Here is a 55,518-nt window from a genome sequence, read left to right on the forward strand (position 1 = left end):
GCCTTCCCGGCTCGGAATACCGTATCGGCGCCCTGCTCGTCTTCGGCTCTGCTTTTGCCTGGAGTTTCGGCGGTGCGATCGCCCGCTTTCTCGATATCCCCGACAGCTGGACGATCGTGTTCTGGCGCAGCCTGTTCGGCACCCTGTTCCTGCTCGCCTTCATGCTGCTGCGCGACGGGCCGCGCGGCACGGTGGCGCTGTTTCGCAGCATGGGCTGGCCGGGCCTTTCGGTCGGCCTCTGCTTCATGGTGGCGTCCACCTGCTTCATCATATCGATCCAGTATACGACCGTCGCCAATGTGGTGCTGCTCGGTGCCGGTGTGCCGCTGTTTGCGGCGCTGATGGTCTGGCTGTTTTACGGCGAGCGCATATCGGGCGTTACCTGGCTTGCGATCGGCACCGTGATCGTCGGTGTCGGCATCATGGTATCGTCCTCGTTTACCGGAAAGGTCTCGCCGCTCGGAGACGGTCTGGCGCTGATCATTCCGCTGGTGTTTGCGCTGGCGACCGTCATCACCCGCCGTTACCCGCATGTGCGGATGACACCCGCCACCTGCTTCGGATGCTTTGCAGCCGGCATGATCGCGCTGACGATGTCTTCGAACCTCGCGGTCACCCCGGGCGAACTCGGTATTCTCTTCATCTTCGGTGCGCTCAATCTCGGGCTCGGCATGGCACTGTTCGTCACCGGTGCGCGGCTTATCCCCTCAGCGCTGGCTGCCCTGCTCGGCACTGGTGAAACCGTTCTCGGGCCCGTCTGGGTCGCCGTGATCCACGGCGAGATCCCGGCACCGCGCACGATCGCGGGCGGGGCGCTGATCCTTGCGGCGCTCATCACCCATCTGACATTCGAGTTTCGTCGCCAGAAGAGACAGAACCGGTCGGACGCTTGACATATGGGGTTAAAACCCGGAAGCGATGTCCTTGAATTGAAGACAGGACGACGAGACCATGGCCGCAGACCATAATTCCGAGGAAAAGACGCTGTTCGGCAGCGCGTGGATCTTTATCCGCGGCGTGCCCTCGATGGAGTTTCTGCCACCGGAAGGACCGCTTGAGATCGCCTTTGCCGGACGCTCGAATGTCGGCAAGTCCTCGCTGATCAATGCGCTCGTGGGCTACAAGGGGCTGGCGCGCACATCCAACACGCCGGGCCGCACACAGGAACTGAACTATTTCGTGCCCGACGGCTATTCCGGCCAGGCAGGTGACCTGCCGCCGATGGCGCTGGTTGACATGCCCGGCTACGGCTATGCGCAGGCGCCGAAAGAAAACGTCGATGCCTGGACGAAGCTTGTGTTCGATTACCTGCGGGGCCGCGCCACGCTGCAGCGCGTCTATGTGCTGATCGACAGCCGCCACGGCATCAAGAAGAACGACGAGGACGTGCTCGACCTGCTCGACAAGGCCGCCGTCTCCTATCAGATCGTCTTGACCAAGACGGACAAGATCAAGGATCCTGCGGTTCCGAGGCTGATTGCCGAGACGCTCGAAAAGATCCGCAAGCGGCCCGCTGCCTATCCGGAAGTGCTGTCGACATCGTCTGAAAAAGGCCGCGGCCTGGACGAGCTGCGCGCCGAGATCATGAAGACCATCGGCCGGTAAATCTCCCGAAACGCAAAAATCCGGCCGCCTGTGACAGGCGACCGGATCTCTATGCGAGGCTTCGACCTGCTTTGGTCAGCCGTTACATCTTCGGCAGCAGAACCTTGTCGATGACGTGAATGACGCCGTTCGACTGCTTGACGTCGGCGATCGTCACAGTGGCTACACCACCGGTTTCGTCGGTGAGCGTGATCTTGCCCATGCTTTCCTTGGCCTTCAGAACGCAGCCGCCGACGGTCTTGACGTCATGCGTGCCCTTGTCGTCCTTGATCATCTTTTCGATCGCGGTCGACATGGCGTTCGCGGCCACCACGTGGCAGGTAAGGATCTTGGTCAGCTGCGCCTTGTTTTCCGGCTTCAGCAGGGTTTCGACAGTGCCCTTCGGCAGCGCAGCGAAGGCTTCGTTGGTGGGCGCGAACACGGTGAACGGACCTTTGCCCTGCAGGGTCTCGACGAGGCCCGCAGCCTTCACGGCGGCGACCAGTGTCGTGTGATCCTTGGAGTTCATGGCATTCTCGACGATGTTCTTGTCTTCATACATGGCAGCGCCACCGACCTTCGGGTTTGCGGCGTAGGCGCCGGCAACGGAGGCGGACAGGATTGCGGCGCATGCGGCAAGGCGGATTGCGGATTTAAACATTGTTCTCTTCCTCTCTACAGCCTGAACGACCCCGGCGCTGAAGGCGCCTCCCAGGTCCGGCTTTCCCTCTGTGGGGACATGGCTAGAGACGAGAGGAAAGCGGGAAGAGTTTCAAAGGCTGGCGACGCGAAGACAGAAATCCGCTATGCCTCTGATTTAGCATCCCTTAATTAAAGATCCCGGATTTTACCGACGGCGAGAACCGGCCCGGTCCGGTGACCGGTCGGCGAGCCGCCCAATGGTTCAAGGCTGACGGCGAAGGACGCGCCGTTCTCGACACGCTTGCGATGCCCGGCCGGCACTTCGATCGTGTCGCTGCCGCTTTCCGGCAGGATACCGAGCGAGATTGCTTCTTCACCGCTGCCGGGGACAAGCCACAGTTCGAGCGAGCGGCGTTCCGCCGTCGTTGCGGCAACAGGCGTCAGCTGCAAGCGACCGCTGGCACCGTCGTACCGCGCCCTCAGGCCGAACGCATTGCCCTCGCCGCTCATCTCGGCGACCAGTTGCTTGCCCGGCGCAGAGCCACCCACAGGTCCGCCGATCCAGCCCGTCGACAAGGACGCGTATGTCACCAAAAGGGCAATCGAGGCGAATGACAGGCCGCGCCACAAAAGCAGCGAGTTCCACCATCCACCGCGTGCCAGCTCGTTTCCGAAACCGTTCTGGGCGAAGACGCGCTTTTCGATCCTGGCGTAAACGCCTTTCGGCGGACGTTCCTCGCCGTATTCCGCATCGAGGTCGGAAGACAGGTTTTCCTGCCAGCGCATCACCATGGCCGCAAAGGCCGCATCACGGACGATGCGATCCTCGACGCGGCGGCGCTGGTCAAGCGGCAGGACCCCGAGCACATATTCGCCAGCCAGAAGCTGGTCGCGGGAGCGATCGTTTTCGCTTTGGTCTGGTGTCGTCATCGGTCCAGGCACTCCCTCAGCTTAAGAAGGCTGCGCCTCAGCCAGGTTCGCATCGTATTCAGCGGCACGCCATGGCGTTCCGCCAGTTCCTGATAGGTCAGGCCTTCGACATAGGCGCTTTTGACGGCACCTGCGCGGTCAGGATCGAGCTCCTGCATGCAGCTGTCAATGCGCCTTCCTTCACCGCGCATCACCGACGCCTCCTCCGGATCAGGACCGAGGTCGGCGATATCCGTCCTGTCTTCCAGAGCGTCCGTCACGGGCCGGCGGGCGCGAAGGCGGTCGATCGAATGGTTTCGGGCGATTGCGACGAGCCAACCGGCTGCGCTTGTTCCCGAAGGGGCAAACCGATCGGCTCTCTGCCATATCCGCACGAAAATCTCCTGCAGGGCATCTTCTGATTCGGCCCTATCCTTCAGGATACGCAGGCAGACTGCGAATAGTTTCGGCGAAACGCCGGAATAAAGCTTTGTGAACGCCGTCCGGTCGCGCAGTCCTACGCGGCCGATCAATTCGGCAATCTCGCGATCACTCACCAAAACCAAAGCCTCCCCGTGCGGCACAAGACGCAACGCATCGCCGCCACATACACGCCTGACCGTAATTTTGCTCATGAATTATTTGATCTGTCAAAAACATGCGTTAAAAGGCCCCACACATTTCCCCAGAGGTATTTCCATGACGGCTTCGGAAAGCGAACTTCAGGCACAACTTCTGGCACAGGCGCTGCCCTATATGCAGCGCTACGAGAACAAGACGATCGTCGTCAAATACGGCGGCCATGCAATGGGCGATATGGCTCTGGGCAAGGCTTTCGCGGCCGATATCGCGCTTCTCAAGCAGTCCGGCGTCAACCCGATCGTCGTTCATGGCGGCGGCCCGCAGATCGGTGCGATGCTGACCAAGATGGGCATCGAATCGAAATTTGAGGGCGGGCTTCGCGTCACCGACGCAAAGACGGTCGAGATCGTCGAGATGGTCCTTGCCGGATCGATCAACAAGGAAATCGTCGCGCTGATCAATCAGACCGGCGAATGGGCGATCGGTCTCTGCGGCAAGGACGGCAACATGGTGTTTGCCGAAAAGGCCAAGAAGACCATCATCGATCCTGATAGCCACATCGAGCGCGTGCTCGACCTCGGCTTCGTCGGCGAGGTTGTCGAAGTTGACCGGACGCTGCTCGACCTGCTTGCCAAGTCCGAGATGATCCCCGTCATCGCCCCCGTGGCCCCCGGCCGCGACGGCGCCACCTACAACATCAATGCCGATACGTTCGCGGGTGCCATTGCCGGCGCGCTGCATGCCACCCGCCTCTTGTTCCTCACGGACGTTCCAGGCGTGCTCGACCGCGACAAGAACCTGATCAAGGAACTGACCGTCGCGCAGGCACAGGCGCTGATCAAGGATGGCACGATTTCCGGCGGCATGATCCCCAAGGTCGAAACCTGCATCGAGGCGATCCGCGCAGGCGTTCAGGGCGTCGTCATCCTGAACGGCAAGACCGCGCATTCGGTGCTGCTCGAGATCTTCACCGAACACGGTGCGGGCACGCTGATCGTTCCCTGATCAGCAGCAAGAGCTCGGCCCTCAGGACATCAGAAGGCCGAGAATGCCGCAGACGATCAGCAGGCAGCCCGACAGTTCCATGCGGTTCAGCCGTTCGTGGAACAGGAAATAGGACGAGGCGAAGGTGAAGATCAGCTCGATCTGGCCGAGCGCCTTCACATAGGCCACCTGCTGCAGCGTCATCGCCGTGAACCAGCAGGCGGAGCCGACAACGCCAGCGAGCCCGACCAGCGCCGAGGAGCGCCAGGTGCGCACGACCTGGACAATCTCTCGCTTGTCCTTCCACAGCATCCAGATCAGCATGAAAACGGTCTGGAATATCGTGACGCATGTCAGCGTGACGGCGGCCTGCATGATCGAATTGGGTCCGTTGAGCGACAGCGACGCGGAGCGGAAGGAAATCGAGGCGATGGCGAAGAGGCCGCCCGAGGCCATGCCGATCAGCGCGATCCTGCCGACCATGGCGGTGCCGAGATTGCGCCACGAGAGCGGTAGATTGGCCATCGAGATCAGCATCACCCCGATCACCCCGACGATGATCGCCACTATGCCGCCGGTGGTCAGTTTGTCGCCCAGAATGATAAAGCCGAAAATCGCCGCCTGCACCGGCTCGGTCTTCGAATAGGCGGTGCCGACCGCGAAATTCCTTAGCGAAAACAGATAGACCAGAAGCATGGTCGCGAATATCTGCGCAAGCCCGCCGAGCACGACCCAGAAGACGAACTCAAGATCCGGGCTGGGCAATGCATAGCCCACACCGAAATGCAGAACGAGCACGTAGATGACGGCGAGCGGAAATCCGTAGCCGAAGCGCACGAAGCTTGCGCCGCGGGTTCCGAGCGAGCCTTGCAGATGCTTCTGAAGCGCTGACCGCAAATTCTGACAAAAAGCGGCAGCGATGGTGATGGGGATCCAAAGTTCCATCCCAAGGCGGTATCACGCAGGGTCACGACCGGCCAAGGTCGGCGCGGCGTGTAAATGTTCGTAGGGGCGGATTTTCTTCCCGTTCAAACGCTGGCATAACACGGCTATGGACAAGACGCCGAAGACTGCCCCCGACGCCGCCGATTTCGCAAATATCCGTGACTGGGTTTTCGATCTCGACAACACGCTCTACCCGCATCACGTCAATCTGTTTTCGCAGATCGACAAGAACATGACGACCTATGTGCAGGAATTGCTGCAGCTGGAGCATGACGAGGCCAAGCGACTGCAGAAGCAGTATTACCACGAGCATGGCACGACGCTGCAGGGGCTGATGCTGAACCATGGCATCGATCCGGACGGGTTTCTCGAACAGGCGCATGCGATCGACTACTCGGCGCTGCTGCCGCATCCGGAACTCGGCGAGGCCATCCGGGCGCTGCCCGGCCGCAAGTTCATTTTTACCAATGGCAGCGTGCCGCATGCGCAGGCCGCCGCGCGCGCGCTCGGCATCCTCGACCATTTCGACGACATCTTCGATATTGTTGCCGCCGGTTATCTGCCAAAACCGGCCGGCGAGACCTACGACAAGTTCGCGGCCCTCCACACGGTCGATACGAAGAACGCTGTCATGTTCGAGGACCTGCCGCGCAATCTCATCGCGCCGAAAGCGCTCGGCATGCGCACAGTACTGCTGGTGCCGCGCAATCTCGATACTGTCGTCATCGAGCGTTGGGAAAAGTTTTCAGACGAGGACGATCACATCGATTACATCACCGACGATCTGACCTCGTTTCTGTCTGGCCTCAAGTTCGCGTAGGCCGCGCCTTACCAAAAGTTCATCTACATTACAGATGTTTAAGTGGTTTTGACCAGTTGCCGATCCTATCTTCAGGCTATCGAAGCAACCGGAAAGGACCACTCGATGATCGCGAAGAAGATAGTTTTGGCAAGCCTGAGCGCTGCTCTTATCGCTGGCGCAGCCATCCCCGCCTTCGCTGCACCAGGCCCTGACGGACCACGCCACCATGAAGGTCGACGCGGAGGCCCTGACGGCGGCCCGCATGGCGGTCCACGCGCTGCGATGATGCAGGATGTAATGTTCGTTCGCCTTCTCAAGCAGGCGGATACGAACAAGGACGGCAAGATTTCCAAGGAAGAGCTGACCGCTCGCCAGGAAGCGCTTTTCGCCGAGATCGACCTCAACAAGGACGGGTCCATCACTCGCGGTGAAATGGTTGATTTCCGTGACAACAAGATGGCCGAGTTCCGCAAGAACAACCCGCCGCCGACGCCTGAAGAGGCTGAGGACGAAGGCCCGGATGCAGACGGCCCGATGGCAGAAGGACCCGAGGGTGAAGGCCCTAAGGCTGAGGGCCCCAAGGCTGACGGACCACGTGCCGACCGCGAACAGGCCCGTGACCGCCACCACGACCGGCATGAGCGCCGGGAAGCTCGCCGCGATCGCGGTCCGAGGGGTGGACCTGGCGACGGTATGATGGGCCCCGGCATGTTCCGCATGATCGACGAGAACCGCGATCGCAAGATCAGCAAGGAAGAAGCCGCAGCGGCCACTGAAAAGCTGTTCGCCCGCATGGACACGAACAAGGACGGACAGATCACGATCGACGACCTGCCGGACCGCCCCCTCTAGTTCTACGCCCCCCTGAACTAGACCGGTAGTCGTCTGATGGACCCGCCTTCCCTTCCGGGAGGCGGGTCCAGTCGTTTCAACTGTCCGAAACTTTTCAGAGCCGCGCCTCGACGGCTGATACCTCAGGGATAGACGGCTGCGCGCCTCTTTCGAGGCAGGCAAGCGAGCCCGCAACGGCTGCCCGCCGCAAGGCATCCGCAAAGCCTATCCCCTGATCGAGACTTGCAGCCAGATAGCCGCAGAACGTATCGCCGGCGCCCACCGTGTCCACAGGCTCGATCTTCAGGCCCTTGGCCGACAGGATTTCACCATCAAGCATGGCAACGACACCTTCGCTACCGAGCGTGACCACGAACGTCTGGCCGGTCTCACTGTGAAGGCGGCGCAAAACTTCTTCGCGCGCTTGGGCGTCGCTGATCGTGCAACCTGCGAGAAGGTCGAATTCGGTCTCGTTGGCGACGACGATATCGGCGAGGCCGGATAGTCGAACCGCATCAGCCGTCAGCGGCGCGGTGTTGATCATCGTCCGGATGCCCTTCGCCTTTGCTGCGCGCAGAGCCGCCTCGACGGCTGCCGGCGGGATCTCGAGCTGCAGCATCAACGTGTCTGATGGAGACATGGCCTCCACCGCGCCCTGCGCCTGCGCCTCGCCGATCGTGCCATTGGCACCGGGCACGACGGCGATCATGTTCTCGCCGCTGTCATCGCCGACCAGTATCAGTGCTGTGCCGGTTGAAATGTTTGTCCGCGTGACCGCTGACAGGTCAGTTCCGGATGCCTGGAGCAAAGCCAGCGCCGGGTCTGCAAAACCGTCGTTTCCGACAGCGCCGACCATGCGCACGTCGCTGCCTGCGCGGCGGGCGGCCAGTGCCTGGTTCGCACCCTTGCCGCCGGAGGCCGTCGCAAAGGTTGACCCCACAACCGTTTCGCCCGGCCCCGGCAACCGCTCCGTCGTTGCGATAAGATCCATGTTGATGGAGCCGAAGACGGTAATCATGCTGTGCCTGCCTGTTTTGTGAAATGCGGGCTGACACTGCCCGAGAGGATCAGTCCTCGTCAACTACCCTCAGGCGCAGCGATCCGGTGCGGCTCTCGACTGCGCCGGATGCCGGAGCTGCGGGGGTTGGTCCAGCGTGGGGTATCGGGGCGGCCACTGGTGCTTCCAGTTCGAGCGCTTCGATCCTTGCACCGCGCCGGCCGAGCTTTTCGGTCGACGTCACGATCTGCTCGACGTCCTTCTGGGCTGCGAAGAAATGCGATTGCAGCTTACGGGTCCGCTCGTCGAGGCGACCGAGATCCTCCATCAGCAAGGCCACCTCGCCCTGGATCAGATGCGCCTGTTCGCGCATGCGCTGGTCTTTCAGCACGGCCTGGATGACCTGGATTGACAGCATCAGCAGCGACGGCGAGACGATGACGATCCTCGCGCGCTGCGCCTTCTGGATCACGCCCTCGAAATGCTCGTGGATCTCGGCAAAAATCGATTCCGACGGCACGAAGAGAAAGGCGGTGTCCTGCGTTTCTCCGGCAATCAGATATTTCTCCGAGACATCGCGGATATGGACTTCCATGTCGCGGCGAAATTGCTGGGATGCGGCCCGGCGCGCCTCGGGTGCGGCGGATTCGCGAAAGGCATTCCATGCCTCCAGCGGAAATTTTGCGTCGATGACGAGCGGTGGCAAGCCGTTCGGCATGCGGATCACGCAATCCGGTCTCGAACCGTTCGACAGCGTCTTCTGGAATTCGAAGGCACCCATCGGCAGGCCGTCGGAAACGATCGCTTCCATCCGGCCCTGACCAAAGGCGCCACGCGTCTGCTTGTTGGAGAGGATCGCCTGCAGTCCCACGACATCCTTGGCTAGGCTCTGAATGTTGTTCTGGGCAGCGTCGATGACGGCCAGACGCTCCTGCAGCTGGCGCAGGTTGTCATGGGTGGATCTGGTCTGTTCGGTAATGGTAGCGCCGATACGGTGGGTCATGCCATCGAGCCGCTGGCCGACGACCTGGCTGAGCTCGACCTGGCGGGCGGCAAGCGTTTCGCCCATCGCCGAAAGCCTGCCCTGCATTTCCCCCTGCATCCGCATCAACTCGCCCATGCGGGCCTCTGCGTCTTCCGCCTGACGGCCGCTGCTTCCGGAAATACGCATGAGAAGAAGCATCAGAAGCATGCCGAAGATGCACGAAGCAGCCATCAGCACCAGTGGGTGCTGGCTCTCCAGAAAACGAGAAATCTCGGGGAACAGGTCATTCATGGCGGCAAGCTAGCAGAAAACCGCGGATTGGAAAGATCAAAACGGGAACATCGATTGAAAACGGCGATCCGGGCCTGTTCCATCGGCGAAAAAGATAGGTTATGGGATCGCCATGACGATCAAGCCGCTTATCATTCTCCCCGATCCGCTCCTGCGTCAGGTGTCCAAGCCTTTCGAACGGGTGGACGATGCTCTTTTGAAGCTCGCGGACGACATGCTGGAAACCATGTATGACGCACCGGGCATCGGCCTTGCCGGGATCCAGATCGGCGTTGCCCGCCGCATTCTCGTGGTCGACGTGTCGCGCGAGGAGGACGAGAAGAACCCGATCGTCGTGATCAATCCGGAAATTATCCGCTCATCGGACGAGCGATCGGTGTATGAGGAAGGCTGCCTTTCCATCCCGGAATACTATGCCGAGGTGGAGCGCCCCGCTTCCGTGACGGTCAAGCATATCGGTCGCGACGGCAAGGAACACGTGATCGAGGCCGATGGCCTGCTCGCCACCTGCCTGCAGCACGAGATCGACCATCTGGACGGCGTGCTGTTCATCGACCATATATCGCGGCTGAAGCGCGAAATGGTGGTCAAGAGGTTCACCAAGGCTGCCAAGGCGAAGGCGGTCTAGCCATCGCTTGAAGGCACTCTCGGTTTGAAGGCGCGTTCCTTGCGGGCGCGAAAGGTCCATGTCTCTTCGCATCATCTTCATGGGCACGCCGGAATTTTCCGTGCCGACACTGCAGAACCTGAAGCAGGCCGGTCACGAGATCGTCGCGGTCTATAGCCAGCCACCGCGTCCCGGCGGGCGCCGCGGGCTCGATCTCGTCAAGTCGCCGGTGCACCAGGCGGCAGAACTGCTCGGCATTCCGGTCCTGACGCCGCTCAATTTCAAAAGCGAGGAAGACCGCGAGACCTTCAGGTCCTTCAAGGCCGATGTCGCCGTGGTCGTTGCCTATGGCCTGCTTCTGCCCGAGGTGATCCTGACCGGCACCCGGCTTGGCTGCTACAACGGCCATGCTTCGCTGCTGCCACGCTGGCGCGGTGCTGCCCCGATCCAGCGCGCCATCATGGCCGGCGACGACAAGACCGGCATGATGGTGATGCAGATGGAAAAGGGCCTCGATACCGGCCCGGTGGCGCTCACAAAGGAAGTCGAGATCGGCGAGGCCATGACCGCAGGCGAGTTGCACGACCGGCTGATGCTGACGGGCGCGCGTGCCATGGTCGAGGCGATGGAGAAGCTCGAAGCCGGCGACCTGCCGCTGACACCGCAGTCCGAGGACGGCGTGCTCTACGCGTCGAAGATCGACAAGGGTGAAACCCGCATCGATTTCTCGAGGCCCGCGCGCGACGTTCACAACCATATTCGCGGGCTCTCCCCGTTTCCGGGCGCCTGGTTCGAGGCCGAGATCAACGGTAAGCCGGAGCGGATCAAGGTTATCTCGTCCGCAATCGGCGCCGGACAGGGAGACGCCGGCACCGTGCTGGACGATCACCTCACGATCGCCTGCGGCGATGGCGCGGTGTGCCTGACGCGGTTGCAGAAGGCCGGCGGCAAGCCGCTGGATGCGGCCGATTTCCTGCGTGGCACGGCGATCACGGCCGGAATGCGGGTCGCCTGATGCCGCGTTACAAGATGATCGTCGAATATGACGGCACGTCCTATGTGGGCTGGCAGATTCAGGACAACGGTCATTCGGTGCAGGCCGCGCTGCAGAAAGCAATCCTGAAGCTGACCGGCGAGACGGTATCGGTCCGTGGCGCAGGGCGGACCGATTCCGGCGTGCATGCCTGGGGCCAGACGGTTCATACGGATCTTTCGCGCGAGTGGGTGCCGTACAAGCTGCGCAACGCCGTCAACGCCTACCTGATGACGGCATCGGAAAAGGTCTCGGTCATCGATGTCAGCCTCGTCGACGAGACCTTCGATGCAAGGTTCTCGGCCATCAAGCGGCATTACCTCTACCGCATCCTCAACCGGCCCTCGCCTCTGGCGCTCGAGGCGAACCGGGCCTGGTGGGTGTCAAAGCCTCTCGACCACGAGGCGATGCATGCCGCGGCCCAGATGCTGGTCGGGCATCATGATTTTACCACCTTCCGCTCCACCCACTGTCAGGCGAAAAGCCCGGTCCGGACGCTCGACCGGCTGGACGTGACGCGCTCAGGCGATCTGATCGAGATCCGCGCTTCGGCTCAAAGCTTCCTGCACAACCAGATCCGCTCCTTTGCCGGCACGCTGAAGATCGCCGGACAAGGCAAGGTTACGCCCGAGGACGTTAGGGCAGCACTCGAGGCACGCGACCGCAAGCGCTGCGGCCCGGTGGCACCGCCGGATGGCCTCTATTTCATGAAGGTGGATTATCCTGACGACCGTCAGGACGGATAGACGCCCAGGAACCGCTGCAGCACCTCGGACAGAAGCATGTCCGGCACGATCAGCACCATCACCAGCGCCGTCACCAGCAGCGGCTGCGGGCCGCAAAGCATGCGCATCACTCGCGTCAGCGCGACGACGACGGCAATCAGCAGCGACAGGTGCAGGAGCGCCAGAAATCCGGTCATGCCGATCGGCAGGATGAAGGCTGCCGCCAGAACCGCATAGGCATAAGCAAACGGCACGGACAGCCAGTTGACCACGATCACCATCGTCGGGAATTTCTTGCCGAGCCCGAACAGCGCGCAGACGATGCCCACCAGAATGAGAGGCAGGATCCAGTCGATCGCCTCCAGCATGCCGAGCCGGAAGAAGAACAGGCCACCGGTCTTCGTGCCCGGCGGCATTGCCTGCAGAAACATCATCCGCCACCAGGCCCAGGTGACGAACATTGCCGGCAGACACCAGACAAAGGCCCAGAAGGACCGCAGCAGGCCGCGATCGGTAAGATCGAGTTGCTTGAACCCTTGCTCATCGCCCTTGATCAGCAGCCAGATGCCGGACACGTAAAACCGGACTTCAGCGTAGCTGGGCATCGGCACCTCTTGGATTGAGAATGCGGGAAGAATGTCCGCGGTGGGCAATCATGCGACCGTCACTCCAAGGCTTGTCTCCAGCCAGGACACGACGACCAGTTCGGTCAACACGGTGAACCCGAGCAGCGAAGCCCGCAACCATGGGGAACCGCCGACAACCGTCGTCAGGAGCCGCCAGTAGAGAAGAACTGCACCGACAAGAACGGCGAGCATGACGCTAAGCAATCCATATCGGTAAACGAGGCCCGCACCGAACAGGCTGTCCAGCGCAAGGCTGACCGGGAATGCCGTCACGTAAGATGCATAGACCAGCGGGACCGTGAACCAGTTGCGCGTGACGATCAGCGTGCGCAGCAGCGGTCGCAGTCCGAAGGCGACAGCGACGAGGCAGATGGCGAGAACCGGAATGATCCACTGCGCGATCTCCACCAGAAACATCTTTCCGGCGAATGCGAGGACACCGTCACCGCCGCGGGGATGCGCCTGCGCATATTCGGCACGCTTGAACATCCATCCGGCAACGATCGCGGGCAGGCACCACAGGATCGCGAGAAAGGACCGGGCAACGCCCTGGTCGGAAATGTCGAAGGCGCTGAGGCCGCGCGCATCGCCGCGGATCAGCAGCCAGAGGCCGCTCAGGTGATGGCTGAGGTCATGAAACCGCAGCATCGTCGAACCAGCGGGAGAGGAAGGTTCCGTAGATCTGCGTCAGCGTTTCAAGGTCCGCGATCGCTACCCGCTCGTCCACCATGTGCATGGTCTGGCCGACGAGGCCGAACTCGACGACCGGGCAATAATCCTTGATGAAACGCGCATCGGATGTGCCGCCGGTGGTCGACAGCGCCGGCACCCTGCCCGTCACGGCCTCGACGGCGCCCGAAAGCGAACTGATCAGAGCGTTGTTGCGGGTCAAAAAGACGTGGCTCGGTCGCTCGGCCCAGACGATCTCGTAACGGACCTTGTCGCGACCGGGACGCAGCGTCTGGTCGCCTGCGGCCGCATCGAGACGGCGCAGGATCTCGGCCTGGACGGTTTCGGCCGTCCAGGTGTCGTTGAAGCGGATGTTGAAGGCAAAACTCGCCTTGGCAGGCACGACATTGGTTGCCGGGTTACCGATATCGACCGTGGTGACTTCGAGGTTGGAGGCCGGGAATTCCGGTGTGCCTTCGTCGAATCGCGGGTGCATCAGGGCATGCGCCAGGGGTAGCAGCCCGCGCACCGCGTTGTCGGCGAGATGCGGATAAGCGGCGTGGCCCTGAACGCCATGGACCGTGACCTTGCCGGAGACGGAGCCGCGGCGGCCGATCTTGATCATGTCGCCCAGCACGTCCGGATTGGTCGGTTCGCCGACCAGGCAGGCATCCCAGCGCTCGCCCTTGTCGGCTGCCCATTTCAGCAGTTTCTCGGTACCGTTGACGGCCGGGCCTTCTTCGTCGCCGGTGATCAGGAATGAGATAGAGCCCTGCGGCGCGCCGTGTTCTTCGATATGGCGGGCAACGGCTGCCGCAAAGCAGGCAATGCCGCCCTTCATGTCGACGGCGCCGCGGCCGAACATTTCTCCGCCCTCGATTTCGGCGGAAAACGGAGGATGGCTCCAGGACGCCTCGTCGCCGACCGGCACCACATCCGTATGGCCGGCAAACATCAGATGCGGACCGGTCGTTCCAAGCCGGGCGTAGAGGTTCTCGATGTCGGGCATGCCGGGCTCGGTCGCCACCATCCGCTCGACGGTAAAGCCGAGCGGCGAAAGCATCGCCTCAAGCGCCGACAATGCGCCGCCTTCGGCGGGCGTGACGGACGGGCAGCGGATGAGGTCCCGCAGGTTTGCGATCGGGTCGACAGCGGACATCGGGATGGCCTTCGGTTAGTCGCGCAGCAGTTCGTTGATGCCGGTCTTGGAGCGGGTCTTCTCATCGACCGTCTTGACGATGACAGCGCAATAGAGATGCGGTGCGGCCAGGCCGTTCGGCATCGTGGCATTGCCCGACGGCATCGAGCCGGCGACGACGACCGAGTAAGGCGGCACTTCGCCGAACGAGACTTCACCGGTGGCGCGATTGACGATCTTGGTCGACTTGCCGATGTAGACACCCATTCCGAGGACCGAGCCTTCGCGAATGATGCAGCCTTCGACGACTTCCGAGCGGGCGCCGATAAAGCAATTGTCCTCGATGATGGTCGGGCCGGCCTGCATCGGCTCCAGCACGCCGCCAATGCCGACGCCGCCGGAGAGGTGCACGTTCTTGCCGATCTGTGCGCAGGAACCGACAGTTGCCCAGGTATCGACCATCGTGCCTTCATCGACATAGGCGCCGAGATTGACGAAGGACGGCATCAGCACGACGTTCTTGCCGATATAGGCCGAGCGGCGCACGACGGCGTTCGGCACCGCGCGGAAACCGGCCGAACGGAACTGGTTCTCGCCCCAGCCTTCGAACTTCGAAGGAACCTTGTCCCACCAGGTGGAGGCGCCGGGGCCGCCCTTGACGACCTCCATGTCGTTGAGACGGAAGGACAGAAGAACCGCCTTCTTCAGCCACTGGTTGACGGTCCAGCTGCCATCCTCGCCGCGCACGGCCACACGGGCCTCGCCGGCATCGAGCAGGTTCAGCGACTGCTCAACGGCATCGCGGATCTCTCCCTTGGTCGAGATCGTCACAGTGTCGCGGTTGTCGAACGCGGTTTCGATCGTCTTTTCGAGGGAGGAGAGGTCTGCGCTGCTCATGGGAAATCCTTCGTCGTCGTCGATATCGTGATGGCCGCAAAGGCCCGGGACACAGCCGTGCGGCTGGCCAAATGGTGCCATTTGCTCTAAGCGACCGGCACTCAAGCGTCAATGCGAATTGGCGTCAACGCAGATAAGCGAACGGCTCCGGAAGGGTTATTGCGATGGCACGGGTGAAGAATGACGGACCACGGCGGAAGGACGGGGTCTGGGATCCGTTGAAGGACAACAAGGCCGACAAGAGTGCCGCCGCAGTTCAGCCGAAAACGCCGCAGACGCTGTCGCCGACCTATCGCCTTGCCTTTGCCGATGAGGATTTCCTGAGCCGCGAAGAATTGCGGCCGGTGCGGCTGCAGCTGGAACTCATGAAGGCCGAGATGATGCTCGCCGAGGCCGGGATCAAATCCACGGTCGTGCTGTTCGGCGGTGCCCGCATTCCGGCACCGGGCCAGGCGCCTTGGGCGGCTCACAACGAGACCCAGCGCAACAACCTGATTGAAGCCTCGGTTTTTTACGAAGAGGCCCGCAAGTTCGCGACGCTCTGTGGTGTGCATTCGGCAGCCTACGACCATCAGGAATATGTGGTCGTGACCGGTGGCGGACCGGGCGTGATGGAGGCCGGCAACCTTGGCGCGTCGGAGGTTGGCGCACCGAGCATCGGGCTCAACATCATGCTGCCGCACGAACAGGCGCCCAATCCTTACGTGACGCCGGAGCTCTCATTCAACTTCCACTATTTCGCGATTCGCAAGATGCACTTCCTGATGCGCGCCAAGGCCGTTGCCGTCTTCCCGGGCGGCTTCGGCACGCTCGATGAGATGTTCGAGGCGCTGACGCTGATCCAGACCAAGCGCATGGAGCGAATCCCGCTCATCCTGTTTTCAGAAAAGTTCTGGCGCGGCATCGTCAACTTCGAAGCGCTTGCCGATTTCGGCACGATCTCGCCGAAGGATCTTGAGCTGATCAGCTTTGTGGAAACCGCAGATCAGGCGTGGAAGATCATCGCGGATTTCTACGGGCTTTGATGGTGGGACGGTGCAGGTTCCTTACCCTCTCCCCGTGCGCGGGGAGAGGAAACAGGCCCTGATCGGGCAATGACCATTCAGCTTGCCGGTTGAGCTTGGAGCCCTAGAGACGGCCGACGCGCTCGGTCAGCAGCTCGAAGAAACCATCCGCGTCGACATGGCGCATGAAGGTCGCATTGGCCGTGCGGCCGGTAACGCCCCACCAGTCGGCGACCGTCATGCCGACGGTGAGTTCCGATTCGGTCTCGATCTCGACATTGCAATGGCGGCCGGTAAAGAGGTCCGGCTTCAAGAGATAGGCGATGACCGACGGGTCATGCAGCGGGCCGCCGTCGGAGCCGTATTTCTCGATATCGAAGCGCTCGAAGAAGGCAAGCCATTCGACGAGAACCTGCGACGGGCGGTTGCCGAGTGCGGCGATCTTTTCGACCCGTGCCTTGGTGGTCAGCAGCTGATGCGTGACATCGAGCGGCATCATGACCACAGGGATACCGGCGCCGAACACGATCTTGGCCGCCTCCGGATCCACATAGATGTTGAATTCGGCTGCTGGCGTGATGTTGCCGCCTTCGAACAGGCCGCCACCCATCATCACCAGTTCCTGGACGCGCGAAGCAATGTCCGGCGCCTTGGTGAGCGCCATGGCGATGTTGGTGAGCGGACCGAGCGTGCAAAGCGTCACGGTGCCTTCCGGCTCGCGGCGCAGCGTCTCGATGATGAAGTCGATGGCGTTCTGTTCCTGCGCGACCATGGTCGGCTCAGGCAGTTCCGCTCCGTCGAGACCAGTCTTGCCGTGGACGTGTTCGGCGGTCACCTGCGGCCGGTTCAATGGCTTCAATGCACCTTCATAGACCTTGGCATCGGGCCTGCCGCAGAGCTCGCAGACGATCCTCAGGTTGCGGCTGGTAAACGACAGCGGCACGTTGCCGGCAACGGCAGTCAAACCCAGCACATCCAGCTCGTCGGGGCTCGCAAAGGCCAGCATGATGGCCGCTGCGTCGTCCTGACCGGGATCGGTGTCGATGATGATCTTTCTGCGTTGCATGTCTCTTCCCCTTGAACTTTACGGGTTTTTGAGCCGGGTTGCGGATCGTGTCAAGCGCTCGCCGGCGTCTTGCGCTGACTGCCGCAAATTCCCATATATTGACCCGTCGGCGGGCCTTATGGACGCCGGCACAGTCGCTGGATAAAAGCTGGGACGACCGATGAGCCGTATGACACCTTTCGCAAGCCCTCTCCTCCTGGGCTTCGACGCGATGGAAAAGACACTCGAGCGATTGGGCAAGGGAAGCGACGGCTACCCGCCCTACAATATCGAGCGCATCAAGAAGACAGCGGGTGACGAACCACGCGAGGACGAATGCGACCTGCTGCGCATCACGCTTGCGGTGGCCGGTTTTTCGGAGGCCGAGCTCGAGGTCATGACCGAAGAAAACCAGCTTATCATTCGCGGCAGACAGGCCGAGCAGAACGAGCGCGACTACCTCTACCGCGGTATTGCGGCCCGCCAATTCCAGCGGATCTTCGTGCTGGCGGACGGTATGCAGGTGTCCGGCGCATCGTTGAAAAATGGTCTTCTTTCGATCGATCTGATCCGCCCCGAGCCGGAGCGTGTAGTGCGAAAAATTAACATTTCCGTCTCACAGTAGATCAATCAGCAATCGCTGATGCGTCCCCACTGTGGAGGCAGAAATGCTCATGAAAGAAGCGAATCCGAGCTTGACGGAGTCCGAACTCGCGCATCTCGGAAACGGCGAAGTCGGTTACATTCGCAAGATGAAGTCGGACGATGTGTCCCGCTGTTTCCCCGAGGCTCCGGACATCGATCCAAGCCTTGACCTTTGGGCCCTGTTCGGTGCGGACGGTACGCCGATCCTGCTCACCGATAACCGCTCCAGCACCTTTTTCAAGGCTGCCGAGGACGAGCTGAAGACCGTTACCCTGCACTGATCGGAATGAGCGTCAGATCTTGACGAATGTCAGGTAGGCGGATGACCGCCCTTCCCGGCGGGCCTTGTTCTCGTATCGCGTACCCGGCCAGCCGGCATAGGGCGTCAGCCAGTCCGAAGCCTGTTCCGCCTGCCAGGCGAAGCCGCCATGATCGCGGCAATGGAGCAGCGTCCAGTTCACATAGGTATCGATGTCTGAGGCGAAGCAGAATGTTGCGCCCGGCTTCAGCACTCGGTGGAACCGCTCCAGGTTGACCTGCGAAACGAAGCGGCGCTTCCAGTGCTTCCGCTTTGGCCAGGGATCCGCATAGAGAAGGTCGATCTGATCGATCGACGCATCCGGCAGCCAGTCCAGAACCTGGGTCGCATCGTCATCGTAAAGGCGGATGTTGCGCAAGCCCTGCTCTTCCACGCTGGTCAGAAGCTTTGCCATGGAATTGACGAAGGGTTCGACGCCGATAAAGCCGGTCGACGGATTTTCGGCGGCGCGGTGGATCAGGTGCTCGCCGCCACCGAAACCGATTTCCAGCCGCATCCGCTCAACAGAGAAGTCGTAGAGGCTCTCGATCGTCTTCGGTGCAGGGTTGGCCAGATCAAGCTTCAGTTGCGGCAAGAGCGTCGCCAGACCTTCCGCCTGCTTCTCGCGCAACGGCTTTCCCTTGCGGCGACCGAAAAAGGCTTCCGTGGAACGGCTGGGATGCGGCTTGTCGGTCATGGGTCGAATTCTCTCACGGTAAAAGCGGACGCCTTCGGCAGAAGGCACCCGCTTTACTGTCTTACAGGCGTGCTCGTAAAGGGCGATCAGGCCGCTTCGAGCTGATCACCCTTGAGGGCGTCCTTCAAAGGCTTCACGAGATCGGTCTTTTCCCAGGAGAAGGAACCGTCGCGACCGGCCTTGCGACCGAAATGGCCGTAAGCAGAGGTCTTTGCATAGATCGGCTTGTTGAGATCGAGGTGACGGCGGATGCCGGACGGCGAGAGGTCCATGGTCTTGCGGATTGCCGCTTCGATCTGGTCTTCCGTCACGTTCTTGCCGGTTCCATGCAGGTCGACATAGATCGACAGCGGCTGGGAAATGCCGATCGCATAGGAAATCTGCAATGTGCAGCGTTCGGCAAAGCCTGCGGCCACAACGTTCTTGGCAAGGTAGCGGGCTGCATAGGCTGCCGAGCGGTCGACCTTGGTCGTGTCCTTGCCGGAGAAAGCGCCGCCGCCATGGGGGGCTGCACCACCGTAGGTGTCGACGATGATCTTGCGGCCGGTCAGGCCGGCATCGCCATCGGGACCGCCGATGACGAACTTACCGGTGGGGTTGATGTACCACTTGCAGTCGGCTGCGATCGGAAGTTCGCCCAGCGCTTCGCGGATATAGGGTTCGACGACGGAGCGGACCTTCTTCGAGTCCCAGCTGGGATCGATATGCTGGGTGGAGAGCACGATCGAGTCGACGGCGGCGGGCTTGCCGTTTTCGTAACGGACGGTCACCTGGCTCTTGGCATCGGGGCCGAGCTTGGCGGCTTCGCCCTCGCCCTTCTTGCGGGCCGTGGCAAGCAGCTGCAGGATCTTGTGCGAATAATAGATCGGCGCCGGCATCAGGTCCGGCGTTTCCTTGCAGGCGTAACCGAACATGATGCCCTGGTCGCCGGCACCTTCGTCGCCCTGACGGTCGCTCGCGTTATCGACGCCCTGCGCGATATCGGCGGACTGCGAATGGAGGAGGACGTCGATCTTGACCGTCTTCCAATTGAAGCCATCCTGTTCGTAGCCGATGTCGCGGATTGCCCGGCGCGCAGCCGACTTGAACTTCGACGGGTTGATCACGTCGTTGCCGTTCTTGTCCTTCTTCATCAGGCTCGGCGGCAGGCGGACTTCGCCCGCAATCACCACCCGGTTTGTCGTCGCCAGCGTTTCACAAGCGATGCGGACGCCCCAAGGATCAATCCCGGTCTTTGCGGCTTCGCGGTAGACGAGATCGACGATCTCATCGGAAATACGATCGCAGACCTTGTCCGGATGACCTTCTGCAACGGACTCACTCGTGAACAGATAACTGGCGCGCATAACGGGATTCCCCTCAAAGAACAGACATCGAATGTTTAGTAAGTTCATCCGCTGAAGACAAGCGTACAACGACATAAATATATCTTTATGCGTCCAAGCGATTACCAATTCCTTGAGGTCACGGCATAAAAAAAGCGGCCCGGAGGCCGCCTTTCAAATAATGACCGGTCGACCGGTCATTCCGTCTCGGCATCGGCGGCAAGCGCCTTGACAAGATCCACCAAACGGCGGCGAACCTTGGGATCGGCGATCTTCACAAATGCGCGGTTCAACTGCAGCCCCTCAGAGGACGACAGGAAATCAACCACGTAGTTCGAGCTGGATGCTTCCGCCATGCCGGACGCTCCACCCGCCTGATCGCCTGGCGCATCTTCGAAGAAGAAGGAGACCGGGACGTTCAAGATGGACGAAATGTTCTGCAGACGGCTGGCGCCAACGCGGTTCGTTCCCTTCTCGTATTTCTGAATCTGCTGGAATGTGATACCAAGGCTCTCCCCCAGCTTTTCCTGGCTCATGCCCAGCATTGTGCGGCGCAGACGAATCCGGCTCCCGACGTGAATATCAATCGGGTTCGGCTTCTTCTTGTTTTCAATCATAACGACGTCCTGACGAAGTTGCTGTCAATCTTCAACCCGGTCCGCGTGTGGGAGATACACTTTGGTGGCGCCGGTCACAACAAATCCGGCAAGCAAGGTGTATGGCGAGACGATAGGCCAAACCACTATGCAATTTTAGGGGTTTTGGGTCAATTCTTCCAGAATTTAAAACTTGTACGGGAAATAAGTGCAATCACAAACATGAGACATATCAGCAACCAGAAGTAAAAACGCCGTTCGGAAGCGTTCCAAAATGGGACTTTGACACTCGACATGGTTGAGTCAATCACACCCTTTTGATTGTAATCCAGGCCGCGTACGACCCTGCCAAAAGGATCGACGAAAGCCGAAATACCGGTGTTGGCACCGCGAATCAACGGCATGCCGTTTTCGACAGCCCGGACACGCGCCTGCTGGAAATGCTGGAAGGGTCCGGGAGTTTCACCGAACCATCCATCGTTGGTGACGTTCAAGAGCGCGCTCGAGCGTTCAATGCCGGCACCGATTTCATCCGGGAAGATCGCTTCGTAGCAGATCAGCGGATAGAAGGTTTGCCCGCCCGGCAGCGTCAGCATGGCGCGGCCCGGTGCTGCGGTAAAGCCGCCCGGCATGGCGATCGCATCGGGGATGCCGAGCGACCGCAGCATGTCCTCGTAAGGCACATACTCGCCGTAGGGGACCAGATGCACCTTGTCCGACGCCGACACGATCTGGCCGTTGCTGTCGATGACGTAGATCGAGTTGTAATAGCGGGTCGCAAAGCCCGGCCCGGCATTTTCAGCGCGGACGGCGCCGGTCACCAGAACCTGACCATCTTCCAGCACATCGGCAATGCGCGACAGGGCATCGGGATTATCGGTCAAGATGAACGGAACCGAGGTTTCCGGCCAGACGATGATATCCGGACGCTTTGCACCATCCTTTGCGGGCAGCGCCGTCATCGCCAGATGTTCTTCGAAGATCGCACCGCGCTCGGAATCGTCGAGTTTGCGCGACTGGTCGATCATCGGCTGGACGAGGCGCACCTCGACCGGATCCTTGGCAGTGGTAGAAAGCACCGCGTCGGCACCCGCAAGCCGCCAGGCGCCGAAGCCTAGATGGGCGCAGAGGAGAAGACCTGCGAGCGCGAGGCCAAGCCCCATGCCGCGTCGGGTCCCGATCAGTGCCGGTGCGGAGAACACGAAAACAGCCAGCACAGTGACACCCGTCACGCCGAGCGGAGCGGCCGACTGCATCATCAGCGGCATCGGCATGGCGCCGTAGCCGATCGAGTTCCAGGGAAAGCCCGTCAGCATGAAGCCCCGCAGCCATTCCGCAAGGCCAAAGCCAAACGCAGCAGCCGCAATCCGGCCCAAGCCATCGGACCAGAGAATGCGTGCCACCAGCGCCGCAAAGCCCCAGAACAGCGCCAGAAAAGCCGGCAGGCCCAGAACTGCAAGCGGTATTGCCCAGGCAAACTCGTCCGCCTCGACGAGAAGCGCATTGCCGAGCCACCAGAGGCTGGCGACGAAGTAGCCGAAGCCGAACACCCAGCCAAGGAAAAAGGCCGAGCGCAGGCGGCTGAGCCGCCCACCATCCGGATTACCGGTCGTGCCGTCCATCAGCCAGATGAACAGCGTGAAAGACACGAACAGAGCGGCAAAGAAACCGAAGGGTGGAAGGGCGAGTGCGCCGACAGCGCCGGCAAAAAACGCAAGGAGGATACGCGGCCAGCCCCATAGAAGCATGACCCTGCCAGCCAGTCGCTCCATCGATGTCCCCTTCGCCCGAATCAGAAGCCGCAGTCTTTCATGAAAAACTGCGGCTTGTCCTGTTATCGGCTGTTCAAAACACCTGGAAACTCAGGCCGATGGATGATCGTTGCCACGATCGGACGAGGGTGCCGGCAGAAGCACGGTCGGCGTCTTGTCAGTAATCGCCTTCTGCTGCGTCTCGGCAACGGGCTCGCCCTCGCCCTTGAGCTGCCTGCGGCGAACGAGCGCGCGCTTGCGCATGATCCGGACCCGCTTGATGCGGCGCGGATCGGCGTCGAGGATCTGGAATTCGAACCCTGGCACAGCCTGCACGACTTCACCGCGCACCGGAATGCGACCGAGCGCTGAGAAGATCAATCCACCCAGCGTATCGACGTCGTCCAGCCGGTCCCGCACGTCGAAATCGGAGCCGATCGCCTTGGAGATTTCCATCAGCTCGATACGGGCATCGGCAATGAAGATATCGTCGCCGGCACGCGAGAACATCACTTCCTCGTCGTCATGCTCGTCCTCGACATCGCCGATCACCATCTCGACGATATCCTCATGCGACACGAGACCATCGGTGCCGCCGTATTCGTCGATGACCAGCGCCATCTGCGTACGTGCGGCCTGCATCGTGCTCATCAGCTCGGATGCCAGCATCGATGGCGGTACGAACAGCAGTTTGCGAACCAGGCCTGCCTCGGCAACGGTCTGATCGAGATTGACGCGGCTGAGATCGAAGGCCGCCTTGGCGGTCCGGGCCGGCTTCTCGACCGCTCCACCGGCAACGACGGCTGCTGCTGCCGTTGCACGGGTACCGGTCCGGCGCTTGTTGCGGGCCTGTTTTGCCAGATAGGACAGAAGGTCGCGGATATGCACGAAGCCGCGGGCATCGTCGAGATTGTCGCTGTAAACCGGCATGCGCGAGCGGCCGGTCTCCTCGAAATGGATCATCAGTTCGCCGATCGTCATGCTCATGTCGACGGCTTCGATATCGGCGCGCGGCACCATGATGTCCTCGACGCGAACCTCGCGGAAGCGGAGGATGTTGTGCAGCATGGCGCGCTCTTCCGGAGAAAAGGCGTTGCTGACATTGGTGTCGGTCATCAGCGCGTCGGCGAGATCCTCGCGGAGCTGTTCGCCCTGCGACGGCCGCAGCAGGCGGACCGCCCGAGACCAGAATGTATTATGGGATTTGGGGTGGTGCTCGGATCGTCCCGAACTACTTCCCTCGTCCGACGAGGGTGAGTCCGAACTGTCCTTGCCCTCGCGGGCGACATTGCTCGAATAATCGTTCATTGTTCCAAACTACACTATCGGGTCCTGCCCCGCATAGGGGTCAGATAGGCCGAGACCGGCTAAAATGCGAGTCTCGAGTGTCTCCATTTCCTCCGCCTCGTCCTTTTCCATGTGGTCGTAACCGAACAGATGGAGAAAGCCGTGGACCAGAAGATGGGTCAGATGATCGTCGAAACTCTTGTCGAGATCAACTGCCTCGCGTTCGACAGTCTGCCTTGCGATGACGATATCGCCCAGCATCAGGCCCGGCATACCGCCGGGTTCGAGCGGAAAAGCGGGGAAAGACAAGACGTTGGTCGGCTTGTCCATGCCGCGCCATTCGGCGTTGATTGCCCGGATGGAATCATCGTCGGTAAAGACGAGAGAGACTTCGGGCGGTATTTTCGGAAACGGTTGATCTTCTTCGCGGACGAGATAATCGGCGGCCGCGGCGAAAACCTTTTGCGTCAACGCCAAAAGCGCCGGCTCTTCCGGCCAGCCTTCGTCGTCGATGCTGATCTGTATGTCGAGTTCGGGCATAGGGACTGGAAACCGGACTAGCGTCCGGCCTCCTCGCTTTCCTCGTGGACGGCATATTGCGCGTCATAGGCCCTGACGATGCGGCCAACCAGCGGGTGGCGCACGACGTCGGTATCCTTGAAGCGGATGACCGAGATGCCTTCGACCCCGTTGAGGATCTGCAGCGCCTCGACCAAACCGGATTTCACGCCGCGCGGCAAATCCACCTGGCTCGGGTCGCCGGTGATGATCATGCGTGCGTTTTCACCAAGACGGGTGAGAAACATCTTCATCTGCATCGATGTCGTGTTCTGCGCCTCGTCGAGGATGATCGCGGCATTGGCAAGCGTGCGGCCGCGCATGAAGGCGAGCGGCGCGATTTCGATGACCCCGGCCGTGATTGCCCGTTCGACCTTGTCGGCTGGGATCATGTCGTAGAGCGCGTCATAGAGCGGCCGCAGATAGGGATCGACCTTTTCCTTCATGTCGCCAGGAAGGAAACCCAGACGTTCGCCCGCCTCGACGGCCGGACGCGAAAGAATGATCTTGTCGACGGCACCGCGTTCCAGCAGCTGCGCGGCATGGGCGACGGCCAGATAGGTCTTGCCGGTACCGGCCGGACCGACGCCGAACACCATCTCTGCCCGATCGAGCGCCCGCATATAGGCGTCCTGCGTCGGGGTACGCGCGACAATCGTCTTTTTCTTGGTGGAGATCTGGCTCATCGAAAGCCTGGCCTTTTTCTCGAGCGTCGGCAGTTGCAGCTGGTCGTCCGCAGCCTGTGCCATGCGGATAGCTCCTTCGACATCGGATGTTTCGATGGTGCCGCCCTTCTGGATTCGCTCATAGAGGGTATCGAGAGCCCGACGGGCCTGATTGGTGGCTGGGACATCGCCTGAAATGGCCACGGAATTACCGCGGGGCCGCGCATCAATATTGAGGCGCTGTTCGAGAAGTTTCAGATTCTGGTCGAATTGACCGAACAGCTCGCTCGCGAAGCGATTGTTCTCGAACGTCAGGACAAAGTGGTTGGCGTCGGTCGCTGCTGATTTGGGGTGGCGCGCTGTCGAAGAAACCGATTCTCGTCCGCTCAAGTAAACAAGCTCCTCACTTGCTGGTCAGGCACCCATTAAACTCTCTGCCGGCTCGGCAAACAAGCTGTTCGGGCCGGTACCAATGATTCGTACACGGATAATCTCACCGATTTGCGATGTTTTTGCATCAACATTCACAGACTGGAGCCAGGGCGAACGGCCGATCACCTGCCCGGGCATACGTCCCGGCTTTTCCAGAAGCAGATCGATCGTCTTTCCAACACAGGATGTGGCGAAATCGGCCTGCTGTTTCAAGAGCAAAGCCTGCAATCGTTCGAGACGCTCGGCTTTTACCTCTTCAGCGACCTGATCGGTGAGATCCGCGCCGGGCGTTCCCGGCCGGGTCGAATATTTGAACGAGAAGGCGGAGGCGTAGTTGACGTCCTCGACGATCTTCAACGTGTCTTCGAAATCCTGATCGGTTTCGCCCGGGAAACCGACGATGAAATCTCCCGACAGGGCGATATCGGGACGGGCATTGCGGATGCGGTCGATGAGCGCCACATATTCCGCGCCCGTATGACGACGGTTCATCGCCTTCAGGATGCGGTCGGATCCCGACTGAACAGGCAGATGCAGATAAGGCATCAGGATGCGCAGGTCGCGATGCGCCTCGATCAGTCGGTCATCCATGTCGCGCGGATGGCTTGTCGTATAGCGCAGGCGGGCAAGGCCCGGGATTTCAGCAAGACGATAGAGAAGGTCGGCGAGACCCCAGTCGTTACCGGTTGGGCCTTCAGCGCTCCAGGCATTGACGTTCTGGCCAAGCAGGGTGATTTCGCGCACGCCGCTTTCGACCAGCCGGATGGCCTCGTCGACGATCTGGCTGATGGAGCGGGACACTTCCGAACCACGGGTATAGGGCACCACGCAGAAGGTGCAGAACTTGTCGCAGCCTTCCTGCACGGTGAGGAAAGCCGTGACGCCGCGGGCACGAATGAGCTTGCGGTCGGTGGCCGGCAGATGGTCGAACTTGTCCTCGACCGCGTATTCCGTATCGACCACCGGCTTGCCGCCGCGAGCCTTGCGCAGCGCATCCGGCAGGCGGTGATAGGTCTGCGGGCCGATCACCACGTCTACCGATGGCGCACGGCGGATGATTTCCTCGCCTTCCGCCTGGGCGACGCAGCCGGCAACGCCGATCATCAGTTCTCGGCCTTCGGCAGCACGCGCCTTCTTCATGTCGCGCAGACGGCCAAGCGCGGAATAGACCTTCTCGGCGGCCTTCTCGCGGATATGACAGGTGTTGAGCAGGATCAGATCCGCCTCGCCCATCTCCTCAGTCGCGACATAGCCTTCGCTCGCCAACGCGTCGCCCATGCGGGTCGAATCGTAGACGTTCATTTGACAGCCGTAGGTCTTGATGAAGACCTTGCGGGTGTTGGGGATGCTGACGGGCTCTTCTGCCGGCGACGAAAGGGTGACGTGTTCGTTCATGGCCGTCTCCTTACTCCAAGAAGGACCGGATTTGAAGCGGTTCTAATCGGCGTCGTATTCTCTTTGGCGAAGATGCCGGACCAGCATGCGGCGAAGCCGGGCGGTAATGGTCTGGCTGAGATGCTTGCGGTTGTCGCCCGTGCGGAAATCGACCGTCTCGCCGAACGCCACATCCACGTCGATCGCGCCTTCCTTCAGCACGCCCATCAGGTGCGGCATGAGCTCGATATCCCCCGGCCAAGCCGCCAGCGGGCGGTGGAAACGACCCATCGCCATGCCATGCACCCGCGTATAGGCGATCGAGACGGGCTGGACATACACGACGCCGTGGGGCGTGTGCGGCACGGCGGCAGCGGCTGCCCCAAACAGCGAGGACTTTACCTCGAGCAGGCGGTTGCCATCCGACGTCGTGCCTTCCGGGAAGAGCACGACGATCTCGCCCGCCGTCATGCGTGCGGCAATCTCGTTGATCTGGTCGCCGGTGCGGCGCTTTTCCTCGCGGACGACGAAGATCGTCTTTTGCAATTTCGCGAGCGTGCCGAAGATCGGCCATTTGGCGACTTCCGACTTGGCGATGAAGACGACATCCGCGATGGCGCCGAGCACGAGGATATCCTTCCACGAGACGTGGTTGGAGGCGAGCATCAGGGGTCGCCGATGCTGCAGGTGACCGTGGACGTGGATGCGGATCCCGAGCAGGAAGCAGGCAGAGCGGTGCCAGAGGCGCGGAATATAACGGCGCATCTTAAGATCGAAGGCGAGGCCGATCAGCTGAAACGGTAACAGCACAGCCGTGACCACCAGCAGACAGACGACGATGAACCCGATGCGGATTGAGGTGATCACTGTCGATCCTTGGCTGTCGTCACGCCGTTCGTGTTCGGGCTATTCGTCTTTGTCGAGCGGGATGCCGTAGAGTTCCAGCCTGTGTCCGACCAGCCGGAAGCCGAGTTCGCGGGCAATGCGCTCCTGCAGCGCTTCGATCTCCGCAGATTGGAATTCGATCACCGTGCCGGCATTGAGATCGATCATGTGATCGTGATGTTCTTCCGGCACCGTCTCGTAGCGAGAGCGACCGTCACGGAAATCGTGGCGCTCGATAATGCCCTCGTCCTCGAACAGTTTCACGGTGCGATAGACGGTCGAGATCGAGATCCGTGGATCGACCTTGGAGGAGCGACGATACAGTTCCTCGACATCCGGATGGTCGTCGGAGTCCTGCAGGATGCGCGCGATCACCCGGCGCTGATCCGTCATGCGCATGCCCTTCTCGGCACACAGTTCCTCCAGATTTTTGGAAAGATCCGTCATGACGTTTTGGCCTTCAAATGCTCTCGTTTCATCACGAACTAACGAAGAACGCGGCTCATGACAAGCGCCGAGGACCGTCGTCCATCGGCACCGGTATAATAGGCCGGGCGTTCGCCGACCTTTTTGAAACCCAGCCTGCCATAGAGCGTCACAGCGGCCTTGTTTTCGGACTCGACCTCGAGAAACATTGTTTCGGCGCCGCGCGATGTCGCTTCGCGCAAGCCGGCCTGCATCAGCCTCCATCCGAGCCCAAGACGGCCAAACTTTTCGGGGACGGCGATCGTGAGAATTTCCGCCTCGCCGGCTGCTTCGCGCACCAGCACAAAGCCCCCGAAGGGTTTGGAGAAGAACGCGTTGGTCTGGCGTGCGACGAAGCCGAACACGCCTTTCTGAAGAAGAAGATTCTGGAATTCGCCATCGTTCCAGCCGCGCGGAAAGCGCGCACCATGAAGCTCGGAGACTTCGACGCAGTCGGAGATCTCCATCGGGACGACTTCGAAAAACGGCTTCCAGCTGAGATAATCGTCAAACATCGGGCATTCGGTCGCGTGAAAGAATTGAACGACGCGGAGTTACGAGATCTGCCGCGCCAACGCAAAGCCTGTCTGCGGTTTTGCATCCGGTCCACGAAGATAAAGCGGTTTCGGCTTTTGCGAACCTTTCGGCTTTGACGCCGCAAGTCTTGCAATGACGGCGATATCGAAATGGTCAGGCAGGACCGGCGCCTCGTGCGGGCGCCATGAGCCGGTGACATCAGCCGAAAGCTGGGCAATCAGGGCCGCCGCATCGTGCGGAGACAGCGCCGCGGGTTCGCTAAGCGCAACGCCTTCGGATGAGAATGCCTGGGCATAGACCTCGTCCCGCTTGGCATCCATGGCGGCAACAACGGGGCGTCCCGGATGCTTGGCAAGATGCGCTGCTGCGAGCGTTTCGAGCGTGGTGACGCCGACGCATTCCACATTGAGCGCCAGGGCCAGACCTCGGGCGGCGGCGACGCCCACCCGGATACCGGTGAACGAGCCCGGGCCGATGCCGACGGCAATGCGCTGGACGGATTGAAGTGGAAGGCCAGCGTCATCAAGCGCCTGGTCGATGATCGCCATCAGGCGCTCGGCATGACCCTTGCCGAGCGTTTCGGTGACGGCCGACAACAGCCTGCCCGACGCGCCATCATAGAGCGCGGCAGAACAATCAACCCCGGCAGTATCGATGGCCAGAACGAGCATGTGCGGAACTGTTTTTCGAAATCAGATGGCTTCGACTGCCTGCACTTCAGGCACGAAGTGCTTGAGCAGGTTTTGAACGCCATGTTTCAGGGTTGCCGTCGAAGACGGGCAACCGGCGCAGGCGCCCTTCATGTTGAGATAGACAGTGCCATCCCGGAAACCCTTGAAGGTGATATCGCCGCCATCCTGGGCAACGGCCGGACGAACGCGGGTTTCCAGCAGTTCCTTGATGGTCGCGACCAGGGTCTCGTCGTCGGCCTCGTAGAACTCGCCGTCTTCATCGGTATCTTCGGCAAGCGCAGACGTACCGCCCATGACCGGCTGGCCGGACATGAAATGCTCCATGATCGAGCCGAGGATCGCCGGCTTCAGATGCTGCCATTCGGCGCTATCCTTGGAGACGGTGATGAAGTCGTAGCCGAAATATACGCCGGTGACGCCGTCGATCCCGAACAGTCTGGCTGCTAGCGGAGAAGCATCGGCCTCGCCCGCATTGCGGAAATCGGCAGTGCCCTTTTCCATGACGATCTTGCCGGGCAGGAACTTCAGGGTTGCCGGATTGGGTGTGGCTTCCGTCTGAATGAACATGATATGTCTCCTTGACCCGTGCGCGCCAGCGGGCGCCGCAAACTTAGAACTCTTCCAAAGAAGATAGTCGCGATCAGCTTTTGGTTCAAGTGCGCCTTTCTTCCAATCTGGTCAAGAGAGGTCAGGCGAGCGCGTCGATTTCCTCGTCGGTCAGCGTGTCAGGCAGAACGGTGACGGGAATGGGGAATGCAGCACCCCTGCCCGCGACGGCCGAGACCAGCGGGCCCGGCCCTTCCTTGGTCGAACCGGCCGCCAGAACCAGAACGGCGATATCGCGATCCTCTTCCACCAGCATGTTGATCTGCTCGGGCGCGCTTCCCTCGCGGATGACGATTTCGGGATCGATCCCGATCGTTTCGCGCACCCTCTGGGCGGCCTTCGCCATGATCGATTCCGCTTCTTCCATGGCTTCGGCGCGCATGATCTGCTCGACGCCGATCCATTGCTGGAAATCCCCATCGGGGATGACGAAAAGCAGCACCAGGCCGCCATTGGAATTCTTCGCGCGGCGGCCGGCATAGTGCACGGCAAGCTCGCATTCGGGGGTGCCATCGATGACCGCTATGAACTTGCGCCGATGTCCCTCAAGCCTGGAAAGCCGTTTCGAAACCATGCCGCCCCCTCAATTCCCGTCGGACGTTGTCGTTGTGGCGAAATTATACGAACCCGCGAAAATGAAAACCCGCCACGCGACCGTGACGGGTGCAAGATTTTCGAGGCGCTCTCCCGCTCAGCGCAGGAAACCGACGATATCGAACACTTCACCCATGACCTTTTCGGCTCGGGCGCGGGCACGCTCGCCCCCATCACGCAAGATAGCGTCGATATGGGTCGTGTCGTCCAGCAGGCGGCGCATCTCGAGCGAAATCGGCGCCAGAACTTGAACGGCGAGGTCGGCAAGCGCCGGTTTGAACACCGAGAACTGCTGGCCGCCGAATTCGGCAAGCACATCCGCCTTGGTGCGATCGGCGAGTGCCGCGTAGATGCCCACGAGATTGGCTGCTTCCGGACGCCCTTCGAGGCCTTCGAGTTCGCTCGGCAGGCCTTCCGGATCGGTCTTCGCCTTGCGGATTTTCTTCAGGATCTCATCGGCATCGTCCATCAGGTTGATGCGCGACAGATCTGACGGATCGGATTTCGACATCTTCTTGGTGCCGTCGCGCAAGCTCATGACGCGCGGGGCCGGACCATCGATCAGCGGCTCGACGAGCGGGAAATAGCCGTGGATCGGCTCTTCGCCGACGACCATGTCGACGCCGGTGCCGGTCGCACGGATCTTGTCCTGGAAATCGATGTTGAATTTCTGGGCGATATCGCGGGCAAGCTCCAGGTGCTGCTTCTGGTCATCGCCGACAGGCACATGGGTGGCGCGGTAGACGAGAATGTCGGCGGCCATCAGGCTCGGATAGGCGAGCAGTCCGAGCGAGGCGTTCTCGCGGTCCTTGCCGGCCTTGTCCTTGAACTGGGTCATCCGGTTCATCCAGCCGATGCGGGCGACGCAGTTGAAGATCCAGGCAAGTTCGGCATGCTGCGGCACGGCGGACTGGTTGAAGACGATATGCTTCTTCGGGTCGATGCCGGAGGCGATGAACGCTGCCGCGATGGAGCGGATCTGGCCGCGCAGATCGTCATGCACGAGCTGGGCCGTGATCGCGTGCAGATCGACGACGCAGTAGATGCAGTCGTTGTTTTCCTGCAGGGCGACGAACTTGCGGATAGCGCCGAGATAATTGCCGAGATGGAGATTGCCGGTGGGCTGGACACCGGAAAAGACGAGCGGCTTGAAGCTGTTCATTCTAGATCCTCGATAGGCTGATGGAAGGCCTCAGGCCGTTGGACTTGCGCAACCTGACAAGTGTGCGTGCTTGCCGCTGCTGCGCCCCGCGGGCCATGTAGCTGATGGCCGGGCTTATGCACGCCCCGCCACGAGGGATCAAGAGGCTGCATCGTCCGCGTGCTGAATGAGATCCCAAAGGTTGCTGTAGCAATCGGCAAACACTGCGACCGTGCCATAGGGTTCGTGGCGCGGTTCTTCGATGAAGCGGACGCCTTTGGCTGACAACCGGGCGTGATCACCGGCAAAATCGTCGGTTTTCAGGAAAAAACTTACCCTGCCTGCCGTCTGGTTGCCGATCGCCGCCGTTTCGGCGACCCCGTCGGCGCGTGCCAGCAGGAGCGCGGCCCCATCTCCGCCCGGCGGGCGCACTACCACCCAGCGCTTGGTCGCCTCCAAAGGGGTATCGGCGACAAGCTCAAAGCCCATGATTCCACAGTAAAAATCGAGCGCCCGATCGTAGTCGTCAACGACCAGCGTGACCAGAAATAGGGAACGGATCGACATCGAAACACACCTTGTTTTGTCGTGGCGGGTACAGGTCTTCGACGCTTACTGCCCGCCATGTCAAGGAACTCGAAGCAACCATAAGGTTAACGCAGTTTAACCCCTGAGGCAGACAAATCCCACTTTGGGGCAAATTCCTCCATACTGAGGTCACTTTTCGGAAAGAAATACTCCCCCACCAAGTCGACCCCAGTCGGTCGTGAGTATTTTCCGAGGTTTACCCGTATGCGCATCTTTTACCGCGTCGCGCTGTCCTGCTTCATGACGCTCTGCCTAACGCTGTCCGCGACCGCACAAGCCGCCGAAAAAGGCGAGAAACGCCGCAGCAGTTCTTTCAAACACGACTACTCTGCTTACTATACTGTCCAGCGCGTCAGCGTTCGGACCAACTGCTTTCCCGAGAAGCTGGGTGCCATCCTTGCCCATATCGCCAAGGAAACCGGCAAGAAGCCGATGGTGACCTCCGGCCACCGTCCGCGCTCTGGCACATCACAGCACAGCCATTGCTATGCCGCCGACATTCGCGTTCCCGGCGTTGCAGAAAAGAGGGTGCTTGCGGCAGCAGCAAGCGCGCCTGGAATCGGTGGCATCGGCCGCTACTGCAACGGCATCGTGCATGTGGATGTCGGCCCGCGACGCGCCTGGGCGCATTGCGGCAAAGGTGGAAAAGGTGGCAAGGGCAGCCTTGCAAGCCTGAAGCGCCGCGGAAAGTCCTGAGATCAGGACTCCGCCGGTGGTGGGACAGCAGACTTTGGCTTCCGCTTGATGTTTCGCCTGATCATGCCGAGATCGGCACCGCCGATCGCAAACGCGCAGGCGAAATAGACGACCATCGCAATCCCCAGAAGGCAGGCCAGAGCCAGCACCTGGGTCAAGAGATGCGAGCCCGGCTGCAACCATGGGCTGGCATAGGGAAGCGCATAAAACAGGGCCGCCGCCATAATCCCTGTCGCGACGAGCAGCAAGGCAGTACGCCGGGCAAGCGCCCATTCCCAGACGAGATCACCCCGCCAGACCAGCGTCGAGAATAGCAGGATCGTGTTGATCCATCCGGCCGCGGCTTCTGCCGTCGCGATGCCGCGTTCGGCGATCATCGGAAACAGCGTGATGGCAAGGCCCGAGTTGATGACGACCGACACCATGGTAAAGCGCATCGGCGTTTTGGTATCCTCGCGGGCATAAAAGCCCGGCTGCAGCGCCTTGATCAGCACGAAACCCGGAAGACCGATGCCGTAGATCGCAAGGATCGAGGCGACGACGGTGGTGTTTTCCGCTGAAAACGCACCGCGCTCGTAAAGCACACGGATAATCGCATCCGACAGCATCCACAGACCTGCAGCAGCAGGAAGCGTCAGGAACAGCACGAATTCGATCGAGCGGTTCTGGATGTTGCCGGCTTCCTTGACGTGGCCGCCTTTAAGCGCCCGCGACAATTCGGGCAGGAGCACCACGCCGACGGCAACGCCAACGACACCGAGCGGCAGCTGGTAGATGCGGTCGGCATATTGCAGGGCAGCGATTGCGCCTTCCTTGCCCGACGCAATCGCCTGGCCGATGATCTGGTTGATCTGGGTAATGCCGCCGGTGATCGCGGCCGGAACCGCGAGCCAGAGCAGGCGCTTGACGTTGGGTGTCATCTTCGGCCGGCGAAAGCCGATATTGATGCCCGCGTGGCGCACGCCCACGTAGACGACGCCAAGCTGCAACACGCCCGCAACCAGCACGCTCCACGACAGATACCAGGCGATTTCGCGCGGATCGGCGCCAACCCAGAGGCCGTAGAGAAGCGCTGCGATCATCACCACGTTCAAGAACACCGGCGCGATGGCGGCGGCAAAGAAATGATGCAGCGAGTTGAGCATGCCGCTCATCATCGCCGTCAGCGACATGCACATGAGATAAGGGAACATGACGACAGCCATGCGCACCGTCAGCGCGGTCTTTTCCGCGTCATCGGCAAAGCCCGGGGCAATGACCCACCGCACCAGCCAGGGCATGGCCAGCTGCATTGCGATGGTGATGATCAGCAGCGCAGAAAACAGGACGCCGAAGACCTCTTCGGAAAACCGCTTGGCACCATCGACGCCGTTCGCCTCGATTTCCTTGGAAAACAACGGAACGAAAGCGGCGTTGAAGGCGCCTTCGGCAAACAGACGGCGAAACAGGTTGGGAAACCGGAAGGCGGCGTAAAACACGTCTGCCATCGGCCCCGTGCCAAGGGCCGCCGCCATGAAGGTTTCACGGGCGAAACCGAAAATGCGGCTGCCGAGCGTTGCGCCGCCGACGGTTGCGAATTTTCTGGCGAGGCTCATCGGGCTTGGCTCATCGTCTTGCGCTCATGCTTGGGGAAGCTGGGATTGTTCATGTTCTACCTGTGCATTGGCGTGCGTCATCCGTCCGGCGCCCTGCCCCACTGTTTCTGTGGCGCAAAAGAGCGGACCGAACGAAGCACCCGTTCAGCAGGGATAGCACCGGTGTCGTGTTTCAGACACCGACTTTCGACTTCCGCGGCAAGACATTTGCTCCGTCGGCGGCAGCCGGCTGGGGCGCGACGATACCATCCGGCATGGCTTCCTGAAGCTCGTCTTCCTGTTCCGCCATGACCGCCTTCAGCCGGGTGATGATATTGCCCTGGCGGTTCTCATTGGTCACCTTGTGGCCGACGAGATCGGTGACGTAGAACGTATCGATCACCTTTTCACCAAACGTGGTGATCCGCGCCGACTGGATATCCAGCGAGAGATCGGCAAGGGCCGCGGTGATTTCCGCAAGCAGACCGGTCCGGTCGAGGCATTCAACCTCGACGACGGTGAACTTGTTGGAAAGCCCGTTGGAGATGATCGCGGACGGCGGGATATCGAAGGCCTTGTTCTTGTTCTTCTTGGCTTTCGCGCGGATGGCGATGACTTCCGGCAGTCGCTTCTTGCCGGCGAGCACGTCTTCGATCATCCGTCCGATCGTGCCGCCACGGCGCATCTCGTCGTCATCGACCGCAAATTCCCGGTTGATGTGGATCGTATCGAGCGCACGGCCATCGGAGGTGGTGAAGATCTGCGCATCGGCGATGTTGGCACCGGCGGCCGCGCAGGCGCCTGCGATGATCGATAGAAGACGCGGATGGTCGGGGGCGAGAACGGTGATTTCGGTGATCGCCCGAAAACTGTCGGTGCGCACCATGGTGGCGAGCGGCTTGCCGGCTTTGTCGGTTTCGCGGATGAAGCTTGCGTGGCGCACCTGGTCCTCGACGGGCACGGAGAGGAGATACGGCTGGTAATGGAGCTTCACCAGCGCCTCGCGGTCCTGCTGACTCCAGTCGGACAGGGCGTTGGCGAGATCTTCCTCCGCCACCTTTGCCCGTTCCTTGCCGGATGCTTCGGAAAAGCCGCCGGAGAGACGCAGTTCCGTTTCATAGTAGAGGGTGCGCAGAAGCTGGCCCTTCCAGCCGTTCCAGACACCCGGGCCGACGGCGCGGATATCGCAGATGGTCAGCACCAGCAGCAGCTTCAAGCGATCCAGCGACCGGACTTTTTCGGCAAAGTCGGCGATGGTCTTGCGATCATGCAGATCGCGGGTCTGCGCCGTCATCGACATGATCAGGTGTTGTTCCACCAGCCATACGACGAGTTCTGTCTGCTTGGCGTTGAGACCGAGACGCGGGCAGAGTTTGCGCGCGATTCGGGCGCCGGCGATCGAATGATCCTCCTGGCGGCCCTTGGCGATGTCGTGGATCAGAACTGCGACGTAGAGCGCCGCGCGCTCCTCGATCGTCGGCATCAGCTTGTTGGCGAGCGGATGCATGTCCGCCGCTCGGCCGTGATCGATCTCCGACAGCGCATCGACCGAGCGGATCAGATGCTCGTCGACCGTATAGTGGTGATACATGTTGAACTGCATCATCGCCACGACCTTGCCGAATTCAGGAATGAAGCGGCCGAGCACGCCGGCCTCGTTCATCCGCCGCAGCATAAGTCCGGGATCGCGCCTGGAGGTGAGGATGGAGAGGAAGAGACGGTTTGCCTCGTCGTCTTCGCGCAGGGCGCTGTCGATAAGCGAAAGTGAACGGGTGATGCTTTTCAGCGCGTCGGGATGCAGTTCCAGCCCGGTCAGGTCCGCCACGTGGAAAAAGCGGATCAGGCTGACCGGATCGCGCTTGAAGACGCCTGGATCGGCCAGCGTGATACGACCGCGGTCTTCCACGAATTCGACGGAGCCGGCGATCTTGTGCAGCCGCTTGGTGAAGCGTGAGATGACCCGCTGGGTGAGACCGGGTGCGGCCTTCGCCTGCTGGTCCTCCAGCGCTGCGCAGAGAATGCGGGTGAGATCGCCGACGTTCTTCGCGACCAAGAAATAATGCTTCATGAAGCGTTCGACGGAGGAGAGACCAGGCCGCGCGTTGTAACCGAGGCTTGCCGCGATATCCCGCTGAATGTCGAACGACAGACGTTCCTCTGCCTTGCCCGTCAGAAAATGCATCTGGCAGCGCACCGCCCAGAGAAAGTCGTCGGCCTTTTCGAAGGACCTTGCCTCCTCGCGCGAGAGGACGCCGAGCTTGACGAGTTCGGTCGTTTCGCGGACGCGGTAGTAATATTTGGCAATCCAGAACAGCGTGTGAAGGTCGCGCAGGCCGCCCTTGCCCTCCTTGACGTTGGGCTCGACCAGATAACGTGTGTCGCCCGCCTTCTTGTGGCGCTGGTCGCGCTCGGCAAGTTTGGCGGCGACGAATTCCGGACCTGTGCCGGCAACGACTTCCAGATCGAAGCGCGACATCAGCTGACTGACCAGCGCGCCGCTGCCGCAGATCGGGCGGCATTCGAGAATGGCGGTGCGGATCGTCATGTCGGTTTTCGACAGGCGAATGCATTCCTCCACCGTGCGGGTGGCATGGCCGACCTTGAAGCCCATGTCCCACAGGAGATAGAGCAGGAATTCCACCGCCTTGCGCATGGCATCGGAATTCTTTTCGGGCAGCAGGAAAAGAAGATCGATATCGGACCCTGGCGCGAGCGTGCCGCGGCCGTAACCGCCGGTGGCGGCAACGGCGATCTCGCGGCCTTCCGGATAGAGGCTCTCGGTGATGGTTTCGTTCAAGACGCAGATCAGCTGGTCCTGGATCCACGAGATGCGGCGGGCGCAGCGAAGGCCGCTGCCATCCTGGCCCAGCAGTTCGCGTGCCTTTTCGCGACCGTCGACACTGGCCTGCCGAAGGATCGGCAGGAGAGCTGCCCGCGATTCCAGCAGCGGCCGGTCCTTGGTGCCGAGCGCCTCACGGCATTTCGTCTGCAGGCCGGCGACGTCCATCAGTTCGGAAAAATCGATGTCGTGGCGATGATCTTGTCTTGTTGCTTGCTTGGCCATGTCTTCCTGCCGGTGCCCGCCCTCTCCATTCCCGATGGAGACGACGACGGATTTCGGGCACCTCCCCTAAAGCGTTCCCAGGTCCCTGCGGCCCTGCCCCATACGCTTTAGCTCATTTTTGTTGCGCAGCCGTTACCGCACAGTGCTCCGCATGTGAGCGGCGTGCTTACCACGGTTACGGCTTGACGGCGCCAAGTTGTTTGTTCGCGACCGGAACGTCAAGCCCGATATTGCCGGGGTCTGCGATAGACTTCGATCCGCTGCGCCACTGACGCGGGCTCATGCCGGTGATGCGGCGAAACTCGCGGTTGAAGTTCGACTTGGTGGAAAACCCGATATCGAACATGATGACCGTCGCCGGCCGGCGGGTTTCGCGAAGCAGCAGACATGCTTCCGCGATCCGGCGTCTGTTGACGAACTGCGAGATGTTGAGGCCGGTTGCGCGATTGATGGCAACCGACAGATCCCGCGCAGGGACGCCGGCCTTGCGGGCCAGTTTCGCAAGACTGAGGTTTTCGTCGCGGTAGAGACCGTCCCGATCCAAAGCCTCTGTCGCGCGCTGGACGAGACGCTCATCCTGTGGATTGGCTTCCGGTGCCTTCCCGTTCGGCAGCGGGCTTTCTGCAGCTTCCGGTGCAAAATAGTAGATGCCGGTTACCACGAGAACGACGATGTTGATCGCCGTCAGGACAAGCGGAATGTCGTCCCTCCCGTTGAACGTCGTGTAGACCGAGAGGGCAGCATCGCTGACTGCGAAGAACAGCATCAGCGCGGCCGTCATTCTTGCGGCCCGCAGGGCGGGACGCATTCGCTGAAGGCTGGCTTCGACCATGAGATCGGAACCTTCCGAACGGATCAGCCGCCAGAGGGCGACGCCGTAAAAGAGAAAGATCACCAGCAGGAGCGGATCGACCAGGATCGGTACAAAAAGGACGGAAGCGCCGACGCAAAGCGGTGCGGCGAGGTGGCGCCAGGGCGCAGATCGGCCGCCGCCGGAAAGCGACTGGAAGGCGAGAAACGCAAGCGGCGGCATGACGGAGGCCGTGACCGGCTGAACCGGTGCGAGCGCCGTTATGCCGTAGCCGAAATGAAGGCCGACGACCAAGCCCTGGGCCGCATAGAGAACGACAAATGCAATGAAGTAGCGACGGCTTCCCGGCACGTCGACGCCTTTGAGGCTGTGATAGAGCGCAAGGGCAAAGACGATACCGACCAGAAACGGCAAAGGGATAGAGAGCACTGCAGTGACCCCGGCGGTAAATGGCCTGAAACATGTTTGAGGTCCGACCATATCACGATCGAGGTCGAAAGGCAGGCAGATACAGGCGCAAGGGTGGTGCCGTTCACAACCCCGATGGAGATTTCCATGGCCCTGCCCCTATCCCGCCTTCGCCTTGCAACCCTTGCCCTGATCGGTTTCGGGTATTCCGCAACCGCCTTACCGGCCTTCGCCTTCGAGGCGGGAACCCAGTGGATCCAGATCAATCCGTCGCATCGAACCCAACCCGAGAGAGTGCTGATCACCTATCCGGCAAAGGCCGACGGCGATCCCTATACGCTGGGCGCCGATGCTCTGTGGGTCGGCGTGCCTGTTCGCCGCAATGCCACGCCTGTGCAGGAGAAGTTTCCGCTGGTCATTCTGAGCCATGGCTCGGGCGGCAATGCAGCGGGGCTGGGCTGGCTTTCGACAGAACTCGCGCGCAACGGCTTCATCGTTGCGGCACCCAATCATATCCATTCGACATCAGGCGATTCCATTCCAGTGGAAAGCTTCAAGATCTGGGAGCGGGCACAGGATGTTTCAGCCCTGATCGATACACTGACGACGAGCGCCACCTGGAGCGCGCTTGTCGACAAGGAGCGGATCGGCGGCATCGGCTTTTCGCTCGGGGGCACCACGATGATGCTGACCGCCGGCGCCCGCGCGTCGCTTCAGACCTTTGTCACCCATTGCGCGGAGGCAGGCGGCAAGGATGCGGGCTGCAACTGGTTTCAGAAGGGCGGGGTGGATTTTTCCCAAGTCGATCGGGAGGCATTCGAAGGTGGTTATGGCGACAAGCGCGTTTCAGCGGTGATTGCGGTCGATCCGGGTTTTGCCATGGCTTACCAGAACGAAAGTCTTGCCGGCATCGATAGACCAATGCTTTTCATCAACCTCGGCGAAGGCGACGGCATCATGTCCGGCACCAACGCCCAGTCGCTGGCGGTCGATATTCCGGAGGCCAACTACGCGCTAGTTCCCGGCGCAAACCATTTCTCGTTCCTCAGCATCTGCAATGCGAACGGAGCCGAATTGCTGAAGCAGTATGAGGATGATCCGGTTTGCGATGAGGTGAGCGACATCCCACGCGAAAAGCTGCATCAGCAGATCTTCTTCAATATTGCCGTCTTTCTTCGCAGAACGCTGCTGGAACGCTGAGCGCTCAGCCAGCCGCAGGGAGGAGGCCTTTAGACAGGGCCTCCTTCACCGCGAGTTCCGCCATGGCGAGCGTTGCTTCGCGGGTTCTGGCGGCGGCGATAAAGCGGCCGTTGTGGCAGAACGTGGCGCCTTCGACGCCGGATGCGGCTTCCAGATCTGCATTGGTGAGGCCGGCCCATGCGGCGGGGAGATCGGCGCGCAGTTCGAAACCGTCATCGGCGCGGCGGATGCCGGTGACGCACCAGTCCTTGTCGCGCGGGTGGACGACGAAGAGAAGCTGATCGGCGCCGGCCTTCAGGATGGCGGGGCGGAACGGCATGCCGATCGGCAATTCGAGAATGCGCCCCTCGCCGGCCTTGGCAATGGCGTCCAGAACCAGCGTCTCTGCCCGCAGCTTTGCGGCGCGCTGGGAAATGCCGGCTTCGACAAAGGCGCGGGCGATGACGAGCGCTGCATGGAAGGCGCGATCATCGGCGCCTTCGTCCTTTTCGTCGAAGGCGGGCTTCAGGGTTTCGAGAAGCGACGGCAGTGTCAGGCCGGCCATCGGACCTGCGACCGAGGGGCTGAGCGCGCCATTGTCCATGAGGTCGATCGGCAGCACGAACTTGGTGTCGAAGGCTGCGTGCACCGCCTCGACATGGGCTTCCGGTACGCCGAAGGCGAGCAGGTAATCGCGGCCGTAGTGCTTCCAGATCAGGCCGAAGGAACTGAACGGCGCGCCGTCATCGCGCAAGGGCGCACCGCGCTGGTGATGATCGAAAATCTGCGCCTGCGCGTCGAAGGAGCCGCCGACGTCGTAGATGATGCGGTCGCCACCCGGCGTGATCCATTCGGGAGCCCGGCTGCGGACGATGCGTGCATCGGGGAACAGCCGCGTCAGGATGACACTGGACAGGAGTTCGTCGGCATGGAAGCCACCGGAATGGGTGACGAGATAATCTGGAGTCATGCCGCGATCAGCCTTTTCTTTCAATGGAAAGAATCAGATAGCCGGAGCGGAGGGCCTTCTCAAGCGCTGAGGTGTGGTTTCGGGAGAATGCGTCAGGAAATTGCAGTAATTTCGAGTTCATGACCGTTTACGGTCACGACATCGCCGACCGACTTGCCCAGAAGCGCACTTGCAACGGGAGAAACGTAGGAGATCGAACCTTCCTTCGGATCGGCCTCATCCTCGCCGACGATGCGATAAGCCTGCTCGCGGCCGTCGTCACGGCTGAAGCGCACCGTGTTGCCGAAGGCGACGACTTCAGTCGAAACCGGTGCAGGCACTAGCTGAGCGCTGTGCAGCCTCTCGGCGAAGTAGCGGAGGTCGCGCGCGGGACCTGCGGCCTGGCGGCGGCGCTCGTTGACGTCCTCAACCGTGTTGGCCGCGTCAAAAGCCTCCTTTGCGGTACGAAGCTGCGCCTCTAGCGCCTTCAGGCCGGCCTCGGTGACGAGGTTGGGATGCGACGAGACAGGCCTGTCCGGCAGCTGGGTTTCCGCTGCGGTTTCGGCACTTTCTTCCTTCACGAAGGCGACGCTCACGTGCGTGTTCCTTTCAACTGAGATGCGGCCTTACTTGGCCGCAAGTTGCTTCTTCAACGCATATAGGGCGTCGAGCGCATCGCGCGGGCTCATTTCGTCCGGATTGATGGCTTTCAGCGTTTCCTCGACCTTTGACGGACCGCGCTTCATCTCATCTTTTCTCACCGCCACCTGGAATAGCGGCAGATCGTCGATGAGCTGGCTTGCGGGGTTCTTGCGATCGCTGTCCTCAAGCTTGGTCAGCACATCTCGGGCACGGGCGACAACGCTGTCGGGCAGGCCGGCAAGCCGTGCGACCTGGATACCGTAGGAGCGATCGGCAGCACCGGGTCCGACTTCATGCAGGAAGATGACCTCGCCATCCCATTCCTTGACCTTCATCGTGGCATTGGAAAGGCGGTTGAGCTTTTCCGAGAGCACGGTGAGTTCGTGGAAATGGGTGGCGAACAGCCCACGGCAGCGGTTGCCTTCGTGCAGGTGCTCGACTGCGGCCCAGGCAATCGACAGGCCGTCGAAGGTTGCCGTGCCGCGGCCGATCTCATCCAGGATGACCAGCGAACGGTCGGTTGCCTGGTTGAGGATCGCTGCCGTTTCGACCATTTCGACCATGAAGGTCGAGCGGCCGCGTGCGAGATCGTCGGAAGCTCCGACGCGGGAAAACAGGCGATCGACGATGCCTATATGGGCGGACGCGGCGGGAACGAAGGAGCCCATCTGGGCGAGGATGGCAATCAGTGCGTTCTGGCGCAGAAACGTGGATTTGCCGCCCATGTTCGGGCCGGTCAAAAGCCAGAGGGCACCGAACTCGTCGGTACCGGCGGGCGAAAGATCGCATTCGTTGGCGATGAACGGGCCTGACGACTGACGGCGCAGGGCCTGCTCGACCACCGGATGGCGGCCGCCTTCGATCGCGAACATGCGCGACGCATCGACCACCGGGCGGCGGTAGTCCCACTCCTCGGCAAGCATCGCAAGACCAGCTGCAACATCCACGATGGCAAGCGCGCGGGCGCCGGCCTTGATCGCTTCGGCTTCGGCGGTCACGGACTCGACCATGAGACGGAAGGCCTCGAGCTCGATCGTCAGCGCCCGGTCGGCGGCGTTGGCGATGCGGCTTTCGAGATCGGCCAGTTCGGTCGTGGTGAAGCGCATCGCATTCGCCATGGTCTGGCGGTGGATGAAGCGCGCCTTGCCTTCCGGCGTATCGGTCATCGGGCCGGCATTGCCGGCGGTCACTTCGATGAAATAGCCGAGCACGTTGTTGTGCTTGATCTTGAGCGACTTGATACCGGTCTCTTCGGCATATTGCAGCTGCAGCCCGGCAATGACCTTGCGCGACTGATCCCGAAGCGCGCGGACTTCGTCCAGTTCGGCACGTGCACCATCCGCGAGGAAACCGCCATCGCGCTTGAGAAGAGGAAGCTCTTGCGCAAGCGTGGTGCCAAGCAGGGTTTCGAGTTCCCCCGGCAGCATCTTCAGATCATCGAGCGCCTCCGACAGTTCCTGCGGCAGCATGGCGCCATCGAGGAAGCTTGCAACGCCACGCGCGGCTTCGAGACCGGCAAGGATCGCGCCGAGATCCCGCGGGCCGCCGCGATCGAGCGCCAGACGCGACAGAGCGCGGGGCATATCCGACACGTGTTTCAGCGAGGAACGCAGATCCGAACACAGGCCGGGTTCGTCACGGAGGAAGGAAACGGAATCGAGCCGCCTGTTGATGCGGTCTGGATCCGTCAGGGGCGACATCAGCCGTTCGGCCAGAAGCCTTGCGCCGCCGCCGGTGACGGTTCGGTCGATCGCCTTCAGGAGCGTGCCTTCGCGCTCCCCCGAGAGCGTCTTCGTCAGTTCGAGATTGCCGCGGGTGGCGGGATCGATGAACAGGGTGGAAGCGCCGCTTTCGCGCTCCGGTCGGCCGAGCGGCGGGCGCTCGGCCATCTGGGTCTTTTCCACATAGGCGATGGCAGCTGCCGCCGCTGCCATTTCGGCGCGGGAAAACGTGCCGAAGCCATCCAGCGTGCCGACCCCGAAATAGCGCGCGATGCGGCCTTCCGACGTGGCACTGTCGAACAGGACTGAAGGCTGCGGCACGGCGACGCGGCCAAGCACGTCGAAGACCGGCTTCAGTTCCGCATCGTGGAACATCGTATCCGGCATGATCAGTTCGCGCGGCTCGATCCGCAGGATATCGGCCAGCAGGCGCGAGGGCTCGGTTTCCGCCAACCGGAAGACGCCGGTGGAGATATCGATCCAGGCAAGCGCCATCAGCGGTTCGGCAGCACCCTTGATGCGGGCAAGCGTCATCAGATAGTTGGATTCCGACGCGACGAGCAGCTTTTCCTCGGTGATTGTGCCGGGCGTGACGAGCCGCACGACATCGCGTTTGACGACCGACTTGGAGCCGCGTTTCTTCGCTTCCGCCGGGTCTTCCACCTGTTCGCAAACGGCAACGCGGAAGCCGAGCATGATCAGCCGCTGCAGATAGTCATCCGCTGCATGCACGGGTACGCCGCACATCGGAATGTCCTGCCCCATATGCTGGCCTCGCCTGGTCAGCGTGATGCCGAGCGCGCGCGAGGCATCGATCGCATCCTCGAAGAACAGCTCGTAAAAATCGCCCATCCGATAGAACAGCAGCGATCCGGGATTGTTCGCCTTGATCTCGATGAACTGTTCCATCATCGGCGTTGCCGACGCGCGGCTTTCCTCCGAAGCCAGCTGGTCGGTCGTCAGGGCATCGAGCGTAGGTCTTTGAAAATGGGTCACGGCACCAATGTTTGTTGCGCAGATTTATTGTTGCGTCTGGAAAGAGGCGACACTATCGGTGATGACCCTTGAATTACAACATCCCCCGCGACCTCGAGGGGCGCTGCCCACAAAAAGCTGGAGAGGCCAATGCCCGCAAACGACAAGACGCCGGAAAAGAACACGCGCAACAGAGCGTCGGTGACCGAGCAGGAAGCGCTTGATTTCCACTCGCAGGGCCGTCCCGGCAAGCTCGAGATCACCCCGACAAAGCCGATGGCGACGCAGCGCGACCTCTCGCTGGCCTATTCGCCTGGAGTCGCCGTGCCGGTTCTGGCGATCGCCGCCGACCCTTCCAAGGCCTATGACTACACGACGCGCGGCAACATGGTGGCCGTGATTTCCAACGGCACGGCAATCCTTGGTCTCGGCAATCTCGGTGCACTGGCATCAAAGCCTGTCATGGAAGGCAAGTCCGTCCTGTTCAAGCGGTTTGCCGATGTGGACAGTATCGATCTCGAGGTCGATACGGAAAACGTAGACGAATTCATCAACTGCGTGCGCTACCTCGGCCCATCCTTCGGCGGCATCAACCTTGAGGATATCAAGGCGCCGGAATGCTTCATCATCGAGAGCCGTCTGCGCGAGCTGATGGACATCCCGGTTTTCCATGACGACCAGCATGGCACGGCGATCATCGCCGCCGCCGGTCTCATCAACGCGCTGGAACTGACCGGCCGCGACCTCAAGACCACGAAGCTGGTGTGCAATGGCGCCGGTGCTGCCGCAATCGCCTGTATCGAGCTGATCAAGGCGATGGGGTTCAACCCTGCCAACATCATCCTCTGCGACACCAAGGGCGTGATCTACCAGGGTCGCACAGAGGGCATGAACCAGTGGAAGAGCGCGCATGCCGTCAAGTCCGACAGCCGCACGCTGGAAGAGGCGATGAAGGGTGCCGACGTGGTGTTCGGTCTTTCCCAGAAGGGTGCGTTCACCGAAGCGATGATCCGCTCGATGGCCGACAAGCCGATCATTTTCGCGATGGCCAATCCAGATCCGGAAATCACGCCGGAAGAAGTGGCGCGCATCCGCGACGACGCGATCATGGCAACCGGCCGCTCGGACTATCCGAACCAGGTCAACAACGTGCTGGGCTTTCCCTACATCTTCCGCGGGGCGCTCGATGTGCGGGCCCGGCAGATCAACGATGCGATGAAGATTGCCGCAGCGCAGGCGCTGGCCGATCTTGCCCGCGAGGACGTGCCTGATGACGTGGCTGCCGCCTACCAGGGCAACCGGCCGCGGTTCGGGCCGCAATACATCATTCCCGTGCCGTTCGATCCGCGGCTGATCTCGGCCATTCCCGTCGCTGTCGCCAGAGCCGCAATGGAAAGCGGAGCAGCGCGTCGCGACATCACCGACCTTGACGCCTATGGTCGCGAGCTTTCCGCCCGCCGCGACCCGATCGCTGCAACGACGCAAGGGATCTACGACCGGGTTCGCCGCTTCCCCAAGCGCGTGGTGTTTGCCGAAGCCGAAGAAGAGCAGGTCATGCGGGCCGCGATCTCGTTCTGCAGCCAGGGTCTCGGCACTGCGATCCTGCTCGGCCGCGACGATGTGATCCGCGAGACGGCCGAAAAGGCCGGTATCGACCTCGAACGTCCCGGCATCGAGATCATCAATGCGCGCATTTCCAATCGCGTCGATACCTATATCGACTTCCTCTACGCCCGCCTGCAGCGCCAGGGACTGCTTCTGCGTGACGTGCAGCGGCTGATCCACCACGACCGCAACCATTTTGCCGCGACCATGGTGGCCGTGGGCGATGCGGATGCAATGGTAACCGGCACGACGCGCAACTATGCGACCGCTCTTTCCGACGTGCGCCGCTGCATCGACGACAAGCCCGGACACAGGGTGATCGGCGTGTCGATCGTGGTGGCCCGCGGCCGGACGATCTTCGTGGCCGATACCGCCGTGCACGACATGCCGACTGCCGAGCAGATCGCCGACATCGCCGTGGAAGCCGCGCGCGTCGCCAAGCGCATGGGTTACGAGCCCCGCGTGGCGCTGCTTGCCTATTCCACCTTCGGCCAGCCGATCGGCGAACGGTCGGAGCGGGTCCGCGAGGCGGTGAAGATCCTCGACGGACGCCGGGTGGATTTCGAGTATGAGGGCGAGATGGGGGCCGACGTGGCGCTCAATGCCAGCCGCATGGAGCAGTATCCGTTCTGCCGCCTCTCCGGCACGGCCAACGTGCTTGTCATGCCGGCCATTCATTCGGCCTCGATCGCCACCCGCATGCTGCAGGAAATCGGCGCCTCGACGCTGATCGGACCGCTTCTGGTCGGCTTGGACAAATCGGTGCAGATCACCCAGATGGGCGCCAAGGACTCCGAAATCGTCAACATGGCGGCGATTGCGGCCTATAACGCGGGGTCCTGAGAGACCCCGCGCCGACGCTTTTGTTGAAAGCTTCAGCCGATCGGATTAGGGTGTTTCATCTGGTCCGATCGGAGTTCCCGTTTCATGAAGACCGTCAGCATTCAGGAAGCCGAAGAAAACCTGTCGCAGCTTGTCGATGAAGCCGCGAACGGGGAACCGTTCGTGATCGCCAAGGCGGGCAAGCCGCTGGTGACGGTGGTTTCTGTCGATGAGGCGGACGCACCCGAGGTGACCGGGCCCAGGAAACGGCGGATCGGATTCCTCAAAGGTCAGTTCTTCATTCCGGAAGACATGGATAAGGCGCTAGACAAAGAGATCGAGGATCTGTTCTACGGCGCACGCGATCGAGGCTGTTGCCGGATTCCCATCTTCTGATCTGGCTTGTCGCCGCGTCCGAACGCTTGCCATCCTCGGTGCACGACATGGTGGGTCGCTACTGCGGACCGACCAGGCTCCAAATCTAGAGCGCTCTAGTTCGCGAAGCGGCCGGCGTCGGCGCCGAAGTAGTTGATGTAGCGACCGGAGATCGAGGCGATCGGCAGTACGATCAGGACATCCGTGGTGTTGAAGGCCTGATCGACGACGGCTCCCATTCCGATCATGGCGCCGAGGCGAAGGTAGCCCTTGACCAGCGGTGGCATGGCGGAAAGCGCTTGGCGCGGATTGATCGCCTCGGCCGGCATCAGATCCATGTTGCGATTGAGATCAGGCAATGCGTGGACCATCCACTCGTCCTTCACCAGCGCATTGTGATGGAGGAAGGACAGCGCCAGCGCGTGTTCTTCCGGACGCACGCCGGGGAAAGAGGCGCAGCCGAACATGGCATTGACACCATGCTTCAGCGCATAGGCCCAGTTGCCCTGCCAGAGCAGTTCCACGGTGCGTTTGGTGCGGTATTCGGGCAGCACGCAGGAGCGGCCGAGTTCCATGAACTGCTTGTCAGGATGGCGGGCGAGAAGTGGCGCGATATCGAACTCGGACGTCGAATAAAACCCGCCATTCGCCTCAGCGACGCTCTGGCGCAGAAGCCGGTAGGTTCCGACGATCTGGTCTTCGATCTCACCGTCTATCGCGTTGTCGACGACAAGCAGATGATCGCAGATCGCATCGTAGCTATCGATATCCCGTCGAAGCCGCATCGCCTCGGGCTCGATCGTGGCGCCCATCTCCTCGACGAAGACGCGGTAGCGCACGGCCTGGGCGGCATCGATTTCGCGCAGGTTGCGGGCAAGCCTTGTTTCGAGCGTACCGATGCGGCCGAACACATCGCTACCAACGCGGCTATTTGCCGGATCAGCAGCCGGGGCCTGCTTTGTCTCAGAGGTCAATGTGCGGTTCAGGAGTTCGATAGCCATGGTGATTCTTCCCGTACCGGTTGGATCACCCGCGTTTAAACATGCATCTGCAACAAGAGCGTGACAGATATCGTCACAATAGGAAGTGGTGCAAGGCCCGTCAACGCGACTGTCAGGACGTGCTGGAAGCCTGCGCAAAAAGACGCAATTCCTCAATCAGAACAGCCGGATCGAGCGGCTTCTGAAGCACTTTGCAGGCGCCCTGATCGATGACTTTGCGCCGCGCCTCGCCGCGGCTTTCGGCTGTCAGCACCATGACGGGGACCGGCTGCAGCGCGGTTCTGGAGGCGGCAGAGATGAGATCCATGATGTTGCCGCCGGGCATATGCATGTCGCAGAGAACGACATCCGGGCGGTTTTCGCCAAGGGCTTCGATGAGACTTCCGAAATCCTCCACGGAACGAACCGTGTGCCCTGCCTTGCGCAGAACCGCGGCGACCAGAAGCGCACTGACGGGATCGTCTTCTCCGAGAAGAATATCGAGGGCCGGACCGGCTTCCCGCTTGCGATCGACCGAGTTTGAATTTTCAGGGGCCGGCACGTCCATTACTGGGCGGTCGCGGGCGCCAAAACCACGCATGCGGCCACTGAGGACATCGACCAGCGATTTTTCGCGCAGCGGCCGGATCAGCCAGGCATCGAAATATTCCTGGGGTTGCGACGCCCTTTCCTCCGGATTGACCAGCAGAATACGGTGCAGCGGCGCGTGCGACGGTTCCCACGCGTAGTCGGAGGCCAGTCGGTGATCGACGATGAGATCGGTATAGGGCGAGCCTGTCGCTTTGGCCCGATCGATCAATAGCTGCACCTGGGCGGGATCGGACACATGCCTCCCACGGCCGCCGAGTGTTTCGATGCTGGAAACGGTCGCAAAGGCGGCCGGACCATCTGGCGCGAGCAGAAGCACGCGAGAGCCAAACAGCGAGCGGTTGCGAACGGCAGCACCGGCCGGCGCATCCTCGGCCAGACGCATTGGATAGCGGATAGTGAAAACGCTGCCATTGCCCTTGCGGCTGGAGACCGACAGCGAGCCGCCGAATTCGGCGAGGATGCGCGAGGCGATGCCGAGGCCGAGACCTGTGCCGCCGCTGCGCGTTTCCGCCGATCCTGCCTGTTCGAACGCACCGAAGATCCGGGTCTGCTCTTCCTCGGTCATGCCCGGGCCGGTATCAGCAACAGAAATCGCCACGGTCTCGTTCTCGATGAAGGCTCGAACCAGCACGCCGCCTGTGGTCGTGAACTTGACGGCGTTGCCGATGACGTTGAACAGAACCTGGCGAATGCGGGCAGGATCGAAGTCGAGAAGCTCCGGCACGGCGGCGGATAAGGTGGCGGCGATCTCGATCCGTTTGCCATGGGCGCGGGGAGCGAGCATTTCCACGACACCTTCGATCAGCTGGCGCAGATCCGCTGCACGGTTGTTAAGACGGAACCGGCCGGCCTCCATCGTGGAATGATCCAGCAGATCTTCGACCAGTTGAGCCAGGGCGTAGCCGGACTGGCGGATACCGCTCAAGTAATTCTGCTGCTCCGCCGTCAGCTTCGTCTGACCCAAGAGGTGGGTCATCCCAAGAATGCCGTTCAGTGGCGTTCGTAGCTCATGGACGACGTTGGCGATCTGCGGAGAGCCCGAGACGTCGGGAGCAATGGCCTGTGGTCGGCGCCATTTGAGGATTTTTGTGAAGAGTGCGCGAAGAGCGCCTGGATGTCTCTGGACGTTCGCCGCGACCGGCTGCTCCGGCGTGCGGGGCACTCCATTCCATGCGGCGTCGTCAGACCCGTCCTTCGGCGCGAGCGACGTGAAGGCCTGTGAGATACGGTTCTGTATTTCGGCGATGTCGCGCATACGGAAAGATTACCCGAGGTTTCCTTCCGAAGTCTTAGATCAATCCGGTAAAATTATGCCAATCGCTCGATTTCACAATTATCCGTCGAGCAAAATTACTTCTGCTCGTCTACGGATGCCGCCGCTTTGGGACCGAACAGCTCGTCGACAATGACGAGACCTGCACCGACGCTGATAAAACTGTCCGCGAGATTGAACACGGCAAACGACCAGGTGGCGGTGTGAAACAGGATGTAATCCACCACGTGCCCGTAAACGATGCCATCGACCAGATTGCCGATCGCACCGGCGATGATCATCGCATAGCCGAGATGGGCAAAGGGCCGGTCCTTGGGCGTGCGGCGCCAGAGCCACAGCACGAAGGCAACGATGACGAGGCGCATGCCGATGATGAATTCGCGCTCCATGCCGGACAGAAGCGAGAAGGCTACGCCCATATTATAGGTGCGGTAGAGCGCCAGAAACGGAATGACCGGCACCATCTGCTCGAGCGGCAGCGAATTTTCGACGGCGATCTTGATCGCCTGGTCGAGCAGCACGGCGATGATGATGAAGATGACCGCACTGATGGGTCGCGACAGGAGACCAACGCGAGCGGTCATTATTTATCCTCCAGCGTCAGCAGATGGCGGCGGGCTTCAAACAGCATGACGGCCGTCGCGACCGCGAGATTGAGCGAGTCCGCCCTGCCCTGTTGCGGAATTTTGACCGTGCGATCGGCGGCGCGCGCAAGGCTGTCTGGCAGCCCGGACTGCTCGTTGCCCATCAGGAGAACGACCGGTTTGCGGGTATAGTCCGCGGTGCGATAATCCACGGCGCCGGCCAGATGGGTGGCGACGACGCTAACGCCCGCTCCCTTTTGCCAGCTCAAGAATTCTTCCGCCGAGCAGCGGATGACGGGCATCGCGAAAATCGAGCCCATCGTGGCGCGCACTGTTTCCAGCGAGAACGGATCGGTGCTTTCCCCGACCAGCAGCACGGCGGAGGCGCCGGCGGCATCGGCCGTGCGAATGATCGTGCCGAGATTGCCGGGATCACGGACGCGGTCGAGCGCGACAAATGTCTGCTCAGCCTGAGGCTTCAGATCGGCAAGCCGTGCCCAGCGCTGCTCGAAAATACCGACCACCATCTGCGGATTGTCGCGGCGCGTGATCGACGACAAGACCTTTTCGCTGACCTCGAGCACCAGGCCGCCATCCGCGACGGTCTTTGCCGCTACCTGTTCGACCAGCGGCTTGGCCTTGGCAGCCTTGGCATAGACGAGCGTGCGGATCGACCAGCCAAGTTCCAGCGCATCGATGACCAGTTTCAACCCTTCCGCCATGAAGGCACCGGCTTCTTCCCGGTGCTTCTTGTCGGTGAGAAGCTTGATTTCCTTGATGATGGGGTTGGCGAGCGAGGTGACTTCCTTCACCTGCCCGACGCGCCGTGGCCCGTTTCTGTGAAAATTATCGCTCATGCGGGTACCCAACGGCTGAAAAGAGAGGTGGAAAGCGCGCGGCCACGGACTTTGCCGTCAAGGCCCGCTTCCCGGATGACGAGTTCGCCCGATTCCACAACGCCATCTGCGCCGCGCATGGTTTCGCGCATCAGTTCATGGATGGAATAGAAGCTGGCGCGGATCGAATAGGCCGTCAGCACCAACCCGACCGCCTTGGGCGACAGGAGCTGCCGGCAGACATCGAGCATCAGCGGCAAATGATCGAACAGATGCCAGACCTCGCCATTTGGACCGCGGCCGAATTTCGGCGGATCGGTGAGAATGATGTCGTAGGTGTTGCCGCGGCGTTCCTCGCGCAGGATAAACTTCATCGCGTCTTCGCAGATCCAGCGGATCGGTGCCTTTTCGAGACGCGACAAGGACTGGTTCTCGCGACCCCAGCCGATCGCCTTTTTCGACGCATCGACATGGGTGACTTCGGCACCGGCGGCTGCCGCCACGAGCGAGGCGACGCCGGTATAGCCGAACAGGTTGAGGACTTTCAGGGTGCGCCCGGCCTTGGCGGCTTCCTCGACGCGTTCCTTCATCCACTCCCAGTGGACGATCTGTTCCGGAAACACGCCGACATGGCGAAATGCGGTAAAGCGGCCGTGGAAATCGATACCGAGAAGGGCGAGAGGCCAGGTTTCCCCGAGCACTTGTGATGGGAAGCGCCAACGGCCCATGCCGTCTTCATCCGTGTCGCCGGTGAAGATTGCGTCGGCATTTTCCCAGATGTCGTCGGCAAGCGTCGGCTGCCACAGGGCCTGGGCTTCCGGGCGCACAACGCGGTAATCGCCGTATTGCTCAAGCTTCAGGCCGCGGCCGGTGTCGATCAGGTGGAAATCGCCGGCGCCGGACGATTCCAGAATGATCGGCACGCGTTCGGCTGGCAGATCGCCGCTGCGGGCAAGAAGCGGACGCGTTTCGACGGGCACGTGCGGTTGTGCCTGTGGCCTGTCAGGACGGCGCGACTGGGTGGTTTGGGCTTCGACCCGACCTTCGGAGCGCGCAGCCTGGGGGCCGGTCGACCTGGTACGGGTTGCGGCAACGGCCGGACGGCTGCCCGCTTCGCTGCGGCGCTTGTCCGGGCTTTTGGCAGGCGACTTAGGCGCGCCCTTGGCTGCTGGCTTCTCCGGGCGCTTGCCGGTCGGCCGCCTTTCCTTGTTCTTCACTGCGATCATCCGCTCGGGTTCTTGTCTTTCGCAGCAGATAGCATCTGTGCCGCGTTCTTCAAAGCCGGCAATAGCGTCAGATCTGTTTTCGCTCGCTTCGACGCCTATCTAATCAGCGAAACGGGAGATCGAGATGGATATCGAAGGGCAGGAACGGATCGCGGCGCCGCGGGACATCGTGTGGCGGGCGCTGAACGATGCCGAAACCATCCGCCAGTGCATTCCCGGTTGCGAGCGTCTGGAGTGGACTTCGGACAACGAACTTGCCGCCAGTATCAAGGTTCGCTTTAGCCTGATCTCGCTCGGCCTTGCCGGCACGATCACGCTTTCGAACATTGAGGCGGGAGAAAGCTACACACTCGCCGCCGAGGGTCAGGGAAGCATTGCGGGCTTTGCCAAGGGCGCGGCTGACGTGCGGCTTGAGGAAGACGGGACTGAGACCGTGCTGCATTACATCGCGCGTGCGCAAACCGGAGGACGGATCTCGCAGCTCGGATCCAAGCTCGTGCGGTCGACAACCGAGAAGCTGGCAGCAAAATTCTTTGCGGATTTCAACGCAGCGGTCATCGCCAAGACAGCGGAGGCCAGAACCGAGGGGCTCTGACCGCGGGTCATTATCTGGCTGGAAGCGCGGCGTTGCTGGCCGGGGCGGGAACAATGGCCTGGTTGGCCGGAACGACTGACGGCGACGGCTTGACCGCGGCAGTGTTCTCCTTTTGCAGACGGACGGCCTCGCGAGCTTCAATCCGGGCCTGTCTGCGATGTTTGCCCTGGCTCCACCAGGTCACGAACGAGCCAAGCGCCATGCCGAACAGGAGCGCCAGCAGTACCAGCAGGAACAGCGGTGCCGTCAGCGACAGGACGCTGTCTTCCGGACGGAAGGGATTGAGTGCGAGCGTGACGCTTTGACGGTTGGCGACGGCCAGAACGATCAAAACGATGCCGAGGGGCACAAAGATCACGAGGCTCACGATCCTCTTGAACTTGGTCATGGTTTTCTCCCGGCAAGTGACAATCAAACGATGGATCGCCGGTCATCGCTGCCGGCGTCTAGTGCAGAATAGAGGGCGGCGTCATGCTTTCAAGTGTGATGCCCGACCTTCGACGCGATCAATCGTCCTCGTCGGCAAGATCCGGGTTGAGGCGCTCGCGCAATTCCTTGCCCGTTTTGAAGAACGGCACCCATTTTTCCTCGACAAAGACGCTTTCGCCTGTGCGCGGATTGCGGCCGGAGCGCGACGGACGGTTCTTTACCGAAAACGCGCCGAAGCCACGCAGCTCGACCCGGTTACCTCCGGCGAGAGCATCAGTGATCTCGTCGAGGACCGCATTGACGATATTCTCGACGTCACGATGGTAGAGATGCGGATTGCGCGCTGCAACGATCTGCACCAGTTCAGATTTGATCACTTCTGCCCCCTGAAAAAAGTTAGGTGCCCCCTGAAAAAATTAGCCTTTCAGTCGCTTCCAACCTGCCAAACGGAAACCAGACCGTCAAGGAACAACTTGTCGGAGCCGAAGATCCGAAGCGCTGCCGGGGAAAGCTGGTCGCCCAGTCCGGTCATGCGGAAAAACTGCGACACGGCACTGGCGAACCAGAATGAGGACGAGGACTTGCCGTCCTTCCATTCCACTTCTGGCAGGCTTTTGGCCACACCGCGGGTCTCCAGATAGGCGCGGACCTCGTCTTCGCCGCCGAGTTCATCGACCAGCTTGACGGCAAGCGCCTGACGGCCTGTGAAGATCGTACCGTCAGCGAGTTTCAGAACCTCATCGCGCGGCATGTTGCGGCGATCGGCCACGAGATCGACGAACCAAGCGTAGCTGTCCATCACCATATTGCGGATCATCGTCTTGGCTTCTTCGCTGGCAGGATGGAAGGGCGATGGCTCGGCCTTCAGCGGCGCCGACTTGATCTCCTCCAGCGACACGCCGATCTTTTTCAGCGCTTCATCGACCTGAGGGTACTGAAAGATGACGCCGATCGAGCCGGTGATGGAGCTTTCGCCGGCGACGATATGATCGCCAGCAGATGCAATCATGTAGCCGGCGGATGCGGCAAGGGTGCGGACCTGCGAGACGACGGGCTTGGTTTGCGCGATATGGCGGATGGCCTTGAAGATGCGCTCGCCGCCATAGGTCGTTCCGCCCGGAGAATTGATCGAGACGATGAGCGCCTTTGCCTGGCTGCTTTCGGCGATCTTCTCCAATCGCTCCAGCAATTCCCTGTCGTCAAGGATCATGCCTGAGATATCGACGCGGGCGACGTGCGCGACCGCGGAGTTGCCACTGGCGCCGACCGTAACCCGATACAGCGCGAAACCGATGCCGACGAGAAACACAAGGGCCGCAACCCGCCAGAAACTCAGTTTCCGACGCAACTGGCGCCGTTCAGCAATCCCCATCTGATCCATTCTCAATCCTCATAGCGAGCCAGCCCAAATAGGGTCCGGCTTTTTGTTTCAAGCGGGCATATCACGTTTTTATGTTGTCCATTATTGTTTGTTGAACGATAAAAACCATATTGAGGCCGCAGGTGAACAACTAGCGCCGCTTACGTCGATCTCAACGCAGGCGGCCCAGTCATCTTTACGACAAATCTTGCCGGAAAGGACCGGACGAGCAGAATGCTGCAGCATATCCGCAACCCAGCCCTGGCCGGCGCTTCCCGTGCGATCGGGCAGTCGCCCGACGATATCTATCAGTCGGCACTTGCCCATTCCGCAAGGGTGCGCAAGCTCAAGATATTCCTGCCGATCAGTG

The 55,518-nt window shown here is 61.2% G+C and carries 58 protein-coding genes (2 of these 58 running past the window's edge); 17 read left to right on the forward strand and 41 right to left on the reverse strand.

What is annotated here, in order from left to right:
* Together IFT59_RS16765 and yihA are read left to right on the forward strand one after the other, a co-directional pair.
* A protein-coding gene (locus IFT59_RS16765; protein WP_113109417.1) for a DMT family transporter crosses the window boundary here: on the forward strand, positions 1-893 show its 3' portion. Its footprint begins 64 nt before the window's first position; only the last 893 of its 957 coding nucleotides appear in the window; its start codon lies off the left edge, out of view; the stop codon is at positions 891-893.
* 58 nt (positions 894-951) lie between these two features.
* Complete coding sequence (gene yihA, locus IFT59_RS16770; RefSeq protein ID WP_113109416.1) at positions 952-1,605, forward strand: ribosome biogenesis GTP-binding protein YihA/YsxC; 654 nt, start codon at positions 952-954, stop codon at positions 1,603-1,605.
* Between the two features lie 82 nt (positions 1,606-1,687).
* Here the strand turns inward: yihA and IFT59_RS16775 are convergent, their stop codons facing one another.
* The 3 genes from IFT59_RS16775 to IFT59_RS16785 form a co-directional block, all read right to left on the reverse strand.
* Positions 1,688-2,245, reverse strand: a complete 558-nt coding sequence (locus IFT59_RS16775) for a fasciclin domain-containing protein (protein WP_062453974.1) — start codon at positions 2,243-2,245, stop codon at positions 1,688-1,690.
* Positions 2,246-2,415: 170 nt separating this feature from the next.
* The gene (locus IFT59_RS16780) at positions 2,416-3,156 is read right to left on the reverse strand and encodes an anti-sigma factor (RefSeq protein WP_092663698.1); all 741 of its coding nucleotides are present in this window, start codon (positions 3,154-3,156) and stop codon (positions 2,416-2,418) included.
* A complete protein-coding gene (locus IFT59_RS16785) occupies positions 3,153-3,692 on the reverse strand; it encodes a sigma-70 family RNA polymerase sigma factor (RefSeq protein ID WP_062454914.1) in 540 nt (179 codons plus the stop codon). Before IFT59_RS16785 ends, IFT59_RS16780 begins: the two co-directional genes overlap by 4 nt.
* 142 nt (positions 3,693-3,834) lie before the next feature.
* On the opposite strand from IFT59_RS16785, the gene argB reads away from it, so the two are divergent.
* Positions 3,835-4,722, forward strand: a complete 888-nt coding sequence (gene argB / locus IFT59_RS16790; RefSeq protein WP_062578904.1) for an acetylglutamate kinase — start codon at positions 3,835-3,837, stop codon at positions 4,720-4,722.
* Positions 4,723-4,743: 21 nt separating this feature from the next.
* On the opposite strand, the gene IFT59_RS16795 is transcribed toward argB, so the two are convergent.
* Positions 4,744-5,646, reverse strand: a complete 903-nt coding sequence (locus IFT59_RS16795) for a DMT family transporter (RefSeq protein ID WP_192078175.1) — start codon at positions 5,644-5,646, stop codon at positions 4,744-4,746.
* A gap of 106 nt (positions 5,647-5,752) precedes the next feature.
* On the opposite strand from IFT59_RS16795, the gene IFT59_RS16800 reads away from it, so the two are divergent.
* Positions 5,753-6,466, forward strand: coding sequence for a pyrimidine 5'-nucleotidase (locus tag IFT59_RS16800; protein ID WP_192087589.1), 714 nt, complete (start codon positions 5,753-5,755; stop codon positions 6,464-6,466).
* A 105-nt stretch (positions 6,467-6,571) separates the two neighbouring features.
* The gene (locus IFT59_RS16805) at positions 6,572-7,300 is read left to right on the forward strand and encodes an EF-hand domain-containing protein (RefSeq protein ID WP_062453979.1); all 729 of its coding nucleotides are present in this window, start codon (positions 6,572-6,574) and stop codon (positions 7,298-7,300) included.
* A 94-nt stretch (positions 7,301-7,394) separates the two neighbouring features.
* Here the strand turns inward: IFT59_RS16805 and IFT59_RS16810 are convergent, their stop codons facing one another.
* Both IFT59_RS16810 and IFT59_RS16815 read right to left on the reverse strand, forming a co-directional pair.
* The gene (locus tag IFT59_RS16810; protein ID WP_192087590.1) at positions 7,395-8,297 is read right to left on the reverse strand and encodes a ribokinase; all 903 of its coding nucleotides are present in this window, start codon (positions 8,295-8,297) and stop codon (positions 7,395-7,397) included.
* 49 nt (positions 8,298-8,346) lie between these two features.
* Positions 8,347-9,468, reverse strand: coding sequence for a DNA recombination protein RmuC (locus IFT59_RS16815; RefSeq protein WP_249407646.1), 1,122 nt, complete (start codon positions 9,466-9,468; stop codon positions 8,347-8,349).
* A 196-nt stretch (positions 9,469-9,664) separates the two neighbouring features.
* Here IFT59_RS16815 and def point away from each other — a divergent pair, with 196 nt between their 5' ends.
* Genes def through truA form a run of 3 tightly spaced genes read left to right on the forward strand, consistent with a single transcriptional unit; the run spans position 9,665 to position 11,938 of the window.
* Positions 9,665-10,180: a peptide deformylase gene (gene def / locus IFT59_RS16820; protein WP_062578892.1), complete on the forward strand. Its 516-nt coding sequence runs from the start codon at positions 9,665-9,667 to the stop codon at positions 10,178-10,180.
* A gap of 58 nt (positions 10,181-10,238) precedes the next feature.
* A complete protein-coding gene (gene fmt / locus IFT59_RS16825) occupies positions 10,239-11,174 on the forward strand; it encodes a methionyl-tRNA formyltransferase (RefSeq protein ID WP_192087592.1) in 936 nt (311 codons plus the stop codon).
* On the forward strand, positions 11,174-11,938 hold the full coding sequence (gene truA / locus IFT59_RS16830) for a tRNA pseudouridine(38-40) synthase TruA (protein ID WP_192087593.1): 765 nt from the start codon (positions 11,174-11,176) through the stop codon (positions 11,936-11,938). Before fmt ends, truA begins: the two co-directional genes overlap by 1 nt.
* On the opposite strand, the gene IFT59_RS16835 is transcribed toward truA, so the two are convergent.
* Genes IFT59_RS16835 through dapD form a run of 4 tightly spaced genes read right to left on the reverse strand, consistent with a single transcriptional unit; the run spans position 11,926 to position 15,247 of the window.
* Positions 11,926-12,522, reverse strand: a complete 597-nt coding sequence (locus IFT59_RS16835; protein WP_192087594.1) for a hypothetical protein — start codon at positions 12,520-12,522, stop codon at positions 11,926-11,928. The two genes, truA and IFT59_RS16835, sit on opposite strands and share 13 nt — an antisense overlap.
* A 48-nt stretch (positions 12,523-12,570) precedes the next feature.
* The gene (locus IFT59_RS16840) at positions 12,571-13,191 is read right to left on the reverse strand and encodes a hypothetical protein (protein WP_192087595.1); all 621 of its coding nucleotides are present in this window, start codon (positions 13,189-13,191) and stop codon (positions 12,571-12,573) included.
* On the reverse strand, positions 13,175-14,371 hold the full coding sequence (gene dapE / locus IFT59_RS16845) for a succinyl-diaminopimelate desuccinylase (RefSeq protein WP_192087596.1): 1,197 nt from the start codon (positions 14,369-14,371) through the stop codon (positions 13,175-13,177). The genes IFT59_RS16840 and dapE overlap by 17 nt, the downstream gene beginning before the upstream one ends.
* A 15-nt stretch (positions 14,372-14,386) precedes the next feature.
* Positions 14,387-15,247 carry a 2,3,4,5-tetrahydropyridine-2,6-dicarboxylate N-succinyltransferase gene (dapD, locus tag IFT59_RS16850; protein WP_062453987.1) on the reverse strand — a complete coding sequence of 287 codons (861 nt, stop codon included), beginning with the start codon at positions 15,245-15,247 and terminating at the stop codon, positions 14,387-14,389.
* A 164-nt stretch (positions 15,248-15,411) separates the two neighbouring features.
* On the opposite strand from dapD, the gene IFT59_RS16855 reads away from it, so the two are divergent.
* Positions 15,412-16,272, forward strand: coding sequence for an LOG family protein (locus tag IFT59_RS16855; protein WP_192087597.1), 861 nt, complete (start codon positions 15,412-15,414; stop codon positions 16,270-16,272).
* A gap of 103 nt (positions 16,273-16,375) precedes the next feature.
* Here the strand turns inward: IFT59_RS16855 and IFT59_RS16860 are convergent, their stop codons facing one another.
* Positions 16,376-17,317: a nucleoside hydrolase gene (locus IFT59_RS16860; protein WP_192087598.1), complete on the reverse strand. Its 942-nt coding sequence runs from the start codon at positions 17,315-17,317 to the stop codon at positions 16,376-16,378.
* Positions 17,318-17,477: 160 nt separating this feature from the next.
* On the opposite strand from IFT59_RS16860, the gene IFT59_RS16865 reads away from it, so the two are divergent.
* Positions 17,478-17,921: an Hsp20 family protein gene (locus tag IFT59_RS16865; RefSeq protein ID WP_062453990.1), complete on the forward strand. Its 444-nt coding sequence runs from the start codon at positions 17,478-17,480 to the stop codon at positions 17,919-17,921.
* A gap of 43 nt (positions 17,922-17,964) precedes the next feature.
* The gene (locus IFT59_RS16870; protein ID WP_062453991.1) at positions 17,965-18,222 is read left to right on the forward strand and encodes a BQ00720 family protein; all 258 of its coding nucleotides are present in this window, start codon (positions 17,965-17,967) and stop codon (positions 18,220-18,222) included.
* A 12-nt stretch (positions 18,223-18,234) separates the two neighbouring features.
* On the opposite strand, the gene trmB is transcribed toward IFT59_RS16870, so the two are convergent.
* The 16 genes from trmB to IFT59_RS16950 all read right to left on the reverse strand — a co-directional run bounded on the left by trmB (position 18,235) and on the right by IFT59_RS16950 (position 32,411).
* The gene (gene trmB / locus IFT59_RS16875; RefSeq protein ID WP_192078163.1) at positions 18,235-18,936 is read right to left on the reverse strand and encodes a tRNA (guanine(46)-N(7))-methyltransferase TrmB; all 702 of its coding nucleotides are present in this window, start codon (positions 18,934-18,936) and stop codon (positions 18,235-18,237) included.
* A gap of 86 nt (positions 18,937-19,022) precedes the next feature.
* Positions 19,023-20,282: a methionine adenosyltransferase gene (gene metK, locus IFT59_RS16880; protein WP_062453993.1), complete on the reverse strand. Its 1,260-nt coding sequence runs from the start codon at positions 20,280-20,282 to the stop codon at positions 19,023-19,025.
* A gap of 176 nt (positions 20,283-20,458) precedes the next feature.
* Positions 20,459-20,878, reverse strand: a complete 420-nt coding sequence (locus IFT59_RS16885) for a helix-turn-helix domain-containing protein (protein WP_062453994.1) — start codon at positions 20,876-20,878, stop codon at positions 20,459-20,461.
* Positions 20,879-21,027: 149 nt separating this feature from the next.
* Positions 21,028-22,629 (reverse strand): apolipoprotein N-acyltransferase, encoded by a 1,602-nt coding sequence (gene lnt / locus IFT59_RS16890; RefSeq protein WP_192087599.1) that lies wholly within the window; start codon positions 22,627-22,629, stop codon positions 21,028-21,030.
* A 90-nt stretch (positions 22,630-22,719) separates the two neighbouring features.
* Positions 22,720-23,916: a transporter associated domain-containing protein gene (locus tag IFT59_RS16895; RefSeq protein ID WP_062453996.1), complete on the reverse strand. Its 1,197-nt coding sequence runs from the start codon at positions 23,914-23,916 to the stop codon at positions 22,720-22,722.
* A 9-nt stretch (positions 23,917-23,925) separates the two neighbouring features.
* Positions 23,926-24,435 (reverse strand): rRNA maturation RNase YbeY, encoded by a 510-nt coding sequence (gene ybeY / locus IFT59_RS16900; protein WP_192087600.1) that lies wholly within the window; start codon positions 24,433-24,435, stop codon positions 23,926-23,928.
* Between the two features lie 17 nt (positions 24,436-24,452).
* Positions 24,453-25,508, reverse strand: coding sequence for a PhoH family protein (locus tag IFT59_RS16905; protein WP_062453998.1), 1,056 nt, complete (start codon positions 25,506-25,508; stop codon positions 24,453-24,455).
* A 24-nt stretch (positions 25,509-25,532) separates the two neighbouring features.
* Positions 25,533-26,945, reverse strand: a complete 1,413-nt coding sequence (miaB, locus tag IFT59_RS16910; RefSeq protein WP_192087601.1) for a tRNA (N6-isopentenyl adenosine(37)-C2)-methylthiotransferase MiaB — start codon at positions 26,943-26,945, stop codon at positions 25,533-25,535.
* 42 nt (positions 26,946-26,987) lie between these two features.
* Positions 26,988-27,791: a lysophospholipid acyltransferase family protein gene (locus IFT59_RS16915; protein WP_446737841.1), complete on the reverse strand. Its 804-nt coding sequence runs from the start codon at positions 27,789-27,791 to the stop codon at positions 26,988-26,990.
* A 39-nt stretch (positions 27,792-27,830) separates the two neighbouring features.
* Positions 27,831-28,256, reverse strand: a complete 426-nt coding sequence (locus IFT59_RS16920) for a Fur family transcriptional regulator (protein WP_062454001.1) — start codon at positions 28,254-28,256, stop codon at positions 27,831-27,833.
* A 38-nt stretch (positions 28,257-28,294) separates the two neighbouring features.
* Positions 28,295-28,789, reverse strand: a complete 495-nt coding sequence (locus IFT59_RS16925; protein ID WP_062578867.1) for a GNAT family N-acetyltransferase — start codon at positions 28,787-28,789, stop codon at positions 28,295-28,297.
* 39 nt (positions 28,790-28,828) lie between these two features.
* Positions 28,829-29,482 (reverse strand): tRNA (adenosine(37)-N6)-threonylcarbamoyltransferase complex dimerization subunit type 1 TsaB, encoded by a 654-nt coding sequence (gene tsaB, locus IFT59_RS16930; RefSeq protein ID WP_192087602.1) that lies wholly within the window; start codon positions 29,480-29,482, stop codon positions 28,829-28,831.
* 21 nt (positions 29,483-29,503) lie between these two features.
* Positions 29,504-30,070 (reverse strand): NifU family protein, encoded by a 567-nt coding sequence (locus IFT59_RS16935; protein ID WP_092663738.1) that lies wholly within the window; start codon positions 30,068-30,070, stop codon positions 29,504-29,506.
* A gap of 121 nt (positions 30,071-30,191) precedes the next feature.
* Complete coding sequence (locus tag IFT59_RS16940; protein ID WP_062454005.1) at positions 30,192-30,683, reverse strand: universal stress protein; 492 nt, start codon at positions 30,681-30,683, stop codon at positions 30,192-30,194.
* A 117-nt stretch (positions 30,684-30,800) separates the two neighbouring features.
* Positions 30,801-31,865 carry a tryptophan--tRNA ligase gene (trpS, locus tag IFT59_RS16945; protein WP_062454006.1) on the reverse strand — a complete coding sequence of 355 codons (1,065 nt, stop codon included), beginning with the start codon at positions 31,863-31,865 and terminating at the stop codon, positions 30,801-30,803.
* A 138-nt stretch (positions 31,866-32,003) separates the two neighbouring features.
* Complete coding sequence (locus IFT59_RS16950) at positions 32,004-32,411, reverse strand: VOC family protein (protein WP_192087603.1); 408 nt, start codon at positions 32,409-32,411, stop codon at positions 32,004-32,006.
* Between the two features lie 225 nt (positions 32,412-32,636).
* Between IFT59_RS16950 and IFT59_RS16955 the strand changes: the two genes are divergently transcribed.
* Complete coding sequence (locus tag IFT59_RS16955) at positions 32,637-33,128, forward strand: YcbK family protein (RefSeq protein ID WP_062454008.1); 492 nt, start codon at positions 32,637-32,639, stop codon at positions 33,126-33,128.
* Between the two features lie 2 nt (positions 33,129-33,130).
* Here the strand turns inward: IFT59_RS16955 and murJ are convergent, their stop codons facing one another.
* From murJ to IFT59_RS23375, 3 genes are all read right to left on the reverse strand, one after another.
* Positions 33,131-34,723 (reverse strand): murein biosynthesis integral membrane protein MurJ, encoded by a 1,593-nt coding sequence (gene murJ, locus IFT59_RS16960; protein ID WP_192087604.1) that lies wholly within the window; start codon positions 34,721-34,723, stop codon positions 33,131-33,133.
* A gap of 172 nt (positions 34,724-34,895) precedes the next feature.
* Positions 34,896-37,766: a [protein-PII] uridylyltransferase gene (locus tag IFT59_RS16965; protein WP_192087605.1), complete on the reverse strand. Its 2,871-nt coding sequence runs from the start codon at positions 37,764-37,766 to the stop codon at positions 34,896-34,898.
* Between the two features lie 175 nt (positions 37,767-37,941).
* A complete protein-coding gene (locus tag IFT59_RS23375; RefSeq protein ID WP_192087606.1) occupies positions 37,942-39,006 on the reverse strand; it encodes a helix-turn-helix domain-containing protein in 1,065 nt (354 codons plus the stop codon).
* Positions 39,007-39,132: 126 nt separating this feature from the next.
* Between IFT59_RS23375 and IFT59_RS16975 the strand changes: the two genes are divergently transcribed.
* The gene (locus tag IFT59_RS16975; RefSeq protein WP_192087607.1) at positions 39,133-40,185 is read left to right on the forward strand and encodes an alpha/beta hydrolase family protein; all 1,053 of its coding nucleotides are present in this window, start codon (positions 39,133-39,135) and stop codon (positions 40,183-40,185) included.
* Between the two features lie 4 nt (positions 40,186-40,189).
* Here IFT59_RS16975 and IFT59_RS16980 read toward each other — a convergent pair whose 3' ends face one another.
* The 3 genes from IFT59_RS16980 to mutS all read right to left on the reverse strand — a co-directional run bounded on the left by IFT59_RS16980 (position 40,190) and on the right by mutS (position 44,388).
* Positions 40,190-41,134: an MYG1 family protein gene (locus IFT59_RS16980; protein WP_192087608.1), complete on the reverse strand. Its 945-nt coding sequence runs from the start codon at positions 41,132-41,134 to the stop codon at positions 40,190-40,192.
* A gap of 92 nt (positions 41,135-41,226) precedes the next feature.
* Entirely contained in the window at positions 41,227-41,709 is a 483-nt protein-coding gene (gene greA / locus IFT59_RS16985; protein ID WP_092663754.1) for a transcription elongation factor GreA, read from the reverse strand.
* A gap of 30 nt (positions 41,710-41,739) precedes the next feature.
* Positions 41,740-44,388 (reverse strand): DNA mismatch repair protein MutS, encoded by a 2,649-nt coding sequence (gene mutS, locus IFT59_RS16990; protein WP_192087762.1) that lies wholly within the window; start codon positions 44,386-44,388, stop codon positions 41,740-41,742.
* 213 nt (positions 44,389-44,601) lie between these two features.
* On the opposite strand from mutS, the gene IFT59_RS16995 reads away from it, so the two are divergent.
* Positions 44,602-46,899: an NADP-dependent malic enzyme gene (locus tag IFT59_RS16995; RefSeq protein ID WP_192087609.1), complete on the forward strand. Its 2,298-nt coding sequence runs from the start codon at positions 44,602-44,604 to the stop codon at positions 46,897-46,899.
* An 84-nt stretch (positions 46,900-46,983) separates the two neighbouring features.
* Entirely contained in the window at positions 46,984-47,274 is a 291-nt protein-coding gene (locus tag IFT59_RS17000; protein ID WP_192087610.1) for a type II toxin-antitoxin system Phd/YefM family antitoxin, read from the forward strand.
* Positions 47,275-47,369: 95 nt separating this feature from the next.
* Here IFT59_RS17000 and IFT59_RS17005 read toward each other — a convergent pair whose 3' ends face one another.
* The 5 genes from IFT59_RS17005 to IFT59_RS17025 all read right to left on the reverse strand — a co-directional run bounded on the left by IFT59_RS17005 (position 47,370) and on the right by IFT59_RS17025 (position 52,755).
* Entirely contained in the window at positions 47,370-48,254 is an 885-nt protein-coding gene (locus IFT59_RS17005; protein ID WP_062454017.1) for a GNAT family N-acetyltransferase, read from the reverse strand.
* Between the two features lie 112 nt (positions 48,255-48,366).
* Positions 48,367-50,100 carry a hybrid sensor histidine kinase/response regulator gene (locus tag IFT59_RS17010; RefSeq protein WP_192087611.1) on the reverse strand — a complete coding sequence of 578 codons (1,734 nt, stop codon included), beginning with the start codon at positions 50,098-50,100 and terminating at the stop codon, positions 48,367-48,369.
* A 95-nt stretch (positions 50,101-50,195) separates the two neighbouring features.
* A complete protein-coding gene (lspA, locus tag IFT59_RS17015) occupies positions 50,196-50,702 on the reverse strand; it encodes a signal peptidase II (protein ID WP_192087612.1) in 507 nt (168 codons plus the stop codon).
* Complete coding sequence (locus IFT59_RS17020) at positions 50,702-51,559, reverse strand: TrmH family RNA methyltransferase (RefSeq protein ID WP_192087613.1); 858 nt, start codon at positions 51,557-51,559, stop codon at positions 50,702-50,704. The genes lspA and IFT59_RS17020 overlap by 1 nt, the downstream gene beginning before the upstream one ends.
* Positions 51,556-52,755, reverse strand: coding sequence for a class I SAM-dependent methyltransferase (locus IFT59_RS17025; RefSeq protein ID WP_446737845.1), 1,200 nt, complete (start codon positions 52,753-52,755; stop codon positions 51,556-51,558). Before IFT59_RS17025 ends, IFT59_RS17020 begins: the two co-directional genes overlap by 4 nt.
* 133 nt (positions 52,756-52,888) lie before the next feature.
* Between IFT59_RS17025 and IFT59_RS17030 the strand changes: the two genes are divergently transcribed.
* Positions 52,889-53,359: a CoxG family protein gene (locus IFT59_RS17030; RefSeq protein WP_062578836.1), complete on the forward strand. Its 471-nt coding sequence runs from the start codon at positions 52,889-52,891 to the stop codon at positions 53,357-53,359.
* A 10-nt stretch (positions 53,360-53,369) separates the two neighbouring features.
* Here IFT59_RS17030 and IFT59_RS17035 read toward each other — a convergent pair whose 3' ends face one another.
* The 3 genes from IFT59_RS17035 to sppA form a co-directional block, all read right to left on the reverse strand.
* Positions 53,370-53,747 carry a lipopolysaccharide assembly protein LapA domain-containing protein gene (locus tag IFT59_RS17035; protein ID WP_062454022.1) on the reverse strand — a complete coding sequence of 126 codons (378 nt, stop codon included), beginning with the start codon at positions 53,745-53,747 and terminating at the stop codon, positions 53,370-53,372.
* A 118-nt stretch (positions 53,748-53,865) separates the two neighbouring features.
* Positions 53,866-54,165 carry an integration host factor subunit beta gene (locus IFT59_RS17040; RefSeq protein ID WP_062454023.1) on the reverse strand — a complete coding sequence of 100 codons (300 nt, stop codon included), beginning with the start codon at positions 54,163-54,165 and terminating at the stop codon, positions 53,866-53,868.
* 47 nt (positions 54,166-54,212) lie between these two features.
* The gene (sppA, locus tag IFT59_RS17045) at positions 54,213-55,169 is read right to left on the reverse strand and encodes a signal peptide peptidase SppA (RefSeq protein ID WP_092663766.1); all 957 of its coding nucleotides are present in this window, start codon (positions 55,167-55,169) and stop codon (positions 54,213-54,215) included.
* 213 nt (positions 55,170-55,382) lie between these two features.
* Between sppA and lptC the strand changes: the two genes are divergently transcribed.
* A protein-coding gene (gene lptC, locus IFT59_RS17050) for an LPS export ABC transporter periplasmic protein LptC (RefSeq protein WP_062578831.1) crosses the window boundary here: on the forward strand, positions 55,383-55,518 show its 5' end (the start). The gene runs 542 nt beyond the window's last position; the window shows 136 of its 678 coding nt (coding positions 1-136); the start codon lies at positions 55,383-55,385; its stop codon lies beyond the right edge, outside the window.

Origin of the sequence: Rhizobium sp. CFBP 8752 (assembly GCF_014842035.1) — a bacterium.
GTDB lineage: Bacteria > Pseudomonadota > Alphaproteobacteria > Rhizobiales > Rhizobiaceae > Neorhizobium > Neorhizobium soli.

What these genes read in the sequence shown, in the direction of transcription:
- ybeY (WP_192087600.1), bottom strand. Translation starts at nt 24,435, where the DNA reads ATGCCCGAACTCGACATACAGATCAGCATCGACGACGAAGGCTGGCCG.
- IFT59_RS16810 (WP_192087590.1), bottom strand. Translation starts at nt 8,297, where the DNA reads ATGATTACCGTCTTCGGCTCCATCAACATGGATCTTATCGCAACGACG.
- IFT59_RS16860 (WP_192087598.1), bottom strand. Translation starts at nt 17,317, where the DNA reads ATGCAACGCAGAAAGATCATCATCGACACCGATCCCGGTCAGGACGAC.
- IFT59_RS16885 (WP_062453994.1), bottom strand. Translation starts at nt 20,878, where the DNA reads ATGATTGAAAACAAGAAGAAGCCGAACCCGATTGATATTCACGTCGGG.
- IFT59_RS16775 (WP_062453974.1), bottom strand. Translation starts at nt 2,245, where the DNA reads ATGTTTAAATCCGCAATCCGCCTTGCCGCATGCGCCGCAATCCTGTCC.
- IFT59_RS17000 (WP_192087610.1), top strand. Translation starts at nt 46,984, where the DNA reads ATGAAGACCGTCAGCATTCAGGAAGCCGAAGAAAACCTGTCGCAGCTT.
- lspA (WP_192087612.1), bottom strand. Translation starts at nt 50,702, where the DNA reads ATGACCGCTCGCGTTGGTCTCCTGTCGCGACCCATCAGTGCGGTCATC.
- IFT59_RS16835 (WP_192087594.1), bottom strand. Translation starts at nt 12,522, where the DNA reads ATGCCCAGCTACGCTGAAGTCCGGTTTTACGTGTCCGGCATCTGGCTG.
- mutS (WP_192087762.1), bottom strand. Translation starts at nt 44,388, where the DNA reads ATGATGGAACAGTTCATCGAGATCAAGGCGAACAATCCCGGATCGCTG.
- yihA (WP_113109416.1), top strand. Translation starts at nt 952, where the DNA reads ATGGCCGCAGACCATAATTCCGAGGAAAAGACGCTGTTCGGCAGCGCG.
- dapE (WP_192087596.1), bottom strand. Translation starts at nt 14,371, where the DNA reads ATGTCCGCTGTCGACCCGATCGCAAACCTGCGGGACCTCATCCGCTGC.
- sppA (WP_092663766.1), bottom strand. Translation starts at nt 55,169, where the DNA reads ATGGATCAGATGGGGATTGCTGAACGGCGCCAGTTGCGTCGGAAACTG.
- IFT59_RS16940 (WP_062454005.1), bottom strand. Translation starts at nt 30,683, where the DNA reads ATGGTTTCGAAACGGCTTTCCAGGCTTGAGGGACATCGGCGCAAGTTC.
- IFT59_RS16805 (WP_062453979.1), top strand. Translation starts at nt 6,572, where the DNA reads ATGATCGCGAAGAAGATAGTTTTGGCAAGCCTGAGCGCTGCTCTTATC.
- IFT59_RS16870 (WP_062453991.1), top strand. Translation starts at nt 17,965, where the DNA reads ATGCTCATGAAAGAAGCGAATCCGAGCTTGACGGAGTCCGAACTCGCG.
- argB (WP_062578904.1), top strand. Translation starts at nt 3,835, where the DNA reads ATGACGGCTTCGGAAAGCGAACTTCAGGCACAACTTCTGGCACAGGCG.
- def (WP_062578892.1), top strand. Translation starts at nt 9,665, where the DNA reads ATGACGATCAAGCCGCTTATCATTCTCCCCGATCCGCTCCTGCGTCAG.
- IFT59_RS16995 (WP_192087609.1), top strand. Translation starts at nt 44,602, where the DNA reads ATGCCCGCAAACGACAAGACGCCGGAAAAGAACACGCGCAACAGAGCG.
- fmt (WP_192087592.1), top strand. Translation starts at nt 10,239, where the DNA reads ATGTCTCTTCGCATCATCTTCATGGGCACGCCGGAATTTTCCGTGCCG.
- truA (WP_192087593.1), top strand. Translation starts at nt 11,174, where the DNA reads ATGCCGCGTTACAAGATGATCGTCGAATATGACGGCACGTCCTATGTG.
- IFT59_RS17030 (WP_062578836.1), top strand. Translation starts at nt 52,889, where the DNA reads ATGGATATCGAAGGGCAGGAACGGATCGCGGCGCCGCGGGACATCGTG.
- trpS (WP_062454006.1), bottom strand. Translation starts at nt 31,865, where the DNA reads ATGAACAGCTTCAAGCCGCTCGTCTTTTCCGGTGTCCAGCCCACCGGC.
- IFT59_RS17020 (WP_192087613.1), bottom strand. Translation starts at nt 51,559, where the DNA reads ATGAGCGATAATTTTCACAGAAACGGGCCACGGCGCGTCGGGCAGGTG.
- IFT59_RS17035 (WP_062454022.1), bottom strand. Translation starts at nt 53,747, where the DNA reads ATGACCAAGTTCAAGAGGATCGTGAGCCTCGTGATCTTTGTGCCCCTC.
- dapD (WP_062453987.1), bottom strand. Translation starts at nt 15,247, where the DNA reads ATGAGCAGCGCAGACCTCTCCTCCCTCGAAAAGACGATCGAAACCGCG.
- IFT59_RS17010 (WP_192087611.1), bottom strand. Translation starts at nt 50,100, where the DNA reads ATGCGCGACATCGCCGAAATACAGAACCGTATCTCACAGGCCTTCACG.
- lnt (WP_192087599.1), bottom strand. Translation starts at nt 22,629, where the DNA reads ATGGAGCGACTGGCTGGCAGGGTCATGCTTCTATGGGGCTGGCCGCGT.
- IFT59_RS17005 (WP_062454017.1), bottom strand. Translation starts at nt 48,254, where the DNA reads ATGGCTATCGAACTCCTGAACCGCACATTGACCTCTGAGACAAAGCAG.
- IFT59_RS16795 (WP_192078175.1), bottom strand. Translation starts at nt 5,646, where the DNA reads ATGGAACTTTGGATCCCCATCACCATCGCTGCCGCTTTTTGTCAGAAT.
- IFT59_RS16895 (WP_062453996.1), bottom strand. Translation starts at nt 23,916, where the DNA reads ATGAACGATTATTCGAGCAATGTCGCCCGCGAGGGCAAGGACAGTTCG.
- IFT59_RS16780 (WP_092663698.1), bottom strand. Translation starts at nt 3,156, where the DNA reads ATGACGACACCAGACCAAAGCGAAAACGATCGCTCCCGCGACCAGCTT.
- IFT59_RS16980 (WP_192087608.1), bottom strand. Translation starts at nt 41,134, where the DNA reads ATGACTCCAGATTATCTCGTCACCCATTCCGGTGGCTTCCATGCCGAC.
- IFT59_RS16965 (WP_192087605.1), bottom strand. Translation starts at nt 37,766, where the DNA reads ATGGCCAAGCAAGCAACAAGACAAGATCATCGCCACGACATCGATTTT.
- IFT59_RS16815 (WP_249407646.1), bottom strand. Translation starts at nt 9,468, where the DNA reads ATGCTTCTGATGCTTCTTCTCATGCGTATTTCCGGAAGCAGCGGCCGT.
- IFT59_RS16920 (WP_062454001.1), bottom strand. Translation starts at nt 28,256, where the DNA reads ATGACGGATCTTTCCAAAAATCTGGAGGAACTGTGTGCCGAGAAGGGC.
- IFT59_RS16865 (WP_062453990.1), top strand. Translation starts at nt 17,478, where the DNA reads ATGAGCCGTATGACACCTTTCGCAAGCCCTCTCCTCCTGGGCTTCGAC.
- IFT59_RS16925 (WP_062578867.1), bottom strand. Translation starts at nt 28,789, where the DNA reads ATGTTTGACGATTATCTCAGCTGGAAGCCGTTTTTCGAAGTCGTCCCG.
- IFT59_RS16800 (WP_192087589.1), top strand. Translation starts at nt 5,753, where the DNA reads ATGGACAAGACGCCGAAGACTGCCCCCGACGCCGCCGATTTCGCAAAT.
- IFT59_RS16955 (WP_062454008.1), top strand. Translation starts at nt 32,637, where the DNA reads ATGCGCATCTTTTACCGCGTCGCGCTGTCCTGCTTCATGACGCTCTGC.
- miaB (WP_192087601.1), bottom strand. Translation starts at nt 26,945, where the DNA reads ATGAACGAACACGTCACCCTTTCGTCGCCGGCAGAAGAGCCCGTCAGC.
- IFT59_RS16855 (WP_192087597.1), top strand. Translation starts at nt 15,412, where the DNA reads ATGGCACGGGTGAAGAATGACGGACCACGGCGGAAGGACGGGGTCTGG.
- IFT59_RS16840 (WP_192087595.1), bottom strand. Translation starts at nt 13,191, where the DNA reads ATGCTGCGGTTTCATGACCTCAGCCATCACCTGAGCGGCCTCTGGCTG.
- tsaB (WP_192087602.1), bottom strand. Translation starts at nt 29,482, where the DNA reads ATGCTCGTTCTGGCCATCGATACTGCCGGGGTTGATTGTTCTGCCGCG.
- metK (WP_062453993.1), bottom strand. Translation starts at nt 20,282, where the DNA reads ATGCGCGCCAGTTATCTGTTCACGAGTGAGTCCGTTGCAGAAGGTCAT.
- murJ (WP_192087604.1), bottom strand. Translation starts at nt 34,723, where the DNA reads ATGAGCCTCGCCAGAAAATTCGCAACCGTCGGCGGCGCAACGCTCGGC.
- IFT59_RS16935 (WP_092663738.1), bottom strand. Translation starts at nt 30,070, where the DNA reads ATGTTCATTCAGACGGAAGCCACACCCAATCCGGCAACCCTGAAGTTC.
- IFT59_RS16950 (WP_192087603.1), bottom strand. Translation starts at nt 32,411, where the DNA reads ATGTCGATCCGTTCCCTATTTCTGGTCACGCTGGTCGTTGACGACTAC.
- trmB (WP_192078163.1), bottom strand. Translation starts at nt 18,936, where the DNA reads ATGACCGACAAGCCGCATCCCAGCCGTTCCACGGAAGCCTTTTTCGGT.
- IFT59_RS16975 (WP_192087607.1), top strand. Translation starts at nt 39,133, where the DNA reads ATGGCCCTGCCCCTATCCCGCCTTCGCCTTGCAACCCTTGCCCTGATC.